This window comes from Amycolatopsis sp. NBC_01480 (genome assembly GCF_036227205.1).
In the GTDB taxonomy this organism is placed as follows: Bacteria; Actinomycetota; Actinomycetes; order Mycobacteriales; family Pseudonocardiaceae; genus Amycolatopsis.
Genome location: NZ_CP109442.1, coordinates 1,758,883 through 1,816,553 on the forward strand (window position 1 = coordinate 1,758,883; position 57,671 = coordinate 1,816,553).

The window sequence follows — 57,671 nt, forward strand, 5'->3', positions numbered from 1 at the left end:
AGCAGCGTGGCATTCGGGGGATCACGCGTCAGTATGATCTTCGGGAAATCGTCACCGAACGCGTTGAAAGAACTCGGGAAAAGCTTATACCACGGGGGCGGCGGAAATGCATTTCGCGTACTGGACACTGACCCGGACCGGGTGAACCCGGCCATTTCGGCTCACACAATGGGAGTACCGGGCATTCGTTACGGGCCAATCGGGGGTAATTTTCTCACTGCGGGACACACCACCGGAGCGTTCGGTGCCCGAGATCCCAGATTATCTACTTAGGAGTGTGCGAAGTGCTGAAGAAGGCTGGAATTGTCGCTGGTGCGGCCGCGGGCCTGATGATGCTCGGCGGTACGGCGTTCGCCGCGCCGGCAGCCCACACCCCGGACCCGACGTTCGGTGACGCCTACGCGACCTTCATCGAGGGCGGCGGCGCGCTCGGCTACGGCGCGGCTTCCCTGGTCGCGGGCGCCTACACGGGCATCGCCACCACCCCGGCGCTGGTCCTCCACTCGCTGGAGCACCACAGCCACTGATCGTGGTTTGAGGCGAGGGCCCCGGAGTTCGCTCCGGGGCCCTCGTTCGTGCCCGGATCCTTCGAACAGGGTCAGGCGCCGAAGCGGCGGTGGCGCCAAGCGTAGTCGCGAAGCGCGCGAAGGAAGTCGACCCGGCGGAATGCCGGCCAATACGCCTCGGTGAACCAGAATTCCGAATGCGCGGACTGCCAGAGCAGGAATCCGGAAAGCCGCTGTTCGCCCGAGGTCCGGATAATGAGGTCCGGATCCGGCTGCCCTGAGGTGTACAGATGCTCGGAGATGTGGTCGACGTCGAGTATTTTCGCCAGCTCGCGGATCGAGGTGCCCTCGTCGGCCTGCTGGAGCAGCAGCTTGCGCACGGCGTCGGCGATCTCCTGCCGCCCGCCGTAACCGACGGCGACGTTCACCTCCATGCCCGGCCGGTCCCCGGTGCGGGACGCGGCGGCGGTGAGTTTCTGCGCCACCTCGATCGGCAGCAGGTCCAGCGCCCCGACGATGCGCAGCCGCCACGGCGCCTCGGGGGCCGCGAGCTCGTCCGTGACGTCGGTGATGATCTTCAGCAGCGGTGTGAGCTCGTCCGGGTCGCGGTTGAGGTTGTCGGTGGACAGCAGCCACATGGTGACCACCTCGACCTCGGCCTCCTGGCACCAGCTGAGGAAGTCGGCGATCTTCTTGGCCCCGGCGCGGTGCCCGTCGGCGACGTCGGTGAAGCCGGCTTCGCGCGCCCACCTGCGGTTGCCGTCGAGCATGATGGCGACGTGCCGCGGATGGCTGTCCGCGGCCTGCTGGATCAGGCGGCGGCCGTAGACGCTGTAAACGACGTCGGACATGAAGGACCTGATGCTCACGTCAGCTGAGCGTACGCACCCCTGAGCCGGACGTGTGACGCGCCACGGTGGCTGGCGAAAAACCTACGGTCCCGTAACCTGGCTGAGTGAGCGTGACGACCGAACCCCCACCGTCCGGCCCTGCGCCCGTCGACACCCGCCCGCGGCTGCGCGGGCACATCCACTTCTGGTCCTTCTTCGGCGCGGTCGCCGGCGCCGCGGCGCTGATCAGCCTCGCCGCGTCGACGGTCTCGCCGCTCGCGGCGCTGGCCACGTCGGTCTACGGGCTGACCGTGCTGGGCCTGTTCGGCGTGAGCGCCCTGTACCACCGCCGGCTGTGGAGCCCGCGCGCGTACAAGTGGATGAAGCGCGCCGACCACTCGATGATCTTCCTGTTCATCGCCGGCACCTACACCCCGTTCGCCCTGCTGGCCATGTCCCAGCCCACGGGTTACATCGTGCTGTCGGTCGTCTGGGGCGGCGCGGTGCTGGGCGTGGCCATGAAGATGCTGTGGCCGCACGCCCCCCGCTGGCTCGGCGTCCCGATCTACATCGCTTTGGGCTGGGTCGCGATCTTCGTGATGCCCGAACTGGGCCACCACGCCGGCGTCGCCGCCCTCGTCCTGCTCTGCGTCGGCGGGCTGTTCTACACCATGGGCGCGGTCTTTTATGCGGTGAAGTGGCCGAATTACTGGCCGAACACCTTTGGGTACCACGAGTTCTTCCACGCTTGCACGGTGTTGGCGGCGGTGTCGCACTACATCGCGATCTGGTTGGCGCTGTACGCCTAGCTGGGGCTTACCTCAGCAGTAGCAGCACCGCCGCGCCGATGGTCCCCCTGGTGACCAGCAGCAGGAGTGCGTAGCGGAGGGTCGTCGGCCAGCCTGCGGATGAGGCGGCGAGCAGGGCGTCGTGCGTGGTCCCCCGGGTGACGTTCACAGTCAGGACCTTCCAGTGGCGGGCCGGAAACGAACCCCCGGGACGGACCGGAGCCCGTCGCCGGAAAAAGCCTAGCGGCGGGAAAAGGGCGGTGTCGAGGGGCCGTTCAGGGGTACCAGCTCAGGCCTGCAGCATGGGCGCGGCCAGGAACTGCTCCGGGATCGCGAACGCGTCCACCAGCGCACGCGCGTGCGGGCGCAGCTCGGCGCACAGGGCGTTCACCGCGGCGGTCACGGCCTTCGAGCGCGAAGCCGTGAGGCGGCCGTGCTCGAGGAACCACGCGCGGTCCTCCTCAATGGCCGACAGGGCGTACAGGTCGCAGACTCGCTCCAGCAGCGCCTTCACCTCCGCGTCCTCGCACGACGAGACCGCGCGGGCGAAAGCGTCCAGCACCAGGCGGTCCACGTGCACCCGGCCGGCGCGCAGCACGTGGTCCTGCGCCGCGTTGAACACGCCGAACGGGTCGTCCGCCGCCTTGCGGAGCCGGTTCGCGACGCCTTCCAGGACGTGTTCCTCGCGGTCCTCGAACAGCTTTTGCTGCCACTCGCGGTTGAACAGGACGTCACCGTCGTCGGATTCGGTGAGGCGCTCCACGACCTTGCGGGCGGCGGTGCGTTCGATCACCGCGCCCACCAGCTGTTCCGCGACGAACCGCGCCGTGGCCAGCGGGCTGAGGTCCTCGAAGTGCTCCTTGTACTGCGTCAGCAGGCCCTTCGCGACCAGCTGCAGCAGCACGGTGTTGTCGCCCTCGAACGTGGTGAACACGTCGGTGTCGGCCTTCAGCCCGGCGAGCAGGTTTTCCGACAGGTAACCGGCGCCGCCGCAGGCCTCGCGCGCGGCCTGGATCGTGCGCGTCGCATGCCAGGTGTTGAGCGCCTTCATTCCCGCGGCGCGCGCCTCCAGCTCACGCTGCTCCTCCTCCGGCGCGTCCGACGGGATGTCGTGCAGCTTCGCGACAAGCTCCTCCTGCGCGAAGTGCAGCGCGTACGTCTTCGCCAGCGCGGGCAGCAGTTTTCGTTGGTGGCCAAGGTAATCGAGGATGACCACCTCGTCGCCGTCCGGACGCTTGAACTGGCGTCGCTGCTCGCCGTAGCGGATCGCCAACGCGAGCGCGCGCTTCGTGGCGTCGCCCGCGCTGCCGCCGACGCTGACCCGGCCGCGGATGAGCGTGCCGAGCATGGTGAAGAAACGCCGTCCGTCGCTCTCGATAGGACTGGAGTAGGTGCCGTCCTCCGCGACGTCGCCGAAGCGGTTCAGCAGCGCCTCACGCGGGACGCGGACGTGGTCGAACGTCAACCGTCCATTGTCGACACCGTTGAGGCCCGCCTTGCGGCCGCAGTCCTCGATCGTGACGCCGGGCGCGGGCTCGCCACCGTCGCGGATCGGCACCAGGAAGGCATGCACACCACGGGATTCGCCGCCGGTCACGAGCTGGGCGAAGACGACGGCCAGCCGCCCGTCGCGCGCCGCGTTGCCGATGTATTCCTTGGTGGCGCCCGAATCCGGGCTGTGCACCACGAACTCGCGCGTCGCCGGGTCGTAGGTGGCGGTGGTGTGCAGGTTCTGGACGTCGGAGCCGTGGCCGTGCTCCGTCATCGCGAAACAGCCGAGGACGCTGAGGTCCATGATGCCGCTGAGGTACTTCTCGTGGTGCCGCTCGGTGCCGAGCAGTTGCACCGCGCCGCCGAACAGGCCCCACTGCACGCCGGCCTTGACCATCAGCGAAAGGTCGCCGAAGCCGAGCATTTCGAACGACGTCACCGAGCCGCCGACGTCGTCCCCACCGCCGTACGCCGAGTCGAAGCCGAGCCCCGGCCGGTCGGTTCGCGCCAGCCGGCGGAGGTTTTCCAGCACCTGCGCGCGATGCGCCTCGATGTCGAGGTCCACCGGGTCACTGAAGGCCTCGGCCGTCATCTGCGCGCGCACCTCGCGCCGGAGCCCGGCCCAGCGCCCGTCGAGGACGGCGGTCAGCGCGTCGGGATCCACTTTGCTCGGCACGGCAGGGATGTCCACGGCTCCTCCGATACGGCTGCATTTGTGGCTCGTAACGAAGACTGCCCCACCGCGACGGCCCACGCAGGCCGAGGTGAGAAGGAAGACTCGATCGTTTGGCTGGGCTGTGGGCGGGGAAACGGCGGCGCGGAGGGATCCGCACGGAACTCGGCGCGGACGGTGGTGCTGCGCCGGGTGCCTGGGCGCCGAGGGGACTCTCGCCAAGGGACCCTCGCAGCGCACGAGAGTCCCGTTCGGTACTGACTCAGCCCAGGCGCCGGGCGCAAAAGTCCCCTTCGGTACCGACCCAGCCCAAGCACCGTGTGTGAAAAGGACCATCGCCCACCGAGGCGAGGGGGACCCTCGCGCCCGCATGCGAAGGGGACCCTCGCAGCGCACGAGAGTCCCCTTCGGGTACCGGCTCAGCCCAGGTCAGGGCCCTTCGCCCGTAGGTCGTCGACCTTGGTCATTGCTTCGCGCAGGTCGGCCAGCCAGGTGTCGGCGTGCTCGCCGACCAGGCGGACGGCCCACACCAGCGCCTCCGAGCGCGACCGCGCGACGCCTGCGTCGACGAGCGTGTCGAGGATCAGCCGCTCCGGTTGCCGCAGGCGGGTCATCACCGGGGCCGACAATGTCGTGAACAGGACTTTCGTGCCGCCGAGCTTCGCGCCCCAGGCGACTTTCCGCTGGTAGCGGTGTTCGGCCTGGCGGGCGATCTCGATGCGCTCGTCGCGGGTTTCCTCGCGGAACCGGCTGATCCGCCCGTCCTCGGCGGCCGCGCGGGCCGCGTCGTCGGCGAAATCGCCCGTCAGCTCTGGTAGTTCGCCCACGATGACGATCTCCTCGCGGTCGGCCGTGACCTCCGGCGCGCCCGTGAACCAGCCGTCCGGGAGGCGTCCGCCGAGCCAGGCCGCCGCGTCCTCGGCCGACGGCACCTCGCCCTGCGACCAGCCGCCGCGGCCCTTCCAACCTCGTCCCATGTGTCCCACCACCCTGAAGTACGTGTCCATGCTCGCCTCCGCGATTACATGATTACAACGTCACCGACGCTACGCCGGATACAGGTCTGACAGGGCTCTGTTCACCAGGGGCGGAAACTCAGCGTCGCAGCTGGGCCAGCAGGTCTTCGGCCGAAGTCACCGGGCGGTCGCAGACGTAGCCGCGGCAGACGTAGGCCGCCGGCTCGCCCGAGACCAGCGGGCGGTCCGCCAGCAGCGGCACCCCCGACGCGTCCGGCGCGCCCGCGAGGACCACACCACCGCCGTGGATGTGCCGCGCGGCGGCGGTGACCAGCTCGGGCGCCGGGCCGACGACCGCGACCTGCACCGGGCCCGACTGCGCCGCCTCCGCGACCGAAAGCCAGTGCCCGGCGAACCGCGGCGCCCGCGTGGCCAGCAGCCCGACGCGGCGCAACGCCAGCTCGGCGGCGTCCCGGTAGCGCGCGGCCTGCTCGTGACCGGCCAGCGCGGACGCCGTCAGCAGGGCGCCCGCCAGCGCGGACGCACCCGAGGGGCTCGCGTTGTCGGTGGGGTCGGAGGGGCGCTGGACCAGGGATTCGGCGTCGTCCGCGGTGTCGTAGTACGCGCCGTCCGCGGTCTCGGAGGCGAAGTGCGCCAACGCGAGGTCGAGCAGCCGCGCCGCCTCGGTGAGCCAGTGCGGTTCGCCCGTTGCCTGGTGCAGCGCCAGCAAACCGTCGGCGAGGCAGGCGTAATCCTCGAGCACCCCGGCGGAGCCGCCGACGACGCCGTCGCGCGAGCTGCGCCGCAGCCGACCGTCGACCACGTGCACCTCGAGCAGCAGCGAGGCGGCGTCCCGCGCCAGCTCGATCCACTGTGGACGATCCAGGGCCACGCCTGCCTCGGCCAGCGCCGTGATCGCGAGCCCGTTCCACGCCGCGACGACCTTGTCGTCCCGGCCCGGCTGCGGGCGCGTGGCCCGCTCGGCCAGCAGCGCCCGCCGGACCCGCTCGTAACGCTCGGGATCGGGGTCGCCGAGCAGGCGCAACGTGGAGGCGCCCTCCTCGAACGTGCCGGACGCCGTGACGCCGAACAGCTCAGCGGCCCACTCGCCGTCTTCGTCACCGAGTACGGAACGCAGTTGCTCCGGCGTCCAGACGTAGGTGAGGCCCTCGACGCCGTCCGTGTCCGCGTCGAGCGAAGCGGCGAAGCCGCCCTGCGGCGTACGCAGGTCCGTGGCCAGGAACTCCGCGACCCCCTCGGCGACGCGCTGGGCGAAGGCCGAGCCGCGCCGGGCCAGGTGCGCGTAGAAGCGCAGCAGCAAAGCGTTGTCGTACAACATCTTCTCGAAGTGCGGCACGGTCCACCCGGCGTCCACGGAGTACCGCGCGAAGCCGCCGGCCAGCTGGTCGTGGATGCCGCCGCGGGCCATCGCGCCGGCCGCCGACTCCGCCAGCGAGAGCGCCTCGGCCGAGCCGGTGCGCTCGTGGTGGCGCACCAGGAACTCCAGCACCATCGACGGCGGGAACTTGGGCGCGCCGCCGAATCCGCCGTTCACCGGGTCGGCGTCCTCGCCGAGCTTCTTCACCGCCGCGGCCAGCACCTCGGCGTCCACCGCCGACTCCGGCAGCGGGCCGCCCTGCTCGGTGAGGTGCCCGATGATCTGCTTCGCGCTCGTGCGCAGGTCTTCCGGCCGCTCCGTCCACGCCTCGGCGACGGCGACCAGTAGCTGGCTGAACGACGGCATCCCGGACCGCGGGGACGGCGGGTAGTAGGTGCCGCAGTGGAACGGCTCGCCCTCGGGCGTGAGGAAACACGTCATCGGCCAGCCGCCCTGACCGGTCATCGCCTGCGTGGCGGCCATGTAGACGGCGTCGACGTCCGGCCGCTCCTCGCGGTCGACCTTGATGTTCACGAAGTGCGCGTTCATCAGCGCCGCGGTGCCCTCGTGCTCGAAGGACTCGTGCGCCATCACGTGGCACCAATGGCAGGCCGCGTAGCCGACCGACAGCAGGATCGGCACGTTCCGCCGGCGCGCCTCGGCCAGCGCTTCGGCACCCCACTGCCACCAGTCCACGGGGTTGTCCGCGTGCTGCAGGAGGTACGGGCTGGTGGCGTCCGCCAGTCGGTTCGGCATGGGGACCAGGGTGTCACCCACGCGGTCCGGCGCCGCCGCCGGACCGCTTCGGGCTCAGTCGGTCTTCGACGGGCTCGCGCTCGACTTGTCGACCGGCTTCGCCTCGGCCTTCTCGCCTTCCCCGGGCTCACCCGGAGCGGGCTCCGAGCCTTCCTCGGCCGCGGCACCGTCCTTCTCCGCGGCGTCGTCGGTGTCGAAGCTCGCCGGCACCTTCTTCAGGTGCTTGCTCATCGACCGCACCAGGAACACGACGGCGATCAGGAACAGGATCAGCACCAGCAGGCCGACGGGGGACGACTTGCCGAAGTCCTCACCCTGGCCGCCGTTGTCCCCGCTGTCCGGCTGCTGTGCCAGGAACAGGGCCGACGCCGTCAGCGGGGCCACCGCGACGGCCGGCACACCGAAACTCATGGGCTCACCTTCTCCTTGATGCCGGCGAACAGGTCGTCCTCCGGCAGCGTGCTGTCCACCAGGGAGCGGTTCAGCTCGTACTCCTCGGTCGGCCACATCTCGCGCTGCACGTCGAGCGGGACCGCGAACCATCGGCTGGTCGGGTCGATCTGCGTGGCGTGCGCCTTGAGCGCCTCGTCCCGCACCTCGAAGTATTCACCGCACTCGACGCGCGTGGTAACCCGCTCCATGATGTCGGGCCGGTCCGCGGGCCAGGACTTCAGCCACTCCTCGTACGGCGAGGGCTGGCCGGCGGCCTTCAGCGCGGTGTCGAAGGCGATCATCCGGGCCTTGGAGAAGCCGTGCCCGTAGTACAGCTTCAGCGGCTGCCACGGCTCGCCGGCCTCGGGGAACCGCTCCGGGTCGCCGGCCGCGTCGAAGGCCGCCATCGACACCTCGTGGGTGCGGATGTGGTCCGGGTGCGGGTAGCCGCCGTTCTCGTCGTACGTGGTCATCACGTGCGGCCGGAACTCGCGGATCACGCGGACCAGCGCCTCGGTGGACTCCTCCAGCGGGACCACGGCGAACGAGCCCTCGGGCACCGGCGGCAGCGGGTCGCCCTCGGGCAGCCCGGAGTCGATGAAGCCGAGCCAGCGGTGCTTGACCCCGAGGATCTTCGCGGCGGTCGCCATCTCCTCGCGCCGGATCTCCGACATGTTGGCGAGCACCTCCGGCCGGTCCATCGCCGGGTTGAGGATGCTGCCCGCCTCGCCGCCGGTGCAGGTCACCACCATCACCTCGTGGCCCTCGGCCACGTATTTGGCCATGGTGGCGGCGCCCTTGCTCGACTCGTCGTCAGGGTGCGCGTGCACCGCCATGAGACGCAGGTTCCGGTTGTCGTCGCTCGTCAGCTCGTCAGCTCGCACCATGCTCGGAACGACCCCTTCGTGTGCCTTTATTCCGTCGTACCCCGCCCCGGCTCCGCGGGGCCGGACGGGCTCGCGGATACTCGACTGCGGGTGGTGCCCGCGTCGGCCCCGCCCACCATTGTCCCCGCGGGTACGACAAGAACGACCGGAGGCCCGGATTTGCAGACCGGAGACGTCGTGACGACCGAGGGTGGCGCCCGTCCGGCCCCGCCCGCGGACCGGTACGGCACGGTCGGCCGGAGCGGGTCGAAGCGCTGGCGGCGGTGGCTGTTCACCGGCATCGCGGTGGTGGTGAGCTGCGTGATCGCCTGGGTGGCGTACGTCAACCTCGGCGACGCCCCGATCGACGCCGAGCGGGTCGCGTTCGAGAACCGCCCGGGCAACGCGATGGAGATCACGATCAACGTCACGCGCGACCAGCCCGACAAGGCCGGGGTCTGCGTCGTCCGCGTGCGGGACCGAGCGGGCGCGGAAAGCGGCCGGCGGGAAGTCCTGGTCCCCGCCGGGGCCGGGCACAGCCGGGTGGACGTGGTGGTGAAGAGCATCGGGATGCCGGTGACCGCCGACGTTTACGGCTGCTCGTACGACATACCACGGTATATGTCAACCCCATAGCGGCCAACGGGGTGATGCGCGCGGCGAGCGACCGCGCCACGTGGGAATTGACCGGCGTCGCGCTGTCATGCCGTGATACGCTGATTCACCAGCACGGCCCGAGGCGGGCCGTGTTTTTCCTTTATCTCAACCGCGTGGGCAATCCTTGTTCGCGCGGTGGCCGGCTTGTACACCCAAGCCTGGCAGGCCCGACGAGGAGATGGTGACCGTGAGCGACACCAAGGTGACCTGGCTGACCCAGGATGCCTACGACAGGCTCAAGCACGAGCTCGACGAAATGATCGAGAATCGTCCGGTCATCGCAGCGCGGATCAACGACAGCCGCGAAGAGGGAGACCTCAAGGAGAACGGCGGCTACCACGCGGCGCGCGAGGAGCAGAGCCAGGCCGAGGCGCGCATCCGCTACCTCCAGGAGCTGCTGCGCTCGGCAAAGGTCGGCGAGGCGCCCGCGGACGACGGCACCGCCGGTCCGGGCAAGGTGCTGACCGTGCGCTACGACGGGGACGACGACGAGGAGAACTTCCTGCTCGCCACCCGTGAAGAGGGCGCCGAGGGCGGGATCGACGTGTACTCCCCGGAGTCGCCGCTGGGCAAGGCCCTGCTCGGCGCCAAGGAGGGCGAGGCCCGCGAGTACGAGCTGCCCAACGGCAAGATCCAGAAGGTCACCCTGGTCAAGGCCGTGCCCTACATCAAAGCCTGATCCCCCGGCGCGCGCCCGGCCTTCGCGGCCGGGTGCGCTCACGGCGGTCTAGCGTGGCTCCCGGTAATGAAACTGGGAGGAAACCATCATGAGCACCGAACCGATGTGCCTCGCCTGCGGCATGCAGTACGCCGGGCCGAGGGACAACTGCCCGGTCTGCGAGGACGAGCGCCAGTACGTCCCGGCCGCCGGCCAGCGGTGGACGGACCTGGCCACGCTCCGCGCCGGCGGCTCGTACCGCCCGCGGGTGCAGGAGCAGGGACCGGGCCTGGTCGGCGTCGGGTCGGACCCGAAGTTCGCGATCGGCCAGCGCGCCCTGCTCGTGCAAGCGGAGTCCGGCAATTTCCTGTGGGACTGCGCGGCGTACCTCGACGACGCGCTGATCGCGAAGATCACCGAACTCGGCGGCCTGACCGGCATCGCGATCAGCCACCCGCACTACTACACGACGATGGTGGAGTGGGCGCGCGCCTTCGACGTGCCCGTCTACCTGCACGAGGACGACCAGCAGTGGATCGGGCGGCCCGACCCGTCGATCAAGCTGTGGTCCGGCACCACCCTCGACGTGGCCGACGACCTGCGGCTGATCAACCTGGGCGTGCACTTCGCGGGCGGCACCGTGCTGCACTGGCCGGGCGGTGAAGAGGGGCGCGGCGCGCTGCTTTCGGGCGACATCGTGCAGGTCGTGCCGGACCGCACGCACGTCGGCTTCATGTACAGCTACCCGAACCTGATCCCGGAGCGGCCGAGCGTCGTGCGCCGGGCCGCGGAGCTGCTCGAGCCGTACCGCTTCGACGCGATCTACGGCGCCTGGTGGGACGCGATCGTGCGCTCCGACGGGCACGAGGTCGTCCAGCGCTCGGCCCGGCGGTACCTTGCTCACGCGCTGGAAGCGTTCTAGGCCAAGGGTTTCCGCACCGCGCGGGGTGAGCTAGCCCCGCGCGGTGCGCTCCAGCAGCGGGCGCACGCGCGGCGGCACGGGCGTCGACAGGGCGATCGAGGTCGACGTGCGCAGGACGTCGGTCACGCCGACCACCTCGTCGATCACCCGCTGCAGGTCGTCGTTGTCCCGCGCGACCAGCCGGACGAACAGGTCACCCTGCCCGGTCGTCGCGTGCACCTCGCACACCTCGTCGATCGCCGCGAGCGCCTCGGCGACCCCGGAACGCTTGCCTTGCGCGATTTCCAGCACGGCGAACGCGGTGAGGCTGTAGCCCATCGCGGCGAGGTCGAGCTCCGGCGGGAAGCCACCGAGGACACCGCGCTCGGTCAGCCGGTCGAGCCGTGCCTGCACCGTGCCCCGGGCCACGCCGAGCCGGCGCGCGCATTCCAGCACGCCCAGCCGCGGCGAGTCGGTGAGCAGCAACAGCAGCCGCGCGTCGAGCGAGTCCAGCATCGTCATCTCCCTGCGCAGGTTGTCCAGGATGACCTTCGGCTATCCGGTTCTACTGGTCAGCCTGTCCAGCGTAATCGACGACCATTGCTCATCTTGCCCTTCACCACGGATGCTTTCTGACATGACCAACACCATGGATCCGCAGAGCGCGCTCGACGACGTCAGCTACGACCAGCTCCGCCAGCTCGTCGGCCTGGTCGACCACGACGCGGCCGCCGACCCGTTCCCGGTCAAGTCCCTCGACGCGGTGGTGTTCGTCGCCGGCAACGCGACGCAGACTGCCTGGTTCTACCAGGTCGCGTTCGGGATGCGCCTGGTCGCGTACTCGGGCCCGGAGACGGGGCACTTCGACCGCAAGTCGTTCGTGCTGAAGTCCGGCTCGGCGCGGTTCGTCATCACCGGCGGCGTGCAGCCCGGCTCCCCGCTGCTGGACCACCACCGCCGGCACGGCGACGGCGTCACCGACCTGGCGCTGGAGACCACCGACGTCGACAAGTGCGTGGCGCACGCCCGCGCGGAGGGCGCGACGATCCTGGAGGAGCCGCACGACGTCTCCGACGAGCACGGCACCGTGCGGATGGCCGCGATCGCCACGTACGGCGAGACCCGCCACTCGCTGATCGACCGGTCCCGTTACAACGGCATCTACCTGCCCGGTTACGAGCCGCGAGAGAGCGCCGTCAAGCGTCCCGAGGGCGCGCCGAAGCGGCTGTTCCAGGCCGTGGACCACTGTGTGGGCAACGTCGAGCTCGGCAAGATGGACTACTGGGTCGACTGGTACCACCGCGTCATGGGCTTCGTGAACATGGCGGAGTTCATCGGCGACGACATCGCCACCGACTACTCGGCGCTGATGAGCAAGGTGGTGTCGAACGGCAACCACCGGGTCAAGTTCCCGCTCAACGAGCCGGCCGTGGCGAAGAAGAAGTCGCAGATCGACGAGTACCTGGAGTTCTACGAGGGCGCGGGCTGCCAGCACATCGCCCTGGCCACCAACGACATCATCCAGACGATCACCGCCATGCGCGCCGCGGGCGTCGAGTTCCTCGACACGCCGGACTCCTACTACGAGGACCCGGAGCTGCGCGCGCGGATCGGCGAGGTGCGGGTGCCGATCGAAACGCTGAAGGAACACAAGATCCTCGTCGACCGCGACGAGGACGGCTACCTGCTGCAGATCTTCACCCAGCCGATCGGCGACCGCCCGACGGTGTTCTACGAGCTGATCGAGCGGCACGGTTCGCTCGGCTTCGGCAAGGGCAACTTCAAGGCCCTGTTCCAGGCCATCGAGCGTGAGCAGGAGCGCCGCGGGAACCTCTGACCCGGCCACTCCCCCAGTAGCGAACGGCCCGCTCGCGACGAACTCGTCGCGAGCGGGCCGTTCGCTACTTTGCGCTACTTCTCGCTGCGCGCGGTGCACGGTTGGGGCTTGTTTGCGCCGATTGACCGGGATGCGAAACTGGATTGATCGGCGCAATCCGGGCTGAAACGGAACCGGCGGCCGACCGGCGCCGTCACTGTGGGGAAGTCAGCGAATCAGACAGGGGGCCGATGCCGGACAGCATCGACGCCAGTCAGCAGATGGTCGACGGCTGGACACGCCAGCTCAAGGAGACCGCCGCGCGCTACCAGGCGATGGCCGAGCGTATGCAGGGCCAGACCGTCACCGAGCGGTCGAAGGACGGTCTGGTCGAGGTGACCGTGGATGCCAAGGGGCTGCTGAAGAACCTGGTGATCGCCGAGTCCGCGAACGGCAAGCGGATGGCCGAGGTGTCCGCACTGGTGATGCAGCTCGTGCAGAAGGCGCAGTCGCGGATTCCCGAGCTGCTGCAGCAGGCCGCGGCGGAAACCGTCGGCGGAGACGGCACCACGGACGCGCTGGTGGAGAAGGCGAAGGGCTCGTTCCCGGCGCCGCCGGAGGAGCCGGCCGCGCCGGAGCCCGACCACGGACGTCGCTTCATCCCCGAGGACACCGAGCCGCCACCACCGCCGCCGCCCGCACCGCCGCGGCAGCAGGCCCCGCCTCCTCCGCCGCCACCACCGCGTCGCCGCCGGTCCCAGCCGGACGACGATGACGACAACTTCGGCGGACCCATCCTTTCCTGACGTTCGGGGCTGTTCAGCGGCCAATCTAGGGGGACGAAACTCATGGCACCGAAGGGATTCGAGGTCGGCACCGACCTCGAAGCGCACGCCCGCCGGCTCGACGCGCTCGGCGACGCGCTGCAGCAGGCCGCCGACGCCGCGAACCAGGTCAGCATGCCCACGGACGCGTACGGCATTCTCTGCCAGCCGTTCCGGATGATGCTCGACCCGGTGGAGGAGTACGGCATCAACGCGCTCAAGGACACCGTCACCGCGATGGACGGGCAGGCGCAGAAGGTGCGTGACGCGGCGAAGGCCTACCAGAGCTACGAAGGTGACGTCGCCGGCTCGATGAAGGCGGGTGACTGATGGCGGAGGCGAACCCGCTGGTCGTCCAGCCCGAGCAGGACGGCGACGGCCCCGGCCCGCTGACCGCGGGCAACGGGGACTACGGCTACGGCACGGGCATCGGCGTCGCCGAGTCCGCGGTGGACGCGTTCAACGGCATCAAGGACGGCGACTGGGTCTCCGGCGGCCTCGGCGTGCTGAGCCTGGCCGGCGAGATCGCGGGCGCGGCGATCGACCCGTTCGGCTACCTGCTGTCGTCCGCGGCGTCGTTCCTGATGGAGCACGTGCAGCCGCTGAAGGACATGCTCGACTCAGTGGCGGGTGACCCGCCGGTGATCCAGTCGTACGGCGAAAGCTGGGGCAACGTCTCGAAGTCGCTGGAGGAACAGCAAACCCAGCTGGCGAACGCGGTGAAGACCGGCACCGCGGACTGGAAGGGCGACGCCGCCGACGCGTACCGCAAGTCCTCCGCGGAGGCCGCCGAGGCGATCGGCGGCGCCGCGACGGTGGCGAGCGCCATCGGTACCGTGACGACGATCATGGGCGAGGTCGTCGCGTTCGTGCGCGAGACGGTCCGCGACCTGATCGCCGACCTGGTGGGCAAGCTGATCGCGTGGGTGCTGGAGGAGGTCTTCTCCCTCGGCTTCGGCACGCCGGTGGTGATCGCGCAGGCGGTCGCGGCGATCGCCAAGTGGGGCGAGAAGATCAGCGAGCTGCTCACGAAGCTGTGCGACACGATGCGCCGGGTTTCGCCGCTGCTGGGCAAGCTCGCCGACGTTTTCACCAAGATCATCAAGGTTCTCGGCAAGCTGGCCGGCAAGGTGACCGGCCTCGATGTGATCAGTACGAAGAACATCAAGGCGGGTGGGTTTCTTCAGCGCGGCGGTGCCGGTGGGGGCAGCGGCGGGCATCACGGTGGTGGGGACGGGGATTCTTCCGGGTCCGGATCTGGTGAGGGCTCCGGGTCTGGTGGGGCTGATGGCGAGGGGGCTGGCTCGGGTTCTGGTGGGGCCGACGGTGCCGGGTCTGGCTCGGGTTCGGGTGGCTCGGATTCCGGCTCTGGGGGCGGTTCGGGTTCCGGTTCAGGTGGCTCGGGCTCCGGCGGTTCGGGTTCCCACCGCTCGGGTTCCGATGGCGATTCCCCTTCCTCGGGCGGCAGTTCCCGCAGGTCGGACGGCGGCTCTTCGTCCACAGGGGACAGTTCTCCGTCGCACCGCTCCACGGGGAACGGCACCCACGGTGACAGCGGCCCGTCCGGCGGCGGCAACGGTGACGGTGGCCCGTCGGGCGGCGGCAGCGCCTCGTCCCACAGCGCTGGCGGTGCCTCTTCCCACTCGGCAGGCGGCGGCTCCTCCACCCCGTCTGGTGGCTCCTCTTCCCATGCCTCGAACGGAAACGGCTCTCCGTCGCACAGCGGTGGTTCGCCGTCGCACGCCGATGGCGGGCGCTCCTCGGCACCGTCCGGCGGCGGTTCGACGCCGCATTCGGGCGGCGGCAATTCGGCGTCGCATTCCGGTGGTGCGCCGTCGGGCGGCGGTTCCGCATCGCATTCCGGTGGAGGTTCCGCGCCGCATTCGGGTGGCGGCTCGGCGTCCCACTCGGGTGGTGGCGGGGCGTCTCATTCCGGTGGGGGTTCCGCAACTCACGCGAGTGGGGACAGCTCGGGTGGTGGTTCGCGTCGGGGCGACAGCTCGACGTCGGCTAGTGGTTATGCACCGTCCCGCGTGAACGAGCCCACGACCGGCGCCCCGGCCCCGCGTAGTGGGGATTCGCCGGGTGGATCCGCGCCGCAGCAAGGACAACCGGCTGCTGGAGGCTCGATGCCACCCGGTGGCGGTGCTTCGGGTGGCGCTCCCGGAGGCGGCGCTCCTGGCGCCCGCCCCGGCGCCGGTGGCGGTTGGACCGGTACGCCCGGCAGTCCTGGTGCCCGCACCCCGCACACTCCGGACGCGTCCACCGGACGCCCAGGCCCCGACCGCTCCGTCCCCGGCCAACGCCGCTCCAGCGACACCGACCCCCGCGGACCCCAGAGGCCCGGTGACACCAACACCCGCGGTCCTCAGCGACCCGGCGACGGCACCGGCCCCGCGCCCCGGCGGCCGAGCGATGCGCCGGAGCCCGTGGCGCGCGGATCGCCAGGGGCCGCGACTCAGCCGGGCACCCAGCGGCCCGGCACGCATCCCGGTGGCGGCAACGGTCCTGGGAACACCAGGCCCGGCCCCGAAGGTCCACATCGGACACCCGAAAGCAACACTCCCCGCCGCGACACCACAGGCCCGCCGCATCACGACTCACCGGGTGCGCAGCACAACAACACCCCTGACCAGCACAGTCCCCATCACGACGCTCCGAACCAGGACGCTCCGCACCACGGGGACCCGCAGGACGGGCACCACGACGCTCCACACCAAGACAACCCCAACGAACCCCTCACCCCCGACGAGGTCAACCAGCACCACTCCGAAAGCACCCCCGCCGGCAGCTCCTACCACCGCGGCGACGCGGACATGGGTGACCTGCCCCATCGCGTCCAGCCGGATCCGGACGGGCGGTTCACGGCCGATGTGCACGTGACGCCGGATGGGCACGCGCGCATCGGGGATCGGCTGTACACGCCGGAGGAGTTCGCGGATGTCTTGCGGCGCAACGGGGATTACGACGGACGGCCGATCCGGCTGATCGGGTGTGATGCGGGGTCCAACGACTTCGCGCACCGGCTCTCGCGGGAGCTGGACACCGAGGTGATGGCGCCGAACAAGCCGGCGTGGACCGACTCGCATGGGCGGGTCTTCTCGTCCGACTACGAAATCGGGCCGGACGGGCGGATGCGGCCGCGGATTCCGCCGGACGGGGAGTGGTCCGTGCACCGGCCGGACGGCACCTCGCACCATGTCGGGGACGATGGGTTCGCGCCGGACACCCAGCGGCACGATCCGCATGACGTCGATGCGGACAGCTCGCGGCACCGTGGCGAAGACAACGCCGACGAGCCGGAGGACTGGCGCGACCGGCCCGGGCCCGACGGGCGGACGCCGCGGGAGAACATCGAGGACCCCGAGTACATCAAGAAGCACTACTACGAGACGACCCACAACGGCGTGCGGGAGCTGCGCATCCGGCATACGGCCGCCGATCCCGAGAACCCGCCGCACCCGCTCGACCTCGTCGACGGCAAGCCGACGTTCAAGCACGACCGGCCCGCCGCCGAGTCGCTCGGGTTCGACGAGGAGCGCTCGTCGACGCATGCGCCGCAGCGTGACCAACCGTCGTCGGAACACGAATCGAGCCACGAAGCGGGACACACAGCGGAAACCGGAGGGAACGACACCCCCAGCACCGAAGGCCACGTGCCCGGCCCGCACTCCGACACCCGCAACTGGCGCGACCACGACTACGACGCCATCGAGGACCGCATCGCCGATCGCGAAGCCAAAAAGGCGATCCTCGACGACACCCCGACCGACGACGACGGATGGAAATCGGCCCACAACGCCAAAAACGACGCCTCCGAGGTGCTGGGCGAGGAGGCTTCCGGCCATGCGGTGCGCGACCGCCTGCACCGCGAGTTCAGCGAGGCGTTCCCCAAGGACGACTTCGACGTGCGGCCACATCCCGACGCGCCGGAGGGCAGCCACCGCTACCAGATCGTCGACTCCGACGGCAATGTGCGCGCGGACATCACCCCACGCCACCCGATCGACGGCGAGAAACCCGGACCCGGCAACTTCGACCACATCTGGGAAGTCGACCACCACGACGGCGGCGAGCCGCACTACATCGTCCACGAGGCGAAAGGCCCCGGCGGCGGGACGAGCGAGCGTTACCTGCCCGAGGTCGCCCGCACCTACAAACAGGGCCATCCCGCTTACTTCGGCGACATCGTCAAGCGGATGGCGCTCACCGACCCCGGGCTGGCGAACGCGCTGGAGCGTGCGAAGCTCGAGAAGCGGCTCGACTACATCGAGGTGCGCGCGCTCGTCGACGAGTCCGTCACGCCCCATCGCAACCTCGGTTACGATTACAAGCCGTTCAACGGTTACGACTACGAGTCACCGTTGCGGCCGCCCGGTTCGGCACCACGCAGCGAGGAATGAGATCGATGACCACCGTGGAAAGGCACCCGATCGACGTCGAGCTGGCGTGGAAGCAGATCGAAGCGCTCTCGCCCCAGGTCGGTTTTTACCTGGACTACGTGGAGAAGGACACCGCCGCGCTGGCGAACGTGCTGCGCCGTGAGCTGATGCTCACCCAGTACCGGAGCGTGGTCGACCCGGACTCGGCCGACCCCGACACCTGGGACGCCCTGCATACCGCCGCGCAGGCCGCCGCGGCGATCTTCGCCGCGGCCGGCACCGACGCCGAGGTGGAGGCGGTGATCGGCCGTCCGATGCGGTTCGCCGGGACCGGGCCGAACGAGCGGGCGGACCCCGGCGCATGGCTCACCGCCGCCTGGCTCGCCGTGATCACGCGGGACGACACGCTGATCCAGCAGCTGGCGTCCGTGCCGCTGGACCTGCTGCGCGCGTCCGGAGTCGAACACGACGCGTACATGTACCCATGGGTCGAAACCCTGCAAACCTTTCTGTCCCACGGGGAAGTGACGCCAGAGCTGTTCCTGCCGGCGATGGACGGCACAGACCCGGACACCGCGCGATTCACGCCGCCGGACGCGATGATGCGCCTGGTCTACCCGCCGATCCGGATGTTCTATTACCTGCTCCGCCGCGATTCCGCGAAGTTCGCCGACGCGTACACCGACGCGCTGGAGCAGCACCGGGCCTACTGGACCGCGGGCGGCAACGAGGTGCAGCCCGACGGGTTCGTCGCGTTCGCGCCGCTGGCGGTCGCCGTGCTGGCGCGGTCGGCCGGGATGACCGTGGACGTCCGGTCCGGCTACACGCCGTTGAACCTGCTCCTGGGCACCCGGCCGGCGGACGGCTGAGCGAAATGACCCAGCCTCCCGCCCCGCTCGGCCCGGACGGGCAGCGTGACCTCGTCGCCCGCCTCGGCCAGGCCCTCGTTTCCGCCACGGCGCCCGGCTGGCGCCGGATCCAGGTCGACTACCGGGCCGCCGGACGGCACGTCGAGGTGGACGTCCTGGTCGTCGCGCCGGACGGGCGCGCGCACCCGCTCCGGCCACACCCGGAAGCGGTGCGGCTGCTCGGCGTGCTGCGCAGCGGCATGTACCAGCCGGGGCGTGGCACCTGGCTGAGCGCGACCCTGGTGTTCGACCCGCAACGGCCGCCGGCTGTCGAATTCCGGCCGGACCAGGAGCCCGTCTGGCGGCAGGCGCCGCCGCCGATCGGCTTCCAGGACGAGCTGCGGTTCTTCCCCCGGGCCGACCGGTTCCTCCCGCCATGGCTGCGCGCCAGGGCCGGGCTGCCGGCGGCAGCGGCGCCGCCCAGCCCGCCGCCGGGGGTGGTGAACCCGCCGGCCGAGACTGCGGACGACGTCAAGACGCCCCGCGTCTACGACGGCCTGGACGAGGCCGGACGGCCGGTCGTCGAGCGGGAGCCGCTTTCGCCCGGCGAACGCGAGCAGGTGCTCGCGTACCTGGACGCGGCGCCGGTGGTGCTCGCGGCGCGAACGTATGAGACCGACGCGTTCGACCCGTCGCGCACCGACGTCGTGCCCCTGACCTTCAGCACCGACGGCAGCTGGGTCTGGCCCGGCGCCGTCGCGTACTACCTGCGCGAGCACGAGGTCGCGCCGGATCCCGAGCTGCTGAGCCACATTCGCGGGCACCGGTTCGCCGTCCCGGAGGTCGGTGAGCCCGCTCGGGATCTAGCGCTGGCCTCGATCACCGGACCACCATCCACATAGGACGTCAGACGATGGTGAACCCCGCGTCCGCGAGGGCGGCTTCCACATCCGCGCAATGCTCGGGGCCACGGGTCTCCAGCGCCAGCGCGACATCGACCTCACCCAGCGCGAGGCTGCCCGAGATCCGCGAATGCTCCACGTCGAGCACGTTCGCACCCAAGTCCTTCACACAGCTCAGCACCGAGACGAGCGAGCCCGGGCGGTCCGGCACGCGCAGGTGCAGCTTGAGGTAACGGCCGCCGGCGGTCATGCCGTGCTGGATGATCTGCTGGAGCAGGACCGGGTCGACGTTGCCGCCGGACAGGATCGCGACCACTGGCGGCTCGAACGCGCCCGGGTGCTGCAGCAGCGCGGCCACCGTCGCGGCGCCGGCCGGCTCGACCACCAGCTTCCGCCGCTCCAGGCACAGCAGCACGGCGCGCGAGAGCGACTCCTCGGTGACCGTCACGATGTCGTCCACCAGCGAGGAAACGTGCGCGTAGCTGACCGGCCCCGGCTGGCCGACGGCGATCCCGTCGGCCATGGTGTGCAGCTCGCCCAGCCGGACCGGCGCCCCGGCGGCCAGCGAGGGCGGGAACGCGGCGGCGTCCTCGGCCTGCACGCCGACCACGCGCACGTCCGGGCGCAGCGCCTTCACCGCGGACGCGACGCCGCCCACCAGGCCCCCGCCGCCGGTCGCGACGAGCACCGTCTTCGCGCCGGGCACCTGCTCCAGGATCTCCAGGCCGACGGTGCCCTGCCCGGCGATCACGTCGACGTGGTCGAACGGGTGGATGAACACCGCGCCGGTGCGCTCGGAGAACGCGACCGCCTCGGCGAGCGTCTCCTCCAGCACGGCGCCGAACAGGTGCACGTCCGCGCCGTAACCGCGGGTCGCGGCCAGCTTCGGCAACGGCGCGCGCAGCGGCATGAAGACCGTCGAGGAGATCCCCAGCAGCGAAGACGCCAGCGCGACGCCCTGGGCGTGGTTGCCGGCGCTGGCCGCGACCACGCCGCGGGCCCGCTCCTCGGCGCTCAGGCCGTGAATGCGCGTGTACGCGCCGCGGATCTTGAACGAGCCGGTGCGCTGCAGGTTCTCGCACTTGAGGTACACCGGGCCGCCGTGGAGCCGCCGGAGGTCACGCGCGTGTTCCATCGGGGTGAGGCGCGTGATGCCCTCCAGGAGCTTGCGGGCCTCCTGAACGCGTTCGAGGCTGACCAGTTCCATGGTCGCGATGATGCCACCCACCTATGGCCGGAGTGCACCAGAGGAGGGACCGGTACGCTGATAACAGCAACCACACGTGATCAGGGAGTGCGACTATGGCCGCCGAGAGCGACGCGCCGAAAGCCCGGCGTCTGAGCGCGACCCGTTCGGCCGGTCTGCTGCCCCTCGCCATCGGCGTGGCCTCCGCCGTCGCGCTCACCGGCGCGGCCTTCTTCACCGTGGACGCGGCCGGCTGCGGCGGCCCCGCGCAGTACATCCGCCACGACAACCACGTCGAGCTGGTCGGCGGCTGCGTGGACGGCTCCGAGCTGTCCCCCGCCTCCCCCGCGGAGGAGGCGGCGGCGCACCACCCGGCGCCCAACGTCCACCCGCTGCCCAGCAGCTACCGCCCCTGAACCCCTCGTGAGTGTTCATGCCGGTTAGAACCGTCGCAGGCACTCACGAGTCCGGCCCGGGGCTCAGCCCAGCGCGGCGTTGAGGTCCGCGATCAGGTCACGGGGGTCCTCGATGCCGACCGACAGGCGGAGCAGGTCGGCCGGGACCTGGAGGGTGGAGCCGGCCGTGCTGGCGTGGGTCATCCGGCCCGGGTGCTCGATCAGCGACTCGATGCCGCCGAGGGACTCGGCCAGGATGAACAGCTTGGTGCGCGAGGCGACCTGCAGGGCCGCCTCCTCGCCGTCCGCGTGGCGGAACGACACCATGCCGCCGAAGCGGCGCATCTGCTTGGCCGCCGCCTCGTGGCCCGGGTGCTCGGGCAGGCCCGGGTAGTAGACCTTGGAGACCTTCGGGTGCTTCGCGAGCGTCTGCGCGATCAGCTCGGCGTTGTCGCTGTGCCGCTCCATGCGCAGCGCGAGGGTCTTGAGGCCGCGCAGGGTCAGCCAGGCGTCGAACGGGCCGGGCACCGCGCCGGCCGCGTTGCGCAGGTAGAACAGCTGCTCACGCAGGTCGTCCTCGTCGGTGACGACGGCGCCGCCGACCACGTCGGAGTGGCCGCCGAGGTACTTGGTGGTGGAGTGCACCACGATGTCCGCGCCCAGGGCCAGCGGGGTCTGCAGGTACGGCGTCGCGAACGTGTTGTCGACGACCAGCCGCGCGCCCGCGTCGTGCGCCACCCCGGCCAGCGCCGCGATGTCGGCGACGCCGAGCAGCGGGTTGGTGGGCGACTCGCACCAGATCAGCTTGGTCTCCGGGCGGATCGCGGCCCGCACCTCGTCGATCTTCGACAGGTCGGCCACGGTGTGCTCGATGCCCCAGAGGCTCAGCACCTTGTCGATCAGCCGGAACGTGCCGCCGTACGCGTCGTTGCCCAGCACCAGGTGGTCGCCCGGGCGCAGGACGGTCCGCAGCACCGCGTCGGACGCCGCCATGCCGGAGGCGAACGCGAGCGTGTGGCGCGCGCCCTCCAGTGCCGCGAGCGCCTGCTCCAGCGCGGTGCGCGTGGGGTTCGCGGTGCGCGAGTACTCGTAGTCGCCTTCGCGCGTGCCGCCGACGCCATCCTGCGCGTACGTCGAGGTCTGGTAGATCGGCACGATGACCGCGCCGGTGCGCGGATCGGGCTTCTGTCCCGCGTGGATCGCACGTGTTTCGAAGCCCAGGGCGGAGTAGTCGTCGACCATGCATCCAGGGTACGGCCCACCCCTGACAATCCCGTCAGGTGGGACTGATCTCACCAGCCGCCGGGAGGTCCGCCCTGGTAGGACTGGGCGGCGGGTTCGCCCTGGTGCGGCGAGGGTGCGGCGAAGCCAGGCGAGGCCGCACTTTCGGCCCGCTTCGGCCGCACCAGCAGCACGCTGACGACGCCGGTGATCAGCGCGGCCGCCAGCTCCGGCCAGACGTCCCAGTCGTGGACCGGCGCCTCGATCGCCGCGTTCACGAACGCCAGCGCCGCCGCCCCGATCGCCAACCGGCCGCCGAAGCGCTGGCCGCCGAGCAGCGCCACGCCCGCCGCGGTCACGACCAGCCAGCAGGCGAACTCGAGGACCAGCGCGACGACGCCGTTGCCGTCGCGCCAGTCGCTGATCGAGAACAGCGTGAGCAGGGTGCCGGTGACGCCGAGCGCCACCAGCACGAGCGTGCCGAGCAGGCGGTTCAGCGCCGGGTTGGCGGTCATCACCAGCCGCAGCCGGGACTGGCGCGGCGCGCGCCGGCCCTCGGCCACGGCCCGGTCGCGCCGGCGGTGGACGCCCCGGACGATCAGCCCCACCACGGCCAGCAGCAGCACCAGCGGCGCCAGCGTGAGGCAGCCGACCGTGCCGTACGCGCCGTCGACGTGGAACTCGAAGGACCGTTCGAGGAACTTCCCGTACGGCGCCTGAAGCAGCATCGGCTCCAGCAGCCCCAGCGCCACCGCGAGCACCCCGCCGGCGATCAGCAGGACCAGCCCGCCCGCCGGGCGAACGAACGTCGTGGCGGCGCCGGCGAGGAAAACCAGCCCTGCCAAGGCAAACAGCACGAGCACGGTCACCGAGCCGCCGGACTGGAGTTTCGGGAACAGCAGGATCGGCGTCGACACCGCGATCCCGCCCATGCCGAGGCCGAGCAACGCCGTCACGGTCCAGGTCGCGCCGGCGCCACGACGCGGCTGAAAGCCGTACGTCAACGAATTCCCCTCGCCGCGATCACCAGCCCTGCGGGCCGCCTCCCTGCTGCGGAGAGTACCCACCCGGGTACTGCTGGATGCCCGGGTTCGGAGTGCCGAGGCCGACCCACAACGCGGTCGGCTTCACGATCACCAGGATCAGGGTGGCGATCGGCGGCAGGATCGACAGGATCGAGCCGAACGCGCCGTAGCCCACGGCGATCGCGCTGGTGCTGAAGCCCCTGGTGCCAATGAGGTTGAGGACCAGCGAGACCACGGTGTACGCGATCGCGAGGCCACTGGCGATCATCACGCACATTCGGCCGATCGGCTTGTGCATGATCAGCGTGATGGCGCCGAAGAGCAGCAGCCCGGCCATCGCCAGGTTCACCACCAGCGACACGATGCCGAGCACCAGGAAGTGGCCGGAAATCCCGACGATGATCGCGATGGAGCCGATCACGCTGATCACCGAGACGATGCCGCCGAGGATCGCCAGCACCGCGGCGGTGATGGCGGTGCCACCGCTGGGCTTGGGCTGCTGGATCGAACCCGGACCGCCCGGGTAGGCCGGGAACGGCTGCTGGCCGTACGGCTGCGGCTGCGCGCCGAACGGCTGGCTCGGCTGACCGTACGGCTGCTGCTGCGGCTGCCCGTACGGCTGTTGCTGCTGCGCCGGGAACGGCTGGCTCGGCTGGCCCGGATACGGCTGCTGTCCCGGATATGGCTGCTGCCCGGGGTACGGCTGCTGCCCCGGTTGCTGGGGTCCAGGGTTCTGCGGTCCTGGGTTCTGGGGGTAGGTCACGGGGCGTCCTCGAGATCCGGCGGGCGGTGTCGGGGATCATCGTGCCAGGTCGGCGCGCCGTTCGGGGCGTAAATCACCACTGTCCCGGCGAGTGCGCCCCGTACGGAGGCACCGCCGGCGTCCGATACCGGAGGTAGGAGAAGGTCGGCGGCAGCGCGGAGAGGACCAGCACGAGCGGCGAGAGCACGCACAGCGCCGCCCGGCCCGCGCCGGGTGCGTTGTGCAGCCCGAAGACCGACTGGAAATAGGCCGCGCAACCGGTGGTGCTGACGAGCGTCGACTCGACCAGCAGCGCGCCGATCGCGAGCAGCGCGCCGAGGATCAGCAGGACCGCGCCCGCGGTCGCGCGGAAGATCGTGCCGAGCGCGCCGAGCAGCAGGACCAGTCCGCCGACGAGGTACCCGCCGAGGTCCACGAGTGTCCACATAGGAAGGTCGCCGAGGCTGAAACCGGACGGGATGCCGAGGAACACCGTGACGGGCACGTAACCGGCGGCCACGGCGGCGGCCAGCCCGAGCAGCGCGGCGATGACCGCCGTGGCACCAGACGGGCGCCGGGCCGCCGAGGATTCGCCGGGCTCCGGCGACTGCGGTGCGTCTCGGTACGGGCCACCCACTCCTGCTCCCCCATCAGCTCGCACCGGAAACGACGGCGCTCACCATAGCCCGGAAAACGCGGCCGTGGACCGGAAATGGAGAAGGAATGAAGAAGCCGTGCCCGTACCTCCCCGCTCTCGGAATGGATCAAGATCGATAACGCGAACTGTTACCGAAAAACCGCATTTCTCAATTCCTCGCGAATAACTGCTGGGAACGGCGAAGGGCCCCTTCAGCGCGTTGTCGGCGCTGAAGGGGCCCTTCGACCACGGAACGTCAGGCAGTCACCACTGCTGCTGCGGCGGCTGGCCGTACCCGCCCGGCTGACCGGGCGGCGGGCCGTAACCCGGCGGCGGCTGCTGGCCCGGGGGCGGGCCGTAACCGGGAGGCGGGCCGTAGCCCGGCGGGGGCTGCTGGCCGTAACCGCCCGGCTGCTGCGGCTGTCCCGGCTGCGGGAATCCGCCGCTGCCCGGCTGGCCGTACTGCGGCTGCCCCGGCTGCTGCGGCTGTCCCGGCTGACCGAAACCGGGCTGCTGGAAGCCACCGCTGCCCGGGTTCTGCCCGCCCGGCTGACCGAACCCGGGCTGCTGGCCCGGCTGTCCGAACTGTCCCGGCTGCTGGCCGAAACCGGGCTGCTGCTGGCCCGGGCCGCCGAAGCCACCGGGGCCGCCGAAGCCGCCCGGCAGCTGCGGGCCGGCGTCGCCGCCGAGCCCGACGAACTTGGCGGTCGCCGGGATCAGGCCGAGCACGCCGACCACCAGGATCACGATGCCGAAGATGAGCGTCGGCAGGCCCGCGGTGCTGGTGGGGCCGTTGGAGCCGGCGCCGGCCGCCTGCATCTGCTTGAGGTAGGAGCTGCTCACCGTCGTCCCGTTGAGCAGCAGGACCGAGAACACGCCGAGGATCAGGCCGCCGGCCGCGACCACGATGGGCACGAACTTCTTGAGCCCGCCGAGCTTGCCCGCGAGCGCGAGCCCGACACCGCCGACGAGGCCGATGACCGAGGCGACCAGGATCAGGATGACGTAGAACATCACGGTGCCGGGGCTGGCGAGCCCCGCTGCGCTCAGTGCCTTGTCGACGGTGGCCTGCGGCACGCCTTCGATGGCCTTCGAGTAGTCGCTGGCGTCGCCGAGGTAGCTGAACGAAATGATCAGCGCCACCAGCGCGAGCACGGCCGTGACGCCGCCGGCGATGTAGCCGAACAGGCCCGCGCCGGCGGAACCGCCTGCCGGGGCACCGAATGCGGGCTGCGCGCCGAAGCCCGGGGGCTGCTGGCCGAACCCGCCCTGCGGCGGCTGGCCGAAGCCACCCGGGGCGCCGAAGCCCTGGGGCTGCTGGCCGGGCTGGCCGAACGCGGCCTGCGGGTCGCCGGGCTGACCCGGCTGCCCGAACGGCTGGCCGGGCTGGCCGAAGCCGCCCTGCTGGCCGAATCCGCCGACCGCGGCCGGGTTGTCGGCCGCGCTCGGCGGCGGGGCGTACGGAATGGCGGGCGGCTGCTGGCTGGGCGCGACCATCTGCGTCGCCTCGGCGCCGCCGTCGGTCATCGGGTTGACCATCTGCGTCGCGTTCGCGTCACCCGGCTGGCCCCCGCCCGGCTGCACGACCTGGGTCGGCTCCGGCGTCTCGCCGAAAGCACCCCCGCCGTAGGAGGGCTGCGGCTGGCCCGGCTGGACCACCTGCGTCGGCTCCGACGTGCCGAACGGACTGTCCTGCTGAGGTGTGGGACCACTCGGTGGGCCCTGCGGCGGCTGCTGGCCGCCGTCCCAGGGCTGGTTCGGTGGCTGCGGAGCACTCATGTGGGTCTTGAACCCCCTTGACGAGGACGCGAAAAAGTTCTATCGCGACCACGCTATCGGATAGCGGGGCAAGGCGCTCGTAACGCCCCGGCCCGCTATGCCGATTTACCGCGCCTTACCGCCCGGCGAGGAAGCCCAGCAGGTCGTGCCTGGTGACGACGCCCGCGGGCTTGCCGTCGATCAGCACCAGCGCACCGTCCGCGGCCTCGAGCGCCTTCATCGCCGAACTGACCTGCTCGCCGGCGCCGATCGTGGGCAGCGGCGGCGACATGTGCGCGTCCAGCCGGTCGGCCAGCTGCGCCTTTCCGGTGAACAGGGCGTCGAGCAGGTCGCGCTCGTTGACCGCGCCCACCACCTCGGCCGCCATCACCGGCGGCTCGGCGCTGACCACCGGCATCTGGCTCACGCCGAACTCGGACAGGATCGCGACGGCCTCGGCGACCGTCTCGTTCGGGTGCGTGTGCACCAGGCTGGGCAGCGAGCCGCTCTTCTTCGTCAGCACGTCGCCGACCGTCGCGCCCGAGGAGTCGGGCGGGAGGAAGCCGTAGGAGGACATCCAGTCGTCGTTGAAGACCTTGGTGAGGTAGCCGCGGCCGCCGTCGGGCAGCAGCACCACGATCACGTCGTCCTCGGTCAGCCGCTCGGCCAGCTTCAGCGCGGCGGCCACGGCCATGCCGCAGGAGCCGCCGACGAGCAGGCCCTCCTCCACCGCGAGGCGGCGGGTGATGTCGAACGAGTGCGCGTCGGAGATCGGGATGATCTCGTCGGCGACCCCGCGGTCGTAGGTCTCCGGCCAGAAGTCCTCGCCGACGCCCTCGACCAGGTAAGGCCGCCCGCTGCCGCCGGAGTAGACGGAGCCCTCGGGGTCCGCGCCGACGACCTGGACGCGCCCGTCGCTGGCCTCCTTGAGGAAGCGGCCGGTGCCGGAGATGGTGCCGCCGGTGCCGACGCCGGCGACGAAGTGCGTCACCTTGCCGTCGGTCTGGCGCCAGATCTCCGGGCCGGTGGAGTGGTAGTGGCTGGCCGGGTTCTCCGGGTTGGCGTACTGGTTGGGCTTCCAGGCGCCGTCGATCTCGCGGACCAGGCGGTCGGAGACGTTGTAGTAGGAGTCCGGGTGCTCGGGCGCGACCGCGGTGGGGCAGACCACCACGCGGGCGCCGTACGCGCGGAGCACGTTGCGCTTGTCCTCGCTGACCTTGTCCGGGCAGACGAACACGCACTTGTAACCCTTGCGCTGCGCGACCATGGCGAGCCCGACGCCGGTGTTGCCCGAGGTCGGCTCGACGATCGTGCCGCCCGGCTTCAGCTCGCCGGAGCGCTCGGCGGCCTCGATCATGCGCAGCGCGATGCGGTCCTTGACGCTGCCGCCCGGGTTCACGTACTCGACCTTCGCGAGCACCAGCGGCTTCAGCCCCTCGGTCAGCGCGTTCAGCTTGACCAGCGGGGTGTTGCCCACCAGATCCACGATGTGCTCGGCGTACTCCACGACTGCGCTCCTGCCCTTCCGCGCCGGATCTCGGCGGTCGCCGTCCAGCCTAAACGCTTGACCTGCGCTGCCGTCCACTCAGCCGGGTGCGGATGCCCCGGGCGGGAACACGGTGCCGGTGAAGTCGGGCGGCACCGCGTAGGTGGCCCCGGTGAAGTCCGCCTTGGTCTCGAACGCGGCGCCGCGGAAGGTGGTCTCCCCGAAGAAGCGCGCCTTGGCGAACACCGCCGAGCGGGCGCGGCAGTACTTCAGCGAGAAGTCGAACAGCTCCGCGCCGGTCAGGTCGAGGTCGATGGCCGGCCAGAACCAGGCGTCGCCGCCGTCCTCGGCCGGGTGCAGGTGCACGGTCAGGATGCGCTGCGCGGCCTTGCGGACCTGCGTTTCGCCGGCCGACTCGTCGAACGGCATCCGCAGGTACGCGCAGAGCAGGTTGACGATGGTCTGGCGCTGCAGCGGGTGCTCCTGGGCCAGCCGTTCCAACGCGTAGAGCCCGGCGAAGCGGACCGGCGCCTTGTCGGCGCCGAGCTGGTCGGCGGCCTTGCCGTACATCTCGGTGATGCGGCGCTGGGTCGCGTCGTGGTCCTTCTGCTCCAGGTCGAGTTCGGCGGAGCGCTGGCGGCGCGCGGCGAGCAGCAGGGCGGCGGCCCCGCCGGTGCCGACGACGACGTTCGCGGCCGTGCGCAAGGCGTCCAGGCGGGCCGAGTCCTGCGGGCTGCCGCCGCCGAGCGTGGTCAGCAGCAGCACGGCGGCGGCTGCGGCGACCACGATCAACCCGGCCCCCCACCACAGGATCGTGCTCGTGCGCAGGGCCCGGCTCCGGTTCGTCACGGCGGAGATCCTGCCAGTGGCGGGAGTGGCCCACGTCGCCTTCGGCTTTCCGGCGGGCGTGACAGGCGGCACTATGGTGAGCAACCGCTTAGCGCCGACGACCCGAGGAAGTGTCCACGCCATGCCCGAAGCCGTCATCGTCTCCACCGCCCGCTCCCCGATCGGCCGCGCCGGCAAGGGTTCGCTGGTCAGCATGCGACCCGACGACCTGGCCGTGCAGATGATCAGGGCGGCCCTGGACAAGGTCCCGCAGCTCGACCCGGCCGACATCGACGACCTGCTGCTCGGCTGCGGCCTGCCCGGCGGCGAGTCCGGGTTCAACATGGGCCGCGCGGTCGCCGTCGAACTCGGGTACGACCACCTGCCCGGCTGCACGATCACGCGGTACTGCTCCTCCAGCCTCCAGACCACCCGGATGGCGATGCACGCGATCAAGGCCGGCGAGGGCGACGTCTTCATCTCGGCCGGCGTCGAGGCCGTCTCGCGGTTCGCGAAGGGCAGCTCCGACTCCTGGCCGGACACGCACAACCCGCTGTTCGCCGACGCCGAGAACCGCACCAAGGCCACCGCCGAGTCGGGCTCGGACAGCTGGACCGACCCGCGCACCGAGGGCAACGTGCCCGACGTCTACATCGCGATGGGCCAGACCGCGGAGAACCTGGCGCGGCTCAAGGGCGTCACGCGCGAGGACATGGACGAGTTCGGCGTGCGGTCGCAGAACCTCGCCGAGAAGGCCATCGCCGACGGCTTCTGGGCCAAGGACATCACGCCCGTCACGCTGCCGGACGGCACCGTGGTGTCGAAGGACGACGGCCCGCGCGCGGGCGTCACGCTCGAGGGCGTCTCGGGCCTGAAGCCGGTGTTCCGCGCCGACGGCCGTGTGACGGCCGGCAACTGCTGCCCGCTGAACGACGGCGCGGCGGCCGTGGTCGTCATGTCCGACACCAAGGCCAAGCAGCTGGGCCTGACGCCGCTGGCGCGCGTCGTGTCGACCGGCGTCACCGGGCTTTCGCCGGAGATCATGGGCTACGGCCCGGTCGAGGCGTCGAAGCAGGCGCTCAAGCGCGCCGGTCTGTCCATTTCGGACATCGACCTGGTGGAGATCAACGAGGCGTTCGCCGCGCAGGTCATCCCGTCCTACCGCGATCTGGGCATCGACCTGGACCGGCTGAACGTCAACGGCGGCGCGATCGCGGTCGGCCACCCGTTCGGCATGACCGGCGCCCGCATCACCTCGACGCTGATCAACTCCCTGCAGCACCACGACAAGCAGTTCGGCCTCGAGACCATGTGCGTCGGCGGCGGCCAGGGCATGGCGATGGTGCTGGAGCGCCTTTCCTGACAGCTGCGTGAAAACGAAAGGGGCCGCTCACACCAGAGCGGCCCCTTTCGTTGTGCGACAAGGTCAGTGCATCGGCACCGGCGGCGCGACCGGCTCGGCCGAGTCCGCCGCGGTTTCCGGGATGAAGCGCTTCTTCGGCAGGAAGAACGCGGGGATCAGGCACAGCGCCAGCAGGATCGTCGCCCAAAGGAACGTGGTCGCGAACGAGTCGGCGGTCAGCGAGGCCGCCGCGGTGTGGGTCTGCGGGTTCAGCGTGGCGGCCGTGGCCGCGAGCTGGCCCTGGCTCGTCGAGACGCCGAACTTCGCCGCCAGCAGCGCGGCCAGGATGATCGACATGATCGCGGAGCCGATGGCGCCGGCGGTCTGCTGCACGATGTTCGTCGCCGTGGACGCCTTGGCCATGTCCTTGGGGCGCAACGTCTGCAGCGCGGCCGAGGTGATCGGCATCATCGTGCAGCCCATGCCGATGCCCATCACGAACAGCGAGGACAGCAGCAGCCCGTACGACGTGGTCGAGCCGACCTGGGTGAAGACCACCATGCCGAGCACGATCAGCCCCAGGCCGGGCAGCACGATGCGGCGCGCGGCGATCTTGTCGGCCAGCCGGCCGGTGATCGGCATCGCGAGCATCGCGCCGAGGCCCTGCGGCGCCAGCAGCAGCCCGGCGTGCAGTGCGGATTCGCCGCGTACCAAGGTGAAGTACGTCGGCAGGAGCAGCATCGCGCCGAAGAAGCCGACGCAGAACACCGACATGGTGATCATCGCGACCGAGAACGGCCGGTTGCGGAACAGCTTCAGGTCGATCAGCGGGTGGTCCACCCGCAATGCCCGCAGCACGAACGCGACGAGCAGCACCAGCCCGGCCAGCGCGGGCAGCCACACCTCGACCGCGCCGACGGTGCCGGTGGACGGGATCCGCGAGACGCCGAAGATCAGCGCCGCCAAGCCCGGCGACACCATCAGCATGCCCACGAAGTCGAACCGGCCCGAGGGCTCCGGGTCGTCCTTCGGCAGCAGGCGCAGCGCGAGCAGGAAGGCGAGCACGCCGATCGGCACGTTGATGTAGAAGATCCAGCGCCAGCTGACCGCGTCGACCAGCCAGCCGCCGAGGATCGGGCCGCAGATCGGGCCCAGCAGCATCGGCACGCCCAGCACCGACATCACCCGGCCGATCCGCTGCGGGCCGGCCGCGCGGGTCAGGATCGTCATGCCCGCCGGCATCAGCATGCCGCCGCCGAGTCCTTGCAGGACGCGGAAGATGATCAGCGACTCGACGTTCCAGGCCAGCCCGGCCAGCATCGAGCCGACCAGGAACGTGCCGATCGCCAGCAGGTACAGCCGTTTCGTGCCGAACCGGTCCGAGGCCCAGCCGGTGACCGGGATGACCGTGGCCAGCGCCAGCATGTAGCCGGTGGCGACCCATTGGATCGTGTCGAACGAGGTGGTGAACTCGAGGGTCAGCTTCTGCAGCGCGACGTTGACGACCGTGGTGTCCAGGATCGCCATGATCGCGCCGAGCACCACCACCGAGGCGACCTTCAGCACGCCCCGGTCGAGTTTGTCCTCGAGCCCGGTGGCGGCCGGGCTCTCTTGAGCAGGCATGCGGAACCCCATCTTCGAATCAGGAAGGCGCAAGCCCGGTGGCGGTGCCGACCGGTCCCCCTTGCGCGACCCGGCCGAGGGTAGTTGATCCGTGCAAGGAAATGCCAACGATTTCGCCGAAAGGCGAGAAGGGACGCAGAAGGGGATTTTTCACCGTCCGCGGTGGAACGGCGAAAAATCCCCTCGGTGCGGGAAAGTTCAGCAGATGCTGTCGGTCGGCACCGGGTTGCCGAGGCCGAACAGCGGCCGCAGCCTGATCCCGATCCACGTGCCGCCGAGCGCGAAGATCCCCCACAGCCAGCCGTGCAGGCTGCCGACCGAAATGCCGCCGAGGTACGCGCCGATGTTGCAGCCGCCGGCCAGCCGCGCGCCGATGCCCATCAGGATCCCGCCGAGGATCGCGGCGACCGCGGTGCGCCACGGGATCGAGCTGTGGATCTTCCACGCGCCCGCCGCCGCGGCCGCCACCGCGGCGCCGATCATGATGCCGATGTCGGTGAGGCTGGTCTTGTCCTTCCAGATCGGGCCGCTCAGCGAGGTCGCGTTCGCCTTGAGCCGCCAGAACTCCCAGTGCTCCGGGTGCAGCCCGAACACCTGCAGGATCTTCGCGCCCCACAGGCTGAACGCGCTGGTGACTCCCCAGATCCCGCCGGAGACCAGGTAAACGGCGCCGGCCAGCACCCCGAGCACGACGGCGCCGACGAGCATCGGCCACGCGCCGCGGTAGACCCGCGCGAACCCGCGGGCGGTGGGCACGGCGTCGACCGGCGGTGGCAGGCGCCGCTTCTGGACGGTGCGCGTGACCAGCACGATGGCGGCGAGCACGACGATGGTGATCGCCCACGAGCCGAACCAGCCGACGTGGTCGGCGAGCAGGATGCCCGGAACCTGGGGCCAGCCGTCGAAAATCGGGTAACCCCAGGTGTAGAGCACCGAGCCGGTGATGAACCCGCCGAGCGTGAGCACGATCGTCGACTGGCCGGAGCCGACCGCGAACAGCGTGCCGGACGCGCAGGCGCCGCCCAGCTGCATGCCGATCGCGAACAGCGTGGCGCCGACGAACAGGGCCACCCCGATCGGCCCGACGTTCGCCACCGGCACCGGTTTGCTGCCGAAGAGCCCGGCGCCGGTCCCGCAGATCAAGGCGATCAGCGTGGCCGCCGTGCCGAGCAGCAGGGTGTGGGCGCGCAGGCCCTGGCCGTTGCCGACGGCGATCAGCTGCCGCCAGGCGGAGGTGAATCCGAACCGCGAGTGGAACAGGGCCAGCCCGAGCAGCAGCCCGAGCACGAGCAGGACGCCGAACTTCGCGCCGTAGCTCGCCCAGACGAACCAGGTCAGGCCGATCGCGAGCGCGCCCGCGACGACCAGCGGCACGACCCGGACCGGCTCTTCGGGCTGGGGCACGGGCGCGGCGCAGGAGGTGGGGAAATCGAGGAGTTTGTTGTCTCCGGCTGGGGATTCAGTGGTCGCCACCAGGACTCCTGGTCTTCTCGGTGGAGCAGGGCGCCAAAGGTTAGGGCGAGTGACCGACTGGTCGCAGCCTGTCCCACAGAGTGCGACGAACGGACACTGCGCCGTTATTGCCAATCCGACCACAGTCACGGCGAGATCGGCTATGTCCGAAGGGTCGCCACTGCCCGCCTTCTTTTGGGCCGGATTGGCAAAGGAGGCGTCCGGATGGACTCCGGACGCCCCCTTTGTTACAGGTCCCTTTACTCGGTCAGGACTTGATGCAGAGCGTCAGCTTGGGCTGGGAGTACGACCGGTAGTCGGTCGCGTCCGTGCCCTGGCAGGCGGTCTCGCCCTCCTGGCCGTCGACGACCTTCACCAGCTCGGCGTCCTTGGCCGGGTCCGAGCACGGCACCTTGCGGTAGCCGGCCGTCTGCGATTGGAAGCCCGTCAGACAGTCGCCCTGCTTGGCGTTGATCACCAGGCAGAGGCGGTAGTCCGAGCTGCCGGTGACCTCGTACTCGTCGTACATGCCCTCGGGGCACTTGTCGGAGGCGTTGGACAGGCGCGCGCCGATCTTGACGTTCGCGGCGGCGTCGTTGCAGTCGACCTTGTCCGGCGTGACCCCGGTGGTGAACTCGGTGATCTTCAGGCAGTCACCGGCCTGCGAGCTGTCCGGCGAGCTGGAGTAGCTGACGATGCCGATCACCACGGCCGCCACCAGGACGACCAGTGCGATGCCGAGCCGGATGAAGCGGAACTTCGACTTCGGCGCCACCGGCGCCGGCTGGAACTGACCGGGCTGCCCGTACGGCGTGCCGTACGGACCGGGCATCGGCTGGCCGTACTGACCGGGAACACCCGGTGCCGGCTGGGCGTACTGGCCCGGCGCTTGCTGCGCGAAGGGCTGTTCGGCGCCGGGCGGAGCGAACGGCTGCTGCCCGTACTGCTGCTTGGCGCCGGGCTGGCCGGGCTGCTCGGCGCCGGGCTGGCCGTACGGCATCTGGCCGGGCGGCGGATACTGACCTGGCTGATCTGGCTGGCCGGGCGGCGGGAACCCGCCGGACGGCCGGCCGTAGGGATCGGGCGGGCCCACCGGCGATTGGCCCCCAGGGGCCGGAGGGGTGACGCTCAACGTCGACCTCACATGTGTGAAGGGAAATCGGACTTCGCCATCCAACACGCAGCGTGATCAACATCGCGCACCGGTCCCCCAATCGGCGACAAGGGCACAGAAAAGGCGCCCCGTTGGTCACGGAGCGCCTTCTCGGGAGACCTGTACGAGCGTTACTCGCGCAGGTAAGACAGCAGTCGCAGGATCTCCAGGTACAGCCAGACCAGCGTGGTCATCAGGCCGAACGCGGCGTACCAGGCCCACTTGGACGGCATGCCCTCGCGGATCATCCGGTCGGCCTGGTCGAAGTCGAGCAGGAAGCTGAACGCGGCGATGCCGATGACCACCAGGCTGAAGATGATCGCGATCGGGCTGCCGTCGCGCAGCGGGTTGTAGCCGAAGAACACCGCGGTCAGCAGGTTCACCAGCATCAGGATCGCGGCGCCGGCGACGGCCCCGATGATCCACTTGGTGAGCTTGGGCGTGACCTTGACCGCGCCGGTCTTGTAGACCACCAGCATCGCGATGAACACACCCGCGGTGCCGATCAGCGCCTGCAGCGCGATGCCCGGGTACAGCAGCTCGAACAGCCCGCTCAGCGCGCCGAGGAAAATGCCTTCGGCGGCGGAGTAGGCCAGCGTGAGCGGCCCGCTCGGCTTGCGCCGGAAGATGATCACCAGCGAGATGACCAGCCCGACGATCATGCCGCCGATCAGGGCGCCCAGCAGGGCGCCGTTCATCCCGGTGACGCGGCCGAGCGAGTCGACGACCAGCTGGGTCTGGGCCCAGATCGCGGTGAGCACGCCGAAGACCAGCGCGACGCCCAGCGAGAGGCCGGTCTTGATCACGACGTCGTCGACCGTCATCGGCCGATCGGCGGCGCCGGTGGACATCTGGCCCGGGCCGTACCCGGGCACGCCGCCCTGGCCCTGCGGCATGCCGTGCGGCTGGTTGAAGCCGACATTCGGCCCGTACTGCCCGCCCGCGGCCTGGCCGCGCGGCAGGTTGCGGAACGCCGGGTTGCTACTGGAACGCACCTGATCCTCCTGGATCTGCTGGCACCTTGCATCGGGTTCAACGACCGGTCGGGCCGACTGGTTCCCGTCGAGTAAAGAGAACTTTACCCTCTTCCTCGATCGTGGCCGCGCAGCCGAGCCGGGCTACACCGTATGCGACTGAGATCACGACCGTTCACCGCAGGTCACCCGATGGACTCTAGACATCCGGGGTGGGCTGACGGGACTCTTCACTTCGCGTGTTCGAGATGTAACCGAAGGCGTGTCGGGGAGCTATTCGATCGTGTGACCTGCGACGACGTAAAAGGCGTTGTCGGGGAGCGCGAATAAGGAGTCAACACACCATGGGGTGGACCTCACGCCCGCGCGCGGGGTTGCGCGCGGTCACCGGCCTGGTCGCCGCGGGCCTGCTTGGCGCACTCTCCGTCACCGCCGTGGGCACCACGCCCGCGTTCGCGGCGACGCAGGAAGGCGTCGGGCACGCTGTCACGCCCGGCCAGCCGATGTCGCCGCACACGCCGACCCGCAACTGGCTCGGGTCCTACATCGTCGGCGGCAAGCAGGTCTTCTGCGTCAGCTTCCAGCTGAAGGCGCCGGACACCACCGAGGTGTACAAGCCGGGCGACGAGCTGCTGACCAAGTGGGGCGACAAGATCCCCGCCGACCAGGCGGCCAACATCTCGTACCTGCTGCTGCGCTACGGCGACACCAAGGACGCCGACCAGGCCGCCGCGCTGGCGCACCTGCTGCACTCGTGGACCTCCGCCCCGCGGCCGGGCCACGACGACCTCAACCCGAGCCTCACCGCGGACAAGATCGGTTACGACGCCCCGTTCCACCTGGCGAAGCTGCAGAGCCAGGCGCCGGGAGCGGCGGCCGACGTCGACAAGCTGACCGCCGACGCGGAAGCCAACCGCGGCCCGTGGACCACGTCCGTCACGCCGCCGAAGACCGACCAGCACATCGGCCAGGCGGCCACCTGGACGATCACCGTCAAGAACGCCAAGGGCACCGGCATCGCCGACGTCCCGGTGAAGATCACCGCGGCCGACGGCACGCTGGCCACGGGTGACAGCGCCAAGGCGTCGGACGCCTCCGGCAGCACCGCGGGCAGTTCGGCCGGCCAGGGCGCGCCGACCGAGACCACCCTGAACACCGGCGCGGACGGCACGATCTCGGTCAAGGTGACGCCGACCGGCGACCAGCCGAAGCTGTCCACTTCGCTCACCGCGCCGGCCGACCGGCCGTACGTGCAGTCGCCGACGGTGAACACCGGCGCGCAGAAGGTCGTCTCCACCGGCGGCGAGAAGACGCTGACCGCGACCGGCACCGTCGCGGTCGCGAAGCCGGGCAAGGTGGCCGTCACCAAGACCGACGCGAACACCGGCAAGGGCATCGGCGGCACCGCGCTGCGGATCACCGGCGCGGACAAGAAGGCCGCGGCCACCGGGCAGGACGGCAAGCCGCTGAACGGTCCGGACGGGCAGCCGGTCGTGGTCACCACGAGCGGCGGCACCGGCGCGGTGACCGTCGACAACCTGTTGGCACCGCAGGACATCTGCGTGGTCGAGGTGAGCCCGCCGCCGGGCTACGAGAACGCGTTCGACGCGAAGAACCCGCCCTCGGTGTGCGGCTCGCTGAAGCCGGGCTACACACTGGCGCTCACCTTGGTCAACAAGCCGAACGAGGTGCCCCACGCGATCCCGGCCGGTGACCAGCCGGTGGCGATGGCGAAGGGCGCCGTCGAGACGAACTACTCCCTGCCGGGCCTGATCGGCCTCGGGGTGCTCGCGCTCGTCGGCTCGGCACTGGTCGGTTTCGCGGCCCGGCGGGCTTCCCGGCGGTAAACGAGAGCGGTAGGGGTATGGCAGCGAAGGGCCGGTTGATCGCCGGTTTTGTCCTCGGCGCGGCGAGTGTGCTCGCGGTGGAACTCGTGACCGTCGTGATCAGCGCACCCCCGACGGCGGTGGTGGCCGGCAGCGCACAGCCGGCCCCCGCCGCCCTCGCGGCGCGCAAGGGCTCTCCGACGCCGCCGGCGGTGCCGTCGCCGAGCCCGGCACCGGCGTCGTCCTCCGCACCGCCGCCGGCCGCGCCCGCGGAGAACCGGCAGCCCCCGGCACCCGGCCCGCAGAAGCCGGGCACGATCCGGCTGCCCGGCGGCGGCACGGCGGCGATGGTGCGCCAGGGCCTCGGCCCCGGCAACACGCTGCCGGTGCCGTCGAACATCGGCCAGGCCGCCTGGTGGGGCGCCGCGCTGGACGCGGTCAGCGGGGCGAGCGTGTTCGCCGGGCACGTGAACTGGCGCGGGGCGACCGGGCCGTTCGCCGAGCTGTGGAACGAGCGCATCGGCGGCGTGGTGACCATTGTGGACAGTGCGGGCAAGACCGCGCAGTACCGGATCTCCCAGCTGGTCACGGTGCACAAGGACGATCTCGCCGCGCGCGCCGACGACCTGTTCGGCCAAGCCGGCGCGCACCGCGTCGTCCTGGTCACCTGCGGCGGACGCTGGGTCGGCGGCAGCGACGGCTACGAAGAGAACCGCGTGGTGATCGCCGACCCGGTCTGATCCTCCTCCTTTTGGCGCGAGGGGGACTTTCGCACCGTCGGACGCGGTCGCGAACGGCCCGTTCGTACCGCTCATCGGGACCCGCCGGGGCAGAAAACCGGGCTCCGACCTGCGGACCCTCCGCGAAGCGCTAAGTTACTTGCGAGTAACATGCCCGGGGCGGGCTGTGGTCAGCACGGCCTCCATGCAGCAGAATGCGCAAGGGTCCAGCGGTGCACGGCGGAGGGTGAGACAGATGGCGACGTTCTTGGTGACAGGCGCGACCGGGCTGATCGGCCGCCAGTTCACCCGGCTGCTGCTCGCGCGGCCGGACGCCGAACGCGTCGCGCTGGTGGTGCGCGCCTCCTCGCGGGAGCGGCTCTCCGCGCTCGTCGACGGGTGGCCGCACGCCGAGCGCGTCACCCTGGTGACCGGCGACCTGTCCGAGCCGCTGCTCGGCGTCTCGGCCGAGGACCGCGAAAGCCTGCGCGGCGTCGACCACGTGGTGCACCTGGCCGCGCTCTACGACCTCACCGCCGACGACGACGCCAGCATCAAGGCCAATGTGGACGGTACGCAGCACGTCGTCGACCTGGCCGCGGACCTGGGCGCGGGCTGCCTGCACCACGTCTCGTCGGTCGCCGTCGCCGGTGACCACGAGGGCCTGTTCACCGAGGACATGTTCGACGTCGGGCAGCGGCTGGTCACGCCATACCACCGCACCAAGTTCGAGGCCGAGAAGCTGGTGCGCGAGCAGCACGAGGTGCCGTGGCGGGTGTACCGGCCCGCGGTGGTCGTCGGCAACTCCCAGACCGGCGAGATGGACAAGATCGACGGCCCGTACTACCTGTTCCCCGCGATCAGCAGGCTGGCCGGGCTGCCGGACGTGCCGATCGTCGGGCCGGACCTCGGCGACACCAACGTCGTGCCGGTCGACTACGTCGCGAAGGCGCTGCTGGAGCTGGTGACCACCGACGGCCTCGACGGGCGCGCCTTCCACCTGGTGAACCCGGAGCCGCAGCCGGTCGTCTCCGTCTACAACGCCTTCGCCCGGGCCGCGGGCGCGCCGACGATCACCGCGCAGCTGGGCGACCGCGTGTCCAAGGGCATCGTCGGGCTGGTGAAGCTCAGCGAGCACATCCCCGGCTTCACCATCGCGCGTGACGCGGTGATGGAGCGCCTCGGCATCCCGCCGGTGCTGCTGGAGACGATGGCCTTCCCGTCGGTGTTCGCTTCGGCCGAGACGCGCAAGGCGCTGGCCGGCACCGGCGTCGAGGTGCCACGGCTCGAGGACTACGCGGCCACGCTGTGGCGGTACTGGCGCGAGCACCTCGACCCGTTCCGCGCGCGCAAGCACGGCCCGCGCGGCGAACTCGACGGGCGGCGCGTGATCATCACCGGCGCGTCTTCGGGCATCGGGCGCGCGACGGCGCTGAAGGTCGCGGAAGCGGGCGGCGTGCCGTTGCTCGTGGCGCGGCGGCAGCACGAGCTGGAAGAGGTGCGCGACGAGATCATCGCCGCCGGCGGCACGGCGTCGGTGTACCCGGCGGACCTGACCGACGAGGACTCGGTGCACAAGGCCGTGGACGCGATGCTGGCCGAGCACGGCCGGATCGACATGCTGGTGAACAACGCGGGCCGCTCGATCCGCCGGTCGATCAAGCTGTCGTACGACCGGATGCACGACTACGAGCGCGCGATGGCGATCAACTACTTCGGCGCGGTGCGGCTGATCCTCGCCGTGCTGCCGCACATGTCCGAGCGGAAGTTCGGGCACATCGTGAACGTGTCGTCGATCGGCGTGCAGGGCATCGCGCCGCGGTTCTCCGCGTACGCCGCGTCGAAGGCCGCGCTGGACTACTTCTCCCGCATCGCGGCCACCGAGACGCACGGTGACGGGATCACGTTCACCACCATCCACATGCCGCTGGTGCGCACGCCGATGATCCGGCCGACGAAGATCTACGACGCCTTCCCCACGAAGTCGCCGGAGCAGGCGGCCAACATGGTGATGAAGGCACTGCTGGAGCGCCCGAAGCACATCGGGACCCCGGCGGGGCAGGCGATCGGGCTCGCGTACACGCTCACGCCGGGCCTCACCGACGCGATCGCGTACCAGGGTTTCCGGATCTTCCCGGACTCCACGGCGGCCGGCGGCTCGGGACAGCTCAAGATCGGCCGTGGCGAGAAACACCTGTCGAAGGCCGCGATGACGCTGGCCCGGTTGTCGCGCGGCTTCCACTGGTAGTCACGGAGGGTCTGCGGGGGTGAGGCCGTTCAGGGGACGATCACCAGGTAGGGCCCGACACGTGGCGGTGAATCACCAGTCCTGACGGCGGCGACACAATGTGCGCGGGTACGGTCGGGCGCATGGTTCCCGAGCGAGACAACGGCCTCCTGCCCGTGCGGCGTGAGTACACCGAAGCCTGGCGCGGCTTCGATCGCAACGAGGTGCGTCAGTACCTCGATCATCTGGAGGCGCAGCTGCGCCGGCTGCTGAGTGATCGCGACGCGGCGGCGGCGCAGGTAAACACGCTCGCGCGTGAACTGGAGTCCGCCCGCGGCGAGGTGACGAAGCTGCAGGGCCGCGTCGAGGAGCTGATGAAGCCGCCGGAGCGGCTCGAGGACCTGGACGAGCGGATGCAGCGCACCGTCCAGCTCGCGCAGGCGCGCGCGGAGGAGATCACGAAGCGTGCGCAGGTGGCGGCGGAGAAGCATTGGGCTTCGTCCACCGAGGCGTCGACGAAGCTGCGCGAGCGCTACACGCGGCTCGTGGCCGAGCTGGACAAGCAGGCCGAAGCGCTGCACTCGGAGCACGAAGAGGCTCTGAAGGAGACGCGCGCGGAGGTGCAGCGGCTGACCGTCGAGGCGGCACAGCGCCGGGAACTGCTCGACAACGAGGCGGAGCGCAAGCGCCGCAAGATCGAGCGCGACTTCGACGGCAAGATCACCGCGGAGCGCAGCGCGCACGAAAAGCTCATCGCCGACCAGCGCACGGCGAGCAAGAACCAGGCCGAGCGCCGCATCGCGGAGGCGACGGCCGAGGCCAAGCGCCGCGTCGACGAGGCCACCACGGAAGCCAAGCGCCGCCTCGACGAGGCCACCACGCAGGCCGCGCAGCGCACCACCGCGGCCACCCGCAAGGTCGAGCGTCTCGCCGAAATCCGCGAGCAGGCCCGCAAGAACCTCGCGATGGCCGACGAGGTCCTCGGCCGCAGCGAAGGACTCCTGGCCGCCCTGCCCGCCGAGTCCGTCATCCCGTCCGCCTCCAAACTGGTCGGCGGCGACGATGCTCCTTCGGGCAACGGTGGGTCTTCCGGCTCGGCTGCGGGCCGTCCTTCTCCGACGGCCGGTGCTTCTGCGCCTACGTCCAACGGCGGCCCTGCGGGCGCGAGCGCCAATGGCGGGGCTGCGGCCAACCGGGGCGCGTCCAATGGCGGTGCCCCGGCCGGTGCCGGTGCCGCCAATCGCGGCGCATCCAACGGCGGCACCTCGGCCGGCGCTGGCGCGAACGGCGGCACTGCGGCCAACCGCGGCACGTCCAACGGCACCGCCCCGGCCGCTGCCGGCGCGGGTGCGGGTGCCAATGGCAACGCCGCGTCCAACGGCGGTGCGTCCAAGGGCAGTGCGGCTGCTTCGGCCCCTGCTGCCTCCCCGGCCCCTTCGACGGCACCGAAGCCCAAGCCGTCAACGGGATCGACCGACTCGCCGACCACCCCGGGCACGCCGACGGTCAAGCCCGCGGCGGGCAACCCGCTCATGAAGTCCAACGCCCCCAAGCCGAAGCCGTCCCCCGGCAACGGCAAGACCCCCGGCAATTCGGCCAGCGAAGCCAACTCCGGCAACGAGGGCTCCGGAAGCCAGGGCGGCAACAACTCGGGCAAGCCGCTCTCCCCGACTGCGGGCAAGCCCGCATCCTGATCAAGCACCACGCAAAGAAGCCCCTCCCGGCCGGGAGGGGCTTCTTTGCGTCTGGTGGCGGCGGGCTCCGCGTCTGACGCACAGAAGACGGCAGCGCTCCCGCCTGGTGATCAGAAGGCTGCGGCGCTCTACGCCTCGCACAAGGAGGGTGGCGGGGCTCTGCATCCGGTGCTCAGAAAGCGCAGGGCTCCCGTCTGGTGATCGGAAGGCTGCAGCGCCGCAAAGAGTGCGGCGGGCTCTGCGTCTGACGCGCAGAAAAGCGGCAGTGCTCCGCGTCTGGTGCTCGGTGCTTTCTGCGTCTGGTGCTCGGCAGCGGCAGGCTCTGCATCTGGCGCAAGAGGGCGGCAGGGCTCTGCGTCTGACGCGCAGAACGCGCGGGACTCCGCGTCTGGCCGAGGGCTCTGCGTCTAGTGCAAAGAGGGCGGCGAGGTTCCGCATCTGGTGCTCAGAACGCGGCACCGGTCCGCGGCCCGTGCGCGGAGGGCGGCGGTGCGCGAAGGCCGTTATCCGAGCCGCAAAGCACCGGCCCGGATAACGGGGCGGCGGCTCCGCGCCTGCCGCCGCCCCGGGCCGGAGAGCCTCCAGATGGGAGGCTCGGAGGGGAAGTCTCAGATGGCGCCGGCGCGCAGGGCGTACGCGACGGCGTGGGCGCGGTTGTTCAGGCCGCAGCGGGTCATCAGGCCGTAGAGGACGTTCTTCACGGTGCGTTCGGAGTAGCAGAGCTTGGCGGCGATCTCCTCGGTGCCGAAGCCCTCGGCGACGAGGCGGAGGACGTCGCACTCGCGGGCGGCCAGGCCGGAGAGGGTGAGGCCGTTGGGCTCGAGGACGTCGCGGCGCATGCGCTGCACCTGGCCGAGCAGGGCGCCCTGCAGGCGCGGCGGCAGGGTGGCCGTGCCGTCGCCCGCGGCGAGCACCGCGGCGACCAGCTCGGCGCCGCCGGTTTCGCGGCGGGGCAGGATCGCCACGATGCCGCACTCGATGGCCGTCATGAGGTCACTCTCGCGGAAGTGGTCGGCGACGATCACCAGGTCCGGGCCCGCCAGGTGCTCGGACTCGCGGCCCAGCTCCTTCACCCGCGCGAGCACCCGATCGGTGACGTGCTCCTCCATCACGAGGACGACGTCGGCCTGCGCGGCCGAGTCCTCGGGCAGTACCTGCAGCTCGGCGCGGGTCCCCAGCAGACTCGCGGCGCCGGCCTTGGTGATCGGGTCCGAGGCGAGAACAGCGACTTTGACGAGCTTCACGAGTACTCCTACCACCACTCCACGTTGACGGCAGTCAGTCTCGCGTGCGCGACTTCACGTTTTCTCCCCGCGAATCTCCACGGCCCGCAGAGTTTGTGAAGAACGTGGCTGTCAGCCCAGGTCAGCGGACTTCACGACGCCTTCTTGACCGCCTTCACGGACCGGCCGAGCGACCCCGGCGCCGCGCTCCGGCTCTCCGGACCCGGCGCAGCGCGCCCGGCCGGCTGGCACCCGGCCCAGCACCGGCCGCCCGACACCCGGTCCCGCGCCCCGCGGCCCGGTGCTCCACTGCCCGCCACCCGAGCCCGGCCCAGCTTCCGACCGGCCAGTGCCAACCTCCCGGCGGCCACCCAGCCTCGGTGCGGCAGCCGAGGTTCTCGGCTGCCGCCGCCTGGACCCAGCGCGGCGCCCCCGGGCTGTCCGAGACCTGGCTCAGTACCCGGCCGCCCAGAGCCCGACCGTTCGTCTCCCGGACCCGGCGCCCAGGGCTATCCGAGACCTGGCTCAGTACCCGGCCGCCCGGTTTCCGACCTGGTGCCCGGACCCGCGCCGGGGCCGGAGCTGTCCGCGATCTCCTCGAACGCGTCCCGCGCCCGGTCCAGGCACTCCGGCATCCGGGCCAGTGCCTCGGTCCACTCCTGTTTCGCCGCGTTGTAGCGCGCCCGGGCCTCCGCCGGCCACGCGGCCAGGTCCTGTTCCACAGTGGACTCCAGCTCCGCCATCACGGCGCGGAGGCCGCCGGTGGTGGCGCCCATCCGGTCCAGGATGTCGTCGGCGTGGCTGAAGTCGGAACCGCCGCCCGTCATGTTCAGGTTCCGCTCGGGCCGCCGGTTCGGTTTCCGGCCGTGGACCTCGCGCCGGCGGTGGCCGCCATCAGGTCCTCCAAGCGGCCGACGATCACGTCGAACTGTTGTTCCCATTCGTTCATGGCCTGGCCGAAGCGGACGGAGGCCTCGCCCCGCCAAGACGTCTGCAAAACGGCCATCTCGGTGTTGACCTGGCGCAAGTGCGCGTTGGCGGATTCGATCGCCCGGGCGAACTGCCCCGCTGTGTCCTGCATGCCTCTCCTCGCCACATCCCCAGCCCGCCTGCGATCGGCAGGCGAGGCACCACCGAGGGTGATCCAACGACCGGAGCCGGCGGTACCGAACCCCCTGGTGCTATGCCCGAATTTCGGTGATCATTGCCTGCCGGGCCCCCGGCCGGGGCCTGGGTGAGTTTTCCTGCCGTTCGCCGCTGGGCCGGATGGCTGAAACGCGCGGGCCCGACAATCGGGAAACCGGACCGGGCGAGCAACCCTCCCCAGGGCCGCCGCGTCACCGTTTCGGGCGTAAGCTCACCACTGGCATCCGGCGTGTGACGATCCGTCAGCGCGTGAAGGGAGACCCATGTCGGCAGCGGACGGCGCGGGGCCAGGCTTCACCGCGCCGAGGGTCCAGCTGCTCGGCCCGGTAAAGGCCTGGCGAGGGGACACCGAGCTCGACCTCGGCTCCGCCCACCGGCGCACGGTCTTCGCCGTGCTGGCCATGTCGCCGAACCGCACGGTGTCGCGCGAGGAGCTGATCGACGCGGTCTGGGGCGACGCTCCCCCGGCCAGCGCCCAGGGCAGCATCTACACCTACATCTCCGGCCTGCGCCGGGTGCTCGAGCCCGGCCGCGCCCGGGGCACCGGCCCGCAGCTGCTCGCGTCCATCGGCTCCGGCTACTCGCTGTGCGTGGAGTCCGAGACCATCGACGTGCACCACTTCGAGGCCCTGCGCGAAAAAGCCCATCGCCACCTCACCGCCGACGAGCTGCGGCCCGCCCGCCAGGTGCTCGACGAGGCGCTCGGGCTGTGGCACGGCACCCCGCTGTCCGGGCTGCCCGGGCCGTTCGCCGACGCGCAGCGCGCCCGCCTCGAAGAGCTGCGGCTGGCGACCGTCGAACGGCGGGCGCTGGCGGTCCTGAACGACGGCGGTCACGGCGAGCTGGTCGCCGGGCTGACCGCGCTCACCCAGGAGCACCCGTTCCGGGAGACGCTGCGCGGCCTGCTGATGCGCGCGCTGGACGCCGGCGACCGCCGCACCGAGGCGCTCGCCGTCTACACCGACGTGCGGGACCGGCTGATCGAGGCGTCCGGCACCGAGCCCGGCCCGGCACTGCGCGAGCTGTACGAGCGCATCCGCGACGGCGAGTCCCGGCCCGCCGCCCCGCCGTCCACGCCCCGTCCCTCGCCTGCGCCCGCCCGCGTGCCGCGGTTCCCGGTGCCGGTCCTGCCCCCGCGCCCGGACGTGTTCTTCGACCGGACCGAAGAGACGCTGCTGGTGCGCGAGGCCGTCGCCGGGCTGCCGAGCGGGCTCGGCCGGTCGGTCTGGGTCGAGGGCGAGCCGGGCATCGGGAAGACCGCGCTGCTGGCCGAAACCCTGGCCATGGCCCAGGAAGCCGGCTGCAAGCCGCTGTTCGCCGCGGCCGACGCGCTGGACCAGCGGTTCGCGCTGCGCCCGTTGCTCGACGCGCTGGGCGTGCACCCTCGGGCGTCGGACCTGCGGCGCGCCGAGCTGGCCGTGGCGCTGGCGGAGAACCCGGACCAGGACCCGGTCGAGGGCCTGCTCGGGCTGGTCCGCGAGCTGTGCGCGGACGAGCCGCTGGTGCTCGTGGTCGACGATCTCCAGTGGGCCGACGAAACCACGCTGCGCGTCTGGCGCTACCTGAGCCGCGAGACGCGACGGCTGCCGCTGCTGCTGATCGGCGCGTGCCGGCCGATCCCGCGGCCCGCCGCGCTGGACAGCCTGCGCGCCGAGCTTTCCGCCGACGGCGCTGACGTGCTCGCGCTCGGCCCGCTGCCCGAGAGCGCCATCCGCGACCTCTCGGCCGACCTCACCGGCGCCCCGCCAGGCCAGGTGCTGCGGATCCTGATCTCCTACGCCGCCGGAAACCCGCGCTACGCCAAGGAAACCGTCGAGACGCTGCTGTCGAACTCGATGATCCTGCTGGACGGCGCGCAGGCCATCGTGGACGGCAACAGCTGCCGCTCCATCCCGTCCCCGCTGGGCTCGCGCGTGACGCTCTACCTCAGCTTCCTGTCCAGCGGCACACGCGACGTGCTGCGCTGGGCGGCGTTGCTGGGTAAGGAGTTCTCACTCGCCGACATCGCGATCGCCACCGAGCGCCAGGCGACGGCGCTGGTCGGCGCCGTCGAAGAGGCGCTCGCGGCCGGAGTGCTCGTCGAGTCCGACGACCGCCTGAAGTTCCGGCATCCGCTGCTGCGCCGGGTGCTCTGCGAAAAGACGCCGGCCGCGATGCGCGTCGCGCTGCACCGCCAGCTGGCCGAGGCGTTCCACGGCGCGGGCGCGTCGCCGGAGCGGGTGGCCGAGCAGCTCGCCGCGGCGCCGGTGCAGATCGACTCTTGGGTGACCGCCTGGCTGCTCGAGCACATCGGCTCGGTCGCCACCGGCTCGCCGCGGATGGCGGTGGACCTGCTGCGGCACGTGGTCACGCAGGGCACGCTCCCGGCCGAAGCACGCGAGCCGCTCACCGCCACCCTGGCGCGGCTGCTGTTCTGGCTCGGCCGCGAACCCGAGGCGGAGGCGCGGTCCGTGGTCGCGCGCACCGAGGACAGCAGGCAGGCCGCGGAAATGCGCTGGATCCTGGCCTACATCTACTACCGGCGCGGCGAGTTCGCCGAGGCCGCGGAAGAGGTCCGGCGGACGCTGGCCGACCCGAACGTGCCGGAGATGTGGCGCGGCCGCCACGAAACCCTGCGCGTGACGATCGAGCGGCTGGCCGCCGACGAGACGTCCCAGCCGGACCTGTCCGAGCTGGGTGTCCTCGACGGACTCGACGACGCCGCCGAGCCGCTGGACACCGCCCGCCGCCTGGCCGCGATCCGCGCCGTGCCCGGCGAAATGCACCTGGCCGGCGCCGTGCACTACTACTGGCGCGGGCGCTGGCCCGAGGCGCTGGCCGAGCTGGACACGGTGATCAAGGGCGGCGCGGAGACGGCGTCGTACGTGCTGCGCAGCCCGGGCTCGGCACTGCTGGTGCACGGCGTCGGCGCGTTGATCGCCGGGCACCGCAACGAGCCGGAGGAGGCGCGCGCCCACCTGGACGCGGCTTCCCGGCAGCACTGGCCCAACGACCTGGAGCCCAACGGCGGCGACTACCTGCTGGCGGCCGAGGCCCAGCTGGCGGAGCTGGAAGGACGGCCGGAGGCGGCATTGGCGGCGCTCTCGCCGTTGCTGGACCCCGGTTACCCGCCGTCGGCGCGGCAGCAGTGGCTGCCGGACCTGGCACGGCTGGCCGTGCAGCTCGGCGATCAACGGGCGCACCAGGCGCTGCGGATGATGGGCACCGGCGACACCGCCGACATGCCGCCCGCGCACGCGGCCGCGGCGGCGCATTGCCGTGGTCTGGTCACCGCCGACCCGGACGCGATCCTCGGGGCGGCCGCGCACTACGAACTGGCCGGGCGGGTGCTGAAGCACGCGCGGGCGAACGAGGACGCGGCGATCCTGCTCGCCGGGAGCGGGCGGCTGGACGAGGCGCGGACGGCGTTCCGCACGGCGTTGACGAGCTACACGACGCTCGGCGCGGTCTGGGACGTGAAGCGGGCCGAGGGGCGGATGCAGCCGTTCGGGATCCGCCGGGCCAACCCCGTGCGGCGGGCCGCGGGCGAGTAAAGCGGCGGATTCGAATTGGGAGAAACGGCCACCACACACCGATTCCGCTCATGTGAGCGCCCTGACCGCCCCGATCGGCAACCTGTCCGCAGGACACTGTGGATCGACGGGGTCGCGCGCTGCCGTTACGTGATCCGCTCCCGGTAGGCTCGCCGAAATCAGGACGGTACGTCGAACGGAACGACATGCCAGGGGATGGGCACAACGGGTTGCGGGTGGACGTGCTCGGTCCCTTGCGGGCCTGGCGCGGACGAGCTGAGGTCAAGCTCGGGCCCGCTCGTCAGCGTGCCATCTTCGCGATGCTGGCGGTCAACGCCGGGCGTTCCGTGCCCCGCGGGGAGCTCATCGCGGGGGTGTGGGGCGACTCGCCGCCGGCCAGCGTCGAGGGCAGCGTGCACACCTACGTTTCCGGGCTCCGCCGCGCGCTGGAGCCGGAGCGGACACGGTGGGCCGCGGCCAGCGTGCTGGTGTCCGAGCCCGCGGGCTACTCGCTCGACCTCGGCCCGCAGGCGCTCGACGCGGCGATGTTCGAGCAGCACCGTGAACAAGCCCAGCAGTACGCGGCCGAGGGCGACCACGAGCAGGCGGCGGCCGCGCTCGACGCCGCGCTCGCCTTGTGGAACGGGGAAGCGCTCTCCGGCGTCCCCGGTGAATTCGCCGAGCGGCACCGGAAACACCTCGCCGAGCTGAGGCTGGACACGCTCAAACGCCGGGCCGAAGCCGTGCTCGCGCTGGGCGGGCACCAGGACCTGATCGCGGAGCTGACCGTGCTCGTCGGCGAGCACCCGCTGCACGAACCGCTGCGGGAGTCGCTGATGCTCGCGCTCTACCGCAGCGGGCGGCCGTCCGACGCGCTGGACGTCTTCCGCGAAGCCCGCGCCACGCTGCGCGCCGAGCTGGGCGTCGAGCCCGGGGCCGAGCTTCGTGAGCTGCAGCAACGGATCCTCGCGCAGGACCCCGCGCTGGAACTGCCCCGCCCGGCCGAGCCGGAGCCCGAACCGGCGCCGGTGTCCGTGCTGCCGACCCGGATCAGCCGCGCGATGCACGGCGGTGCCGAGGGCCCGCTGTTCGGCCGCGAGGTCGAGGCGCGGCGGCTGGCCGAGCTGCTCGACGAGGTGCACGACGGCCGGGGCCGCGCCGTCTGGATCGAGGGCGAGCCCGGCATCGGCAAGTCCGAGCTGCTCGCCAGCGCGTTCGGGCACGCGGCCGATTCGGGCCTGCAGGTCGCCTGGGTGGCCGCGGACGAGCTGAGCATCCGGTTCCCGTTGCAGGTGATCATGGAATGCCTGGCCATCGACGCCGCCTCGCCGGACCCGCGCCGGGCGCGCGTGGCCAAGGAGCTGACCGGCGACCAGCCGGCCCGGCGCACCTGGGGCACCAGCGATCCGGTGCTCGGCGCCGTGGACCGGCTGCTGTCCCTGGTCGACGAGCTGTGCGCGGCCGCCCCGCTGGTGCTGGTGATCGACGACCTCCAGTGGGCCGACGAGTCGAGCGTGCTGGTGTGGCACCGGCTTTGCGCCGCCACCCGGCAGCTGCCCCTGCTGCTGGTCGCCGCCACCCGCCCGGCCCCCGACCGCGCGGAGCTGGCCCAGCTGCGCCGCGGGGTCGAGCAGCGTGACGGCGTGGTGCTGGACCTGGCCCCGCTCGTCGCGGACGACGTGTCCCGGCTGATCGAGGAGCTGCTCGGCGCCGATCCCGGCCCCGGGCTGCGCGAGCTGGCCGCCCGTGCCGCCGGGAATCCGTTGTACGTCAAGGAGATGGTGGACGTCCTGGTCCGCGCCGGTGCGGTCGAGGTCGGCCACGGGCGCGCCGACGTGGACGACCCGGCGGAGTTCGAGACCCCGCGCTCGCTGGTGGCGGCGGTCGACCGGCGGCTCGACTTCCTGCCGCCGGAGACGCAGGACGTGCTGCGCTGGGGCGCGCTGCTGGGCATGGAGTTCGCGGTCGGCGACATCGCGGCGGTGCTCGGCATCCGGCCGTCGGACCTGTTGGGCCCCTTGGAAGAGGGCGTGGCCGCGAACGTGCTGATCGACACCGGCACCCAGCTCGCGTTCCGCCATCCCCTGCTGCGCCAGGCCCTTTACAGCCGGCTGCTCTCGGGCACACGCGCCGCGTTGCACCGGCAGGCCGCCGAAGCGCTGGCGAGGATCGGCGCACCGGTGAAACGGGTCGCGGAGCAGCTCGTGGCCGCGCCGTCCACAGTGGACCCCTGGGTGCTCGACTGGCTGGCGGAGAACCAGTCCGCCGTGTCCAACCGCGCGCCGCTGATCGCCGTCGAACTGCTCGAACGAGCGCTGGCCGCCTGTCTGCCGACCGATCCGCGACGCGAGGTGCTGATCACCGCGCTGGTGAAGGTGCTGTTCCGGCTGGAGCGCGGCCCGGAGACGCTGGCCGAGCAGGCGCTCGAGCTGTGCCAGGACCCGGAGAACCTCGCCGAGATACGGCACCTGCTCGCCGCCATCCGGTTCCGGCAGGGCAAAGTCGAGCTGGCCGTGGAGACGCTGGGCAAGGCGTCCGAGGACCCCGAGGTGCCGGAGATCTGGCGCGTCCGGCACCGGCACCTGCTGGCCAACTTCCGCCGCGGCGGGCTGGACGACCTCGACCTCGCCGAATCGAGGGCATACGCCGCCCGCGCCGACGCCCACGGCGACCGGTACCTGACCGCGCACGCGCTGCAGACGCTGTGGCTGGTGGATTCCGTGCGGCGCCACCACGCGAGCGCGCTGGAGCACATCGACCAGGCCATCGACGCCGTCGGCGACGAGCACGAGCTGGCCGATCTGCACCTGGACCTGCTGGACAACCGCGTTTTCACGCTGCAGAACCTGGACCGCCTCGGCGAGGCCGATCGGACGCTGCGCGCCGCGGGCGAGATCGCGCTGCGGCACTCGATGCCGATCGGGCTGCAGGTTTCGGTCGCCGTGCACCGGTACTGGGAGGGCCGCTGGGACGAGGCGCTGGTGGAGCTGGACACCGTCACCGAGGACGGGCCGGCGATCACGTTCTACGGCCTGCGCGAGCCGGGTGCGGCCGCGCTGCTGCTGCACGGCGTCGCGTCGCTGATCGCCGCTCGCCGCGGTGAACGGGGCCAGGCCGCGGCGCACCTGGACGCGGCCGAGGAGTACGCGCCGGCGACGGGCGCCGAGCGGGAGAGCTTCGACTTTCTGTTGGTGGCGCACGCACTCGTGGAGCTGCAACGCGGCGACGTCAAGCAGGCGCTGGCGATCCTCGAGCCGATCCTGAACCCGACGTACGCGCAGATGATGCTGCGCCACCAGTGGTTGCCGATGTTCGTGCGGCTTTCGCTCGACGCGGGCGACCTCGACCGCGCGCAGCGGGCGCTCGCCGTCTGCGAGGAAGAGTCGGCGAAGGAACGCGAGCCGGCCCGCGCGACCGCCGCCACGGCGTGGTGCCGCGGCCTCATCGACGGCGACCCCGGGCCGGTGCTGGAGACCGTGGAGCACTTCCGCCGGGCGGGCCGGAAACCGGAGCTGGCGAGCGCGCTGGAGGACGCCGCGGTGCTGCTCGCGCAGACCGGCGACATGGTCGGCGCGCACGCGGCCTTCGACGAGGCCGCCGAGCTGTACACCTCGCTTTCCGCGCGATGGGACCTGCAACGCGCCGAGAAACGTCTGCTGGACCTGGGTGTCCGGCAGGGCTCGCGGTTCTCCGTCGTCCGCCCGGGCTTCGGCTGGGACGCGCTCTCCCCGATCGAGGTCCGCATCGCGACGCTCGTCGCGGCCGGCCGCTCGAACCCGGACATCGCGACGGAACTGGCTCTGCCGCGGCGGACGGTGCAGGCGCATGTGGCTCGGCTGTTGGGGAAGCTGGAGTCGCCTTCGCGTAGTGGCGTGGCGAACGCGGTGGCGCGCCGGACTAGCTGACGCGGCGGCGGACAGCGGGTGGCCGCCGGGATCTCGGCGTTGTGGAACTCCCTGTGGGAGCGCACTTCGGACTTGGAACTGGTGGCTTCAAGCGAGACGCCACGCTGCCGGACGCGACGCAGCCAAACCGGCCCTCCTCGCATTCCTGCCCCAGCCGGACACGCGCGGCCTGACGAGCGCACCCGTTGCCATGGTGCGAGCGGCCCGGCGCGCAGCACCGCAATCCAGCCGACCCTGATCGCGGGTTCCTTCGACGAGCGCATCAAGCGTCGGCGTACTGGGCGGGGATGGCGCAGCAGGAACAACCCCTGCCGCCGGCCCCCAGCCTGGCCAGTCGATGACCCGAGCATCCGGTTCGCTGAGAATCGATCAGCCTCGGCCTTGGTCAGGCGGCTGCTTCGTGCCCGTCCCTGGTGTCACCGGCGGCGTTGTTCGCCCGGCTTTCGTGCAGTGGCGGGGGTTTCGTGGGGTAGACCCGCCCCGTCGGTGTGACGACCGCGCCTTCACCGCCGGACGCCGAGGTGAATGTCCAGCCCGGTTCGTCTTTCAGGCGGTGGTGTCGCCGGCAGAGCGGGGCGAGGTTCTCTTCGGCGGTCGGGCCGCCTTTCGCGAAGTCGCGGGTGTGGTCGATGTCGCTGTACTGCGAGGGGCGGTGGCATCCCGGGAGCCGGCACACCCGGTCCCGCGCCTGCACGAGGCCGGCGAGAGCGGGCGGCGGACGGTAGCGGGCCCGGCCGACGCTGAGGACCTGTCCGGTGTCGGGTTCGGTGATGATCCGGCGCCACACCGAGTTCGAGTCCGCGGCGAGTGTCCGCGCCAGCCACGCCGGCACGGCACCGTAGCCGGATAGCTCGGCAGGCTCCTCGTTCAATCCGGCCAGCGTCAAAAGGTCCGTATAGAGGTAGACGACGGGCTTGATGCCGCTGTCACCCGGCGTGCGGTTCAGCAGCCGATCGGCCAGGACATCCGCACGCAACTGGTCCAGCGTCCGGTCCTCGTCGCCTCGGCGCAGCCTCCGCGCTTCCTGATCGAGGGAAGTGTAAATCGCCGATGCTTGTTCCACCGGCAGCTCACACAGCAAGGTGGACATCGTCTCGTCCTGGTGAATCAGGCACACATTACGGTCGCGCCGTCGCGCCCGGGATCTTCGCTCGTATCCTTCGGCGTCAACCTTCTGCACCACCCGATTCACCGCCACACGCAACGACGACGGATTCTTCCCCGCCAACCGGGTCGCGACAATCGCGTCGACCTGCCGCGCCAGCTCGTCGGAAAGGGCGACGGTCGGCTCGAACACCATCCGCGCTTTGAAAGCGTTGATCTCTCCACGCCGGAAAGCCGCGAACGTCTGCGGCAATCGGGTTGTCAACGCCTGCGCCAACGCGACATCGGCACCGGCCCGCCGCTCCGTCACCGACAATTCCAACGCAAGCTCAGCCGTCACGGACCGGGCAGAACCACCTGCTGCCGCGAACAACGCGAAATCATCAGCCTGCTCGGCCTCCAGCTGCGCCACCCGGACGGCCCGCTCATGAATCCGGGACAAAACATCGGAGGCAGAATCCCCATAACAGCTCACCCTGCAATTCTACCGGCGCCATCCGGCGGAAACGTCACTAAATAGAGTGAACAAACATTCCATATCAACGAGCGTGAATACTCATTCAGCCATATACGGTGCCTTTCAGGATCCCTCGAACAATAAACCGGCCCAGCACCAGGAACAGGACGACAACCGGCAGCACAGCCAAAGTCGCGCCGGTCAGCATCAGCGCGTAATCCGTGTAATACCCGCTGGCCAAATGCGACAGCACCACCTGCACGGTCGGCGCATCATTGGGGTCGAGCACCACCAGCGGCCAGAAATAGTCGTTCCACGAAGCCAAGAACGTCAGCATCGCGAGCACCGCCGCCTGCGGGCGCAGCGCCGGAACGGCCACGTGCCAGAACGTCCGCACCACCGAGGCACCGTCCACAGTGGCCGCGTCCACCAACTCGCGCGTGACCGCCGCCTCGCAGGCCTGGCGCATCCAGAACACGCCGAACGCGCCCACCAGCGCGGGCACGATCACCGCCTCCAGCCGGCCGTACCAGCCGATGTCGCTGACCACCAGGTACAGCGGGATCACACCGAGTTGCGTGGGGACCATCGCCGAGCCGACCACGAACAGGAACAGGCTGTTGCGGCCGGGGAACTTCAGCCGCGCGAAGGCGTAGCCGGCCAGGCTCGCGAGGACCACATTGGACACCATCACCGTGGTCGACACGATCAGCGAATTGCCGATGGCGGCCCAGAAATCGACGGTGTCGAAGACCTTCCGCACGTTCTCGAAGAAATGCCCGCCCGGCAGCATCACCGGCGTGGTGCTGCCGATCGCCGAATCGTCGCGGGTGGACACCACGAACGACCAGTACAGGGGGAACACCGAGGCGCCCAGCACGGCCACCAGCACCACGTAAACCCAGCCGCCCGCCCGGCCGCGGGGCTTCACGACGCGCTCACGAACCGGCGCACCAGCCGGTAGTTGAACACCGCGAACACCGCGCAGAACACGAACATCACCCAGGACAGCGCGGCCGCGTAACCGGCGTCGAACTTGCTGAAACCCTGCTCGTACAGGTACATCGTGAGGGTCTGGAACTGCCGGTCGTTGCCGCCGGAGCCGGTGGGGTCGAACAGCTGCGGCTCGGCGAACAGCTGGAGGCCGTTCACCGTGGCGGCCACGACGGTGAACGCGATGGTCGGCCGGATACCGGGCACGGTGACCGACCAGAACGAGCGCCAGCGGGAGGCGCCGTCCAGCGCCGCCGCCTCGTACAGGTCCTGCGGCACCGCCTGCATCGCGGCCAGGTAGATCAGCGCGTTGTACCCGGTCCAGCGCCACATCACCATGGTGGCCACGGCCAGGTGCGAGGACCACTGCCGCGCCTGCCACGAGATCGGGTCGACGCCGAACCAGCCGAGCACCTCGTTGACCACGCCGTAGTCGCGGCTGAACAGCTGCCCGAACACCAGCCCGACGGCCACCACCGACACCACGTTCGGCAGCAGCACCCCGGTGCGCCACCAGGTCGCGCCCCGCAACGGCCGGTTCAGCAGCGCCGCGATGCCGAGCGCGAGGAAGAACTCCGGGACCGCCGAGAGCAGGAAGATGCTGGTGGTGTTGAAAAGCGCGTTGTAGAAGCGCGAGTCGGCGAGCAGCTCGGCGTAGTTGGCCAAGCCGAAGCGGCCCTCGTCACCGGAAAGCAGATTCCAGCGGTGCAGCGAGACCCACGCCGTGTAAAGCATCGGAAACGCGCCGAAAACGACAAAAACCGCGAAAAACGGGGCGATGAACAGGAAGGGCGTGCCCTTCCGATCGAACCTCGCCAGCAGGGCCGGCCGGCGTTCACGCAGCACCGCGGCTACTTGATCGCTTCGCGGCCCGTCCTGACCGCGTCGTCCCAGGCCTGTTGCACGTCCTCGGACTTGTCCTCGATCCGGCCGAGGGCGTGCCCGAACTCGGGGCGCACGTCGGCGTCGTGAAGACCGCGGTAATTGGGGCGCAGCGTGTCCGCCGAAGAGGCGTAGAGCTGCCCGACCGGGGCGTTCGAGAAATACGGGTCGGTGTGGGCGACGACCTGCGGGTCCTTGTAGGCCGGCGGCTCACTCGGCAGGATCCCGTCGGACAGGAAGAGCCGCTTCTCCTGCTCCGGCGCGGTCAGCCAGCGCGCGAGGTCGTACGCCTCTTTCGGGTGCGCGCTCTGCTTCGGGATCGTCAGGAACGAGCCGCCCTGGTTGCCGCTGGCGCCCGGAACGGTGGTGACGTCCCATTTCCCGGTGTTGCCGTCACCGCCCGCTTCCTTGATCTGCGTGAGCATCCACGCGGGGCAGGCGATGGTGGCGAAGGAGCCCTGCTTGATCGCGACGTTCCACGCCTGTGTGTACGTGGTGGCGGCCGCGGTCTCGCCCTTCTGCGCGATCCCGCCGGCGAGGAAAAAAGCGTTGCGCACAGCGGGGTTCGTGTCCGCGATGTAGGAATCGTCCTTCGAGGAGAAGTAGTTCTCCGGCGACTGGTTGAGCATCGCGGTGTAGACACTGCCCGCGGAGTCCGCGAACTTCACCTTCGGCAGCTTCGCGGTGAAGCGGTCGGCGAGGTCGGCGTACGCCTGCCAGGTCGGCATCAGCTTCGCCACGGACGCGCGGTCGGACGGCAGGCCGGCCTGCTCGAACAGGTCGCGGCGGTAGCACATGGCCAGGCTGCCCATGTCGGTGCCGAGGCCCAGCACGTAGTTCCCGTCCGTGCCCTGCGCCCACTTCCACGGCGACCACTGGTTCTTCAGCTGGTCCGCGCCGTAGTCGGCGAGGTTGACGAACTTGTCCTTGGCCCGGATGTACTGCGGGACGTACTGCTCCTCGACCGCGACCACGTCGGCCGCGCCGCGGCCCGCCGCCAGCTGCGTGGCGAGGGTCTTGAAGTGCGTGTCGAAGTCGGTGACCCGGCTCTGGATCTCGATATTCGGATGCTGCTTCTGGTACTCCGCGAAGAGCGGCCCGTAGCCGAACTCCCCGAACGTCGCCACGGTCAGCTTGATCTTGCCGGCTGCGGCGTCGGAGCCACCACAGGCGGACGCGAGCAGGAGGAGCGCGGTCGTCAGGACAGCGACGGCCGGGCGTCGGGTCAGCGTTCGCACGGGGTGAGCTTCCCTCAGATAACACCTGCGCGCAGGGCGTAGGCGACGGCATGCGGTCGGTTGCGCAGCTTCAGCCTATTGGTCATGCCGTAGATGACGTTCTTCACGGTCCGTTCCGAGTAGCAGAGCTTGCCCGCGATCTCGGCCGTGTCCCAGCCCTCGGCCATCAGCCGGAGCACGTCGACCTCGCGCGGCGACAGCGCGGCGCCGCCCGCGGCGTGCTGCAGGCTCTGCGCCTGGCCCAGCAGATCGCGCAGCGAGCTCTCCCGGCCGGTCGCGGCCGCGACGATGCTCTTCACCAGCTTGTCGCCCGCGATCGCCTCGCGCGGCAGCACCGCGGCGACGTGGCAGGCGGCCAGCTCCGGCAGCTCTTCGGCCTCGACGTGCCCGGCCACCAGGACGATGGCGGCGGGCGTCTCGGACGCGGCGGCGCGCAGGGCGGCCTTCACGTCCGGCGTCACGCGGCTCGCGGCGAACACCAGCACGGCGGCCTCACCACGGCGCTGGCCCGGCACCACCTGGATCTCCTCGCACGAGCGGAGGTGCTCGATGAGCCCCGCCAGCGCGATCGGGTCCGAAGCCCACGCCGCCACCCTGACCTGATCCATCGTTACCTCCCTGAAGAAACACCCATCCCGTGTCATCAGTGTGCTGAGGGTGCCTTCACGAATTCTCTAGCCGCCGTGAAGCCATTCTTCACGACGCGAAGCCGGGGGCGGCCAGCGCTTCCGATACCGTCGCGAGGGACACCGACCGCTCCAGACGGCAAGGAATTCATGAAGGCGCAGGCAACCAAGCGGCTACCAGTGGTTTTCTTCACGGCGCTGCTGTTCCCCGGGATCGTTTCCGGCTGCGCTTCACCCACGATCTCCGGCACCGCGATGGCGCGCCCCTCGGCGGCCGCCGGTGGCTCCTCGGTGGCCTCTCCACCTGCGGCTGCACCGTCTTTGCCGCCTTCTTCACCGGCCTCTTCACCGGCTTCGGCGTGCGGCGCGAAGGTCGCCTCGATGGACGTCCGCGCGCAGGTGGCCCAGCTCGTCGTGCCGGGGGTCGACGCCGCAAATCCGGCGGCCGCGGTGGAACTGGTGCGCTCGCAGCAGATCGGCGGAATCTTCGTGGGCGGCAATAACACCACGCTGTTGCAGAATGGCGCATTGAACGCCGTGCAAGCGGCCGCGAAGATCCCCGTCTCGGTGGCGGTCGATGAAGAAGGCGGCCGAGTTCAGCGCATCGACGATCTCGACGGCTCACTGCCGAGC

The 57,671-nt window shown here is 70.9% G+C and carries 47 protein-coding genes and 1 pseudogene (1 of these 48 running past the window's edge); 20 read left to right on the forward strand and 28 right to left on the reverse strand.

The features are described from left to right. Nucleotides 1–284: 284 nt before the first annotated feature. A complete protein-coding gene (locus OG371_RS08165; RefSeq protein ID WP_329067174.1) occupies nucleotides 285–527 on the forward strand; it encodes a hypothetical protein in 243 nt (80 codons plus the stop codon). A 71-nt stretch (nucleotides 528–598) separates the two neighbouring features. On the opposite strand, the gene OG371_RS08170 is transcribed toward OG371_RS08165, so the two are convergent. Then, the gene (locus tag OG371_RS08170; protein WP_329072954.1) at nucleotides 599–1,357 is read right to left on the reverse strand and encodes an isoprenyl transferase; all 759 of its coding nucleotides are present in this window, start codon (nucleotides 1,355–1,357) and stop codon (nucleotides 599–601) included. Between the two features lie 104 nt (nucleotides 1,358–1,461). Between OG371_RS08170 and trhA the strand changes: the two genes are divergently transcribed. Further along, nucleotides 1,462–2,145, forward strand: coding sequence for a PAQR family membrane homeostasis protein TrhA (gene trhA, locus OG371_RS08175; RefSeq protein ID WP_329067175.1), 684 nt, complete (start codon nucleotides 1,462–1,464; stop codon nucleotides 2,143–2,145). Between the two features lie 7 nt (nucleotides 2,146–2,152). Here trhA and OG371_RS08180 read toward each other — a convergent pair whose 3' ends face one another. The 6 genes from OG371_RS08180 to mca all read right to left on the reverse strand — a co-directional run bounded on the left by OG371_RS08180 (nucleotide 2,153) and on the right by mca (nucleotide 8,697). Beyond that, on the reverse strand, nucleotides 2,153–2,293 hold the full coding sequence (locus OG371_RS08180; protein ID WP_329067177.1) for a hypothetical protein: 141 nt from the start codon (nucleotides 2,291–2,293) through the stop codon (nucleotides 2,153–2,155). Between the two features lie 120 nt (nucleotides 2,294–2,413). Continuing rightward, entirely contained in the window at nucleotides 2,414–4,306 is a 1,893-nt protein-coding gene (locus OG371_RS08185) for an acyl-CoA dehydrogenase family protein (protein ID WP_329067179.1), read from the reverse strand. A gap of 401 nt (nucleotides 4,307–4,707) precedes the next feature. After that, a complete protein-coding gene (locus tag OG371_RS08190) occupies nucleotides 4,708–5,265 on the reverse strand; it encodes a hypothetical protein (RefSeq protein WP_329067182.1) in 558 nt (185 codons plus the stop codon). A 118-nt stretch (nucleotides 5,266–5,383) separates the two neighbouring features. Continuing rightward, on the reverse strand, nucleotides 5,384–7,378 hold the full coding sequence (locus OG371_RS08195) for a thioredoxin domain-containing protein (protein ID WP_329067184.1): 1,995 nt from the start codon (nucleotides 7,376–7,378) through the stop codon (nucleotides 5,384–5,386). A 54-nt stretch (nucleotides 7,379–7,432) separates the two neighbouring features. Then, complete coding sequence (locus tag OG371_RS08200) at nucleotides 7,433–7,789, reverse strand: hypothetical protein (protein ID WP_329067186.1); 357 nt, start codon at nucleotides 7,787–7,789, stop codon at nucleotides 7,433–7,435. Then, a complete protein-coding gene (gene mca, locus OG371_RS08205; RefSeq protein ID WP_329067188.1) occupies nucleotides 7,786–8,697 on the reverse strand; it encodes a mycothiol conjugate amidase Mca in 912 nt (303 codons plus the stop codon). Before mca ends, OG371_RS08200 begins: the two co-directional genes overlap by 4 nt. A 159-nt stretch (nucleotides 8,698–8,856) precedes the next feature. Between mca and OG371_RS08210 the strand changes: the two genes are divergently transcribed. The 3 genes from OG371_RS08210 to OG371_RS08220 all read left to right on the forward strand — a co-directional run bounded on the left by OG371_RS08210 (nucleotide 8,857) and on the right by OG371_RS08220 (nucleotide 10,913). Then, complete coding sequence (locus OG371_RS08210; protein WP_442876090.1) at nucleotides 8,857–9,312, forward strand: DUF4307 domain-containing protein; 456 nt, start codon at nucleotides 8,857–8,859, stop codon at nucleotides 9,310–9,312. A gap of 199 nt (nucleotides 9,313–9,511) precedes the next feature. After that, nucleotides 9,512–10,012: a transcription elongation factor GreA gene (gene greA / locus OG371_RS08215; protein WP_329067192.1), complete on the forward strand. Its 501-nt coding sequence runs from the start codon at nucleotides 9,512–9,514 to the stop codon at nucleotides 10,010–10,012. Between the two features lie 88 nt (nucleotides 10,013–10,100). After that, a complete protein-coding gene (locus OG371_RS08220; RefSeq protein WP_329067194.1) occupies nucleotides 10,101–10,913 on the forward strand; it encodes an MBL fold metallo-hydrolase in 813 nt (270 codons plus the stop codon). Between the two features lie 30 nt (nucleotides 10,914–10,943). Here the strand turns inward: OG371_RS08220 and OG371_RS08225 are convergent, their stop codons facing one another. Further along, nucleotides 10,944–11,408 carry an Lrp/AsnC family transcriptional regulator gene (locus OG371_RS08225; protein WP_329067196.1) on the reverse strand — a complete coding sequence of 155 codons (465 nt, stop codon included), beginning with the start codon at nucleotides 11,406–11,408 and terminating at the stop codon, nucleotides 10,944–10,946. A gap of 121 nt (nucleotides 11,409–11,529) precedes the next feature. Between OG371_RS08225 and hppD the strand changes: the two genes are divergently transcribed. From hppD to OG371_RS08255, 6 genes are all read left to right on the forward strand, one after another. After that, entirely contained in the window at nucleotides 11,530–12,729 is a 1,200-nt protein-coding gene (gene hppD / locus OG371_RS08230; protein WP_329067197.1) for a 4-hydroxyphenylpyruvate dioxygenase, read from the forward strand. Nucleotides 12,730–12,959: 230 nt separating this feature from the next. After that, nucleotides 12,960–13,514 (forward strand): YbaB/EbfC family nucleoid-associated protein, encoded by a 555-nt coding sequence (locus tag OG371_RS08235; RefSeq protein ID WP_329067199.1) that lies wholly within the window; start codon nucleotides 12,960–12,962, stop codon nucleotides 13,512–13,514. 42 nt (nucleotides 13,515–13,556) lie between these two features. Continuing rightward, entirely contained in the window at nucleotides 13,557–13,862 is a 306-nt protein-coding gene (locus tag OG371_RS08240; protein ID WP_329067201.1) for a type VII secretion target, read from the forward strand. Then, on the forward strand, nucleotides 13,862–17,935 hold the full coding sequence (locus tag OG371_RS08245; protein WP_329067204.1) for a hypothetical protein: 4,074 nt from the start codon (nucleotides 13,862–13,864) through the stop codon (nucleotides 17,933–17,935). Before OG371_RS08240 ends, OG371_RS08245 begins: the two co-directional genes overlap by 1 nt. A gap of 5 nt (nucleotides 17,936–17,940) precedes the next feature. Next, nucleotides 17,941–18,783, forward strand: a complete 843-nt coding sequence (locus OG371_RS08250; protein ID WP_329067205.1) for an immunity 49 family protein — start codon at nucleotides 17,941–17,943, stop codon at nucleotides 18,781–18,783. A gap of 5 nt (nucleotides 18,784–18,788) precedes the next feature. Beyond that, the gene (locus tag OG371_RS08255) at nucleotides 18,789–19,664 is read left to right on the forward strand and encodes a ferredoxin (protein WP_329067207.1); all 876 of its coding nucleotides are present in this window, start codon (nucleotides 18,789–18,791) and stop codon (nucleotides 19,662–19,664) included. Between the two features lie 4 nt (nucleotides 19,665–19,668). Here the strand turns inward: OG371_RS08255 and ilvA are convergent, their stop codons facing one another. Further along, nucleotides 19,669–20,871: a threonine ammonia-lyase gene (gene ilvA, locus OG371_RS08260; RefSeq protein WP_329067209.1), complete on the reverse strand. Its 1,203-nt coding sequence runs from the start codon at nucleotides 20,869–20,871 to the stop codon at nucleotides 19,669–19,671. A gap of 95 nt (nucleotides 20,872–20,966) precedes the next feature. Between ilvA and OG371_RS08265 the strand changes: the two genes are divergently transcribed. Then, entirely contained in the window at nucleotides 20,967–21,266 is a 300-nt protein-coding gene (locus tag OG371_RS08265) for a hypothetical protein (RefSeq protein ID WP_329067210.1), read from the forward strand. A gap of 63 nt (nucleotides 21,267–21,329) precedes the next feature. Here the strand turns inward: OG371_RS08265 and OG371_RS08270 are convergent, their stop codons facing one another. From OG371_RS08270 to OG371_RS08300, 7 genes are all read right to left on the reverse strand, one after another. Continuing rightward, nucleotides 21,330–22,487, reverse strand: coding sequence for a cystathionine gamma-synthase (locus OG371_RS08270; protein WP_329067211.1), 1,158 nt, complete (start codon nucleotides 22,485–22,487; stop codon nucleotides 21,330–21,332). A 50-nt stretch (nucleotides 22,488–22,537) separates the two neighbouring features. Next, entirely contained in the window at nucleotides 22,538–23,470 is a 933-nt protein-coding gene (locus OG371_RS08275; protein ID WP_329067212.1) for a hypothetical protein, read from the reverse strand. A gap of 19 nt (nucleotides 23,471–23,489) precedes the next feature. After that, nucleotides 23,490–24,254 carry a hypothetical protein gene (locus OG371_RS08280; protein WP_329067214.1) on the reverse strand — a complete coding sequence of 255 codons (765 nt, stop codon included), beginning with the start codon at nucleotides 24,252–24,254 and terminating at the stop codon, nucleotides 23,490–23,492. Between the two features lie 73 nt (nucleotides 24,255–24,327). Then, nucleotides 24,328–24,870, reverse strand: coding sequence for a hypothetical protein (locus tag OG371_RS08285; RefSeq protein ID WP_329067217.1), 543 nt, complete (start codon nucleotides 24,868–24,870; stop codon nucleotides 24,328–24,330). A 264-nt stretch (nucleotides 24,871–25,134) separates the two neighbouring features. Next, nucleotides 25,135–26,529 (reverse strand): hypothetical protein, encoded by a 1,395-nt coding sequence (locus OG371_RS08290; protein WP_442876149.1) that lies wholly within the window; start codon nucleotides 26,527–26,529, stop codon nucleotides 25,135–25,137. Between the two features lie 235 nt (nucleotides 26,530–26,764). Further along, entirely contained in the window at nucleotides 26,765–28,135 is a 1,371-nt protein-coding gene (locus OG371_RS08295; protein ID WP_091612175.1) for a cystathionine beta-synthase, read from the reverse strand. 78 nt (nucleotides 28,136–28,213) lie between these two features. After that, entirely contained in the window at nucleotides 28,214–28,963 is a 750-nt protein-coding gene (locus tag OG371_RS08300; RefSeq protein WP_329067222.1) for a pentapeptide repeat-containing protein, read from the reverse strand. Nucleotides 28,964–29,084: 121 nt separating this feature from the next. Here OG371_RS08300 and OG371_RS08305 point away from each other — a divergent pair, with 121 nt between their 5' ends. Beyond that, entirely contained in the window at nucleotides 29,085–30,305 is a 1,221-nt protein-coding gene (locus tag OG371_RS08305) for an acetyl-CoA C-acetyltransferase (RefSeq protein ID WP_329067225.1), read from the forward strand. 63 nt (nucleotides 30,306–30,368) lie between these two features. Here the strand turns inward: OG371_RS08305 and OG371_RS08310 are convergent, their stop codons facing one another. The 4 genes from OG371_RS08310 to OG371_RS08325 form a co-directional block, all read right to left on the reverse strand. Beyond that, a complete protein-coding gene (locus tag OG371_RS08310; protein ID WP_329067227.1) occupies nucleotides 30,369–31,907 on the reverse strand; it encodes a DHA2 family efflux MFS transporter permease subunit in 1,539 nt (512 codons plus the stop codon). A 198-nt stretch (nucleotides 31,908–32,105) separates the two neighbouring features. Beyond that, entirely contained in the window at nucleotides 32,106–33,380 is a 1,275-nt protein-coding gene (locus tag OG371_RS08315) for a YeeE/YedE family protein (RefSeq protein ID WP_329067229.1), read from the reverse strand. A gap of 247 nt (nucleotides 33,381–33,627) precedes the next feature. Next, nucleotides 33,628–34,359 (reverse strand): LppU/SCO3897 family protein, encoded by a 732-nt coding sequence (locus OG371_RS08320; protein ID WP_329067231.1) that lies wholly within the window; start codon nucleotides 34,357–34,359, stop codon nucleotides 33,628–33,630. 284 nt (nucleotides 34,360–34,643) lie between these two features. Further along, nucleotides 34,644–35,507 carry a Bax inhibitor-1/YccA family protein gene (locus tag OG371_RS08325; RefSeq protein WP_329067233.1) on the reverse strand — a complete coding sequence of 288 codons (864 nt, stop codon included), beginning with the start codon at nucleotides 35,505–35,507 and terminating at the stop codon, nucleotides 34,644–34,646. A 323-nt stretch (nucleotides 35,508–35,830) separates the two neighbouring features. Between OG371_RS08325 and OG371_RS08330 the strand changes: the two genes are divergently transcribed. The 4 genes and pseudogenes from OG371_RS08330 to OG371_RS08345 form a co-directional block, all read left to right on the forward strand. Continuing rightward, entirely contained in the window at nucleotides 35,831–37,333 is a 1,503-nt protein-coding gene (locus OG371_RS08330) for an MSCRAMM family protein (protein ID WP_329067235.1), read from the forward strand. A 17-nt stretch (nucleotides 37,334–37,350) separates the two neighbouring features. Further along, on the forward strand, nucleotides 37,351–38,052 hold the full coding sequence (locus OG371_RS08335) for a class F sortase (RefSeq protein ID WP_329067238.1): 702 nt from the start codon (nucleotides 37,351–37,353) through the stop codon (nucleotides 38,050–38,052). 235 nt (nucleotides 38,053–38,287) lie between these two features. Further along, a complete protein-coding gene (locus OG371_RS08340; RefSeq protein WP_329067239.1) occupies nucleotides 38,288–40,279 on the forward strand; it encodes an SDR family oxidoreductase in 1,992 nt (663 codons plus the stop codon). 122 nt (nucleotides 40,280–40,401) lie between these two features. Then, nucleotides 40,402–41,323 (forward strand): annotated as a pseudogene (locus tag OG371_RS08345) (cell division protein DivIVA); the annotation flags it as partial. Between the two features lie 1,237 nt (nucleotides 41,324–42,560). Here OG371_RS08345 and OG371_RS08350 read toward each other — a convergent pair. The 3 genes from OG371_RS08350 to OG371_RS08360 form a co-directional block, all read right to left on the reverse strand. Then, nucleotides 42,561–43,196, reverse strand: coding sequence for a helix-turn-helix transcriptional regulator (locus tag OG371_RS08350; RefSeq protein ID WP_091612199.1), 636 nt, complete (start codon nucleotides 43,194–43,196; stop codon nucleotides 42,561–42,563). Nucleotides 43,197–43,684: 488 nt separating this feature from the next. After that, entirely contained in the window at nucleotides 43,685–44,002 is a 318-nt protein-coding gene (locus OG371_RS08355; RefSeq protein ID WP_329067243.1) for a WXG100 family type VII secretion target, read from the reverse strand. A gap of 2 nt (nucleotides 44,003–44,004) precedes the next feature. After that, nucleotides 44,005–44,256: a WXG100 family type VII secretion target gene (locus OG371_RS08360; protein ID WP_329067245.1), complete on the reverse strand. Its 252-nt coding sequence runs from the start codon at nucleotides 44,254–44,256 to the stop codon at nucleotides 44,005–44,007. A gap of 328 nt (nucleotides 44,257–44,584) precedes the next feature. Between OG371_RS08360 and OG371_RS08365 the strand changes: the two genes are divergently transcribed. Together OG371_RS08365 and OG371_RS08370 are read left to right on the forward strand one after the other, a co-directional pair. Then, nucleotides 44,585–47,854, forward strand: a complete 3,270-nt coding sequence (locus OG371_RS08365) for a BTAD domain-containing putative transcriptional regulator (RefSeq protein ID WP_329067247.1) — start codon at nucleotides 44,585–44,587, stop codon at nucleotides 47,852–47,854. Between the two features lie 185 nt (nucleotides 47,855–48,039). Next, nucleotides 48,040–51,738 carry a BTAD domain-containing putative transcriptional regulator gene (locus tag OG371_RS08370; protein WP_329067249.1) on the forward strand — a complete coding sequence of 1,233 codons (3,699 nt, stop codon included), beginning with the start codon at nucleotides 48,040–48,042 and terminating at the stop codon, nucleotides 51,736–51,738. A 385-nt stretch (nucleotides 51,739–52,123) separates the two neighbouring features. Here the strand turns inward: OG371_RS08370 and OG371_RS08375 are convergent, their stop codons facing one another. The 5 genes from OG371_RS08375 to OG371_RS08395 all read right to left on the reverse strand — a co-directional run bounded on the left by OG371_RS08375 (nucleotide 52,124) and on the right by OG371_RS08395 (nucleotide 57,020). Beyond that, nucleotides 52,124–53,254 (reverse strand): HNH endonuclease signature motif containing protein, encoded by a 1,131-nt coding sequence (locus OG371_RS08375; protein ID WP_329067251.1) that lies wholly within the window; start codon nucleotides 53,252–53,254, stop codon nucleotides 52,124–52,126. A 148-nt stretch (nucleotides 53,255–53,402) separates the two neighbouring features. After that, the gene (locus tag OG371_RS08380; protein WP_329067253.1) at nucleotides 53,403–54,230 is read right to left on the reverse strand and encodes a carbohydrate ABC transporter permease; all 828 of its coding nucleotides are present in this window, start codon (nucleotides 54,228–54,230) and stop codon (nucleotides 53,403–53,405) included. Further along, nucleotides 54,227–55,027, reverse strand: a complete 801-nt coding sequence (locus OG371_RS08385; RefSeq protein ID WP_329072956.1) for a carbohydrate ABC transporter permease — start codon at nucleotides 55,025–55,027, stop codon at nucleotides 54,227–54,229. Before OG371_RS08385 ends, OG371_RS08380 begins: the two co-directional genes overlap by 4 nt. Before the next feature lie 116 nt (nucleotides 55,028–55,143). Next, nucleotides 55,144–56,412, reverse strand: coding sequence for an ABC transporter substrate-binding protein (locus OG371_RS08390; protein ID WP_329067254.1), 1,269 nt, complete (start codon nucleotides 56,410–56,412; stop codon nucleotides 55,144–55,146). A 14-nt stretch (nucleotides 56,413–56,426) separates the two neighbouring features. Next, entirely contained in the window at nucleotides 56,427–57,020 is a 594-nt protein-coding gene (locus OG371_RS08395) for a helix-turn-helix transcriptional regulator (RefSeq protein ID WP_329067255.1), read from the reverse strand. Nucleotides 57,021–57,188: 168 nt separating this feature from the next. On the opposite strand from OG371_RS08395, the gene OG371_RS08400 reads away from it, so the two are divergent. Beyond that, nucleotides 57,189–57,671, forward strand: partial view of a glycoside hydrolase family 3 N-terminal domain-containing protein gene (locus OG371_RS08400; RefSeq protein WP_329067257.1) — the beginning only. Its footprint extends 717 nt past the window's final position; only the first 483 of its 1,200 coding nucleotides appear in the window; it begins with the start codon at nucleotides 57,189–57,191; its stop codon lies beyond the right edge, outside the window.

What these genes read in the sequence shown, in the direction of transcription:
- OG371_RS08370 (WP_329067249.1), top strand. Translation starts at nt 48,040, where the DNA reads ATGCCAGGGGATGGGCACAACGGGTTGCGGGTGGACGTGCTCGGTCCC.
- OG371_RS08190 (WP_329067182.1), bottom strand. Translation starts at nt 5,265, where the DNA reads ATGGGACGAGGTTGGAAGGGCCGCGGCGGCTGGTCGCAGGGCGAGGTG.
- OG371_RS08330 (WP_329067235.1), top strand. Translation starts at nt 35,831, where the DNA reads ATGGGGTGGACCTCACGCCCGCGCGCGGGGTTGCGCGCGGTCACCGGC.
- OG371_RS08270 (WP_329067211.1), bottom strand. Translation starts at nt 22,487, where the DNA reads ATGGTCGACGACTACTCCGCCCTGGGCTTCGAAACACGTGCGATCCAC.
- OG371_RS08365 (WP_329067247.1), top strand. Translation starts at nt 44,585, where the DNA reads ATGTCGGCAGCGGACGGCGCGGGGCCAGGCTTCACCGCGCCGAGGGTC.
- ilvA (WP_329067209.1), bottom strand. Translation starts at nt 20,871, where the DNA reads ATGGAACTGGTCAGCCTCGAACGCGTTCAGGAGGCCCGCAAGCTCCTG.
- OG371_RS08340 (WP_329067239.1), top strand. Translation starts at nt 38,288, where the DNA reads ATGGCGACGTTCTTGGTGACAGGCGCGACCGGGCTGATCGGCCGCCAG.
- OG371_RS08195 (WP_329067184.1), bottom strand. Translation starts at nt 7,378, where the DNA reads ATGCCGAACCGACTGGCGGACGCCACCAGCCCGTACCTCCTGCAGCAC.
- OG371_RS08320 (WP_329067231.1), bottom strand. Translation starts at nt 34,359, where the DNA reads ATGCCGTACGGCCAGCCCGGCGCCGAGCAGCCCGGCCAGCCCGGCGCC.
- OG371_RS08170 (WP_329072954.1), bottom strand. Translation starts at nt 1,357, where the DNA reads ATGTCCGACGTCGTTTACAGCGTCTACGGCCGCCGCCTGATCCAGCAG.
- OG371_RS08245 (WP_329067204.1), top strand. Translation starts at nt 13,862, where the DNA reads ATGGCGGAGGCGAACCCGCTGGTCGTCCAGCCCGAGCAGGACGGCGAC.
- OG371_RS08310 (WP_329067227.1), bottom strand. Translation starts at nt 31,907, where the DNA reads ATGCCTGCTCAAGAGAGCCCGGCCGCCACCGGGCTCGAGGACAAACTC.
- OG371_RS08235 (WP_329067199.1), top strand. Translation starts at nt 12,960, where the DNA reads ATGCCGGACAGCATCGACGCCAGTCAGCAGATGGTCGACGGCTGGACA.
- OG371_RS08385 (WP_329072956.1), bottom strand. Translation starts at nt 55,027, where the DNA reads ATGCTTTACACGGCGTGGGTCTCGCTGCACCGCTGGAATCTGCTTTCC.
- OG371_RS08220 (WP_329067194.1), top strand. Translation starts at nt 10,101, where the DNA reads ATGAGCACCGAACCGATGTGCCTCGCCTGCGGCATGCAGTACGCCGGG.
- OG371_RS08335 (WP_329067238.1), top strand. Translation starts at nt 37,351, where the DNA reads ATGGCAGCGAAGGGCCGGTTGATCGCCGGTTTTGTCCTCGGCGCGGCG.
- OG371_RS08255 (WP_329067207.1), top strand. Translation starts at nt 18,789, where the DNA reads ATGACCCAGCCTCCCGCCCCGCTCGGCCCGGACGGGCAGCGTGACCTC.
- OG371_RS08360 (WP_329067245.1), bottom strand. Translation starts at nt 44,256, where the DNA reads ATGCAGGACACAGCGGGGCAGTTCGCCCGGGCGATCGAATCCGCCAAC.
- OG371_RS08200 (WP_329067186.1), bottom strand. Translation starts at nt 7,789, where the DNA reads ATGAGTTTCGGTGTGCCGGCCGTCGCGGTGGCCCCGCTGACGGCGTCG.
- OG371_RS08305 (WP_329067225.1), top strand. Translation starts at nt 29,085, where the DNA reads ATGCCCGAAGCCGTCATCGTCTCCACCGCCCGCTCCCCGATCGGCCGC.
- greA (WP_329067192.1), top strand. Translation starts at nt 9,512, where the DNA reads ATGGTGACCGTGAGCGACACCAAGGTGACCTGGCTGACCCAGGATGCC.
- hppD (WP_329067197.1), top strand. Translation starts at nt 11,530, where the DNA reads ATGACCAACACCATGGATCCGCAGAGCGCGCTCGACGACGTCAGCTAC.
- OG371_RS08250 (WP_329067205.1), top strand. Translation starts at nt 17,941, where the DNA reads ATGACCACCGTGGAAAGGCACCCGATCGACGTCGAGCTGGCGTGGAAG.
- OG371_RS08265 (WP_329067210.1), top strand. Translation starts at nt 20,967, where the DNA reads ATGGCCGCCGAGAGCGACGCGCCGAAAGCCCGGCGTCTGAGCGCGACC.
- OG371_RS08240 (WP_329067201.1), top strand. Translation starts at nt 13,557, where the DNA reads ATGGCACCGAAGGGATTCGAGGTCGGCACCGACCTCGAAGCGCACGCC.
- OG371_RS08395 (WP_329067255.1), bottom strand. Translation starts at nt 57,020, where the DNA reads ATGGATCAGGTCAGGGTGGCGGCGTGGGCTTCGGACCCGATCGCGCTG.
- OG371_RS08355 (WP_329067243.1), bottom strand. Translation starts at nt 44,002, where the DNA reads ATGACGGGCGGCGGTTCCGACTTCAGCCACGCCGACGACATCCTGGAC.
- mca (WP_329067188.1), bottom strand. Translation starts at nt 8,697, where the DNA reads ATGGTGCGAGCTGACGAGCTGACGAGCGACGACAACCGGAACCTGCGT.
- OG371_RS08225 (WP_329067196.1), bottom strand. Translation starts at nt 11,408, where the DNA reads ATGCTGGACTCGCTCGACGCGCGGCTGCTGTTGCTGCTCACCGACTCG.